General features: G+C 72.4%; 40 protein-coding genes. 10 read left to right on the top strand and 30 right to left on the bottom strand.

Translation table 11 applies throughout. From position 1 onward, the window contains the following. Positions 1–88 precede the first annotated feature (88 nt). From ABVB68_RS27080 to ABVB68_RS27000, 17 genes are all read right to left on the bottom strand, one after another. Positions 89–1,474 carry an aspartate aminotransferase family protein gene (locus tag ABVB68_RS27080; RefSeq protein WP_353603760.1) on the bottom strand — a complete coding sequence of 462 codons (1,386 nt, stop codon included), beginning with the start codon at positions 1,472–1,474 and terminating at the stop codon, positions 89–91. Beyond that, positions 1,471–3,369, bottom strand: coding sequence for a 1-deoxy-D-xylulose-5-phosphate synthase (gene dxs, locus ABVB68_RS27075; RefSeq protein ID WP_353603759.1), 1,899 nt, complete (start codon positions 3,367–3,369; stop codon positions 1,471–1,473). The genes ABVB68_RS27080 and dxs overlap by 4 nt, the downstream gene beginning before the upstream one ends. 185 nt (positions 3,370–3,554) lie before the next feature. Continuing rightward, positions 3,555–4,577 (bottom strand): adenosyl-hopene transferase HpnH, encoded by a 1,023-nt coding sequence (hpnH, locus tag ABVB68_RS27070; protein WP_353603758.1) that lies wholly within the window; start codon positions 4,575–4,577, stop codon positions 3,555–3,557. A 5-nt stretch (positions 4,578–4,582) separates the two neighbouring features. Then, the gene (locus ABVB68_RS27065) at positions 4,583–5,224 is read right to left on the bottom strand and encodes a phosphorylase family protein (RefSeq protein WP_353603757.1); all 642 of its coding nucleotides are present in this window, start codon (positions 5,222–5,224) and stop codon (positions 4,583–4,585) included. A 1-nt stretch (position 5,225) separates the two neighbouring features. Continuing rightward, positions 5,226–7,256 carry a squalene--hopene cyclase gene (shc, locus tag ABVB68_RS27060; RefSeq protein WP_353603756.1) on the bottom strand — a complete coding sequence of 677 codons (2,031 nt, stop codon included), beginning with the start codon at positions 7,254–7,256 and terminating at the stop codon, positions 5,226–5,228. A 156-nt stretch (positions 7,257–7,412) separates the two neighbouring features. Next, positions 7,413–8,546 (bottom strand): polyprenyl synthetase family protein, encoded by a 1,134-nt coding sequence (locus ABVB68_RS27055; protein ID WP_353603755.1) that lies wholly within the window; start codon positions 8,544–8,546, stop codon positions 7,413–7,415. Continuing rightward, complete coding sequence (gene hpnE, locus ABVB68_RS27050; RefSeq protein WP_353603754.1) at positions 8,546–10,021, bottom strand: hydroxysqualene dehydroxylase HpnE; 1,476 nt, start codon at positions 10,019–10,021, stop codon at positions 8,546–8,548. The genes ABVB68_RS27055 and hpnE overlap by 1 nt, the downstream gene beginning before the upstream one ends. Then, the gene (locus ABVB68_RS27045) at positions 10,018–10,146 is read right to left on the bottom strand and encodes a DUF6380 family protein (protein WP_353603753.1); all 129 of its coding nucleotides are present in this window, start codon (positions 10,144–10,146) and stop codon (positions 10,018–10,020) included. Before ABVB68_RS27045 ends, hpnE begins: the two co-directional genes overlap by 4 nt. Beyond that, entirely contained in the window at positions 10,146–11,096 is a 951-nt protein-coding gene (gene hpnD, locus ABVB68_RS27040; RefSeq protein WP_353603752.1) for a presqualene diphosphate synthase HpnD, read from the bottom strand. The genes ABVB68_RS27045 and hpnD overlap by 1 nt, the downstream gene beginning before the upstream one ends. Continuing rightward, positions 11,093–11,989, bottom strand: coding sequence for a squalene synthase HpnC (gene hpnC, locus ABVB68_RS27035; protein WP_353603751.1), 897 nt, complete (start codon positions 11,987–11,989; stop codon positions 11,093–11,095). The genes hpnD and hpnC overlap by 4 nt, the downstream gene beginning before the upstream one ends. A gap of 358 nt (positions 11,990–12,347) precedes the next feature. After that, positions 12,348–13,127, bottom strand: coding sequence for an ABC transporter ATP-binding protein (locus ABVB68_RS27030; RefSeq protein WP_353603750.1), 780 nt, complete (start codon positions 13,125–13,127; stop codon positions 12,348–12,350). Next, entirely contained in the window at positions 13,120–14,049 is a 930-nt protein-coding gene (locus tag ABVB68_RS27025; protein WP_353603749.1) for an ABC transporter permease, read from the bottom strand. Before ABVB68_RS27025 ends, ABVB68_RS27030 begins: the two co-directional genes overlap by 8 nt. A 107-nt stretch (positions 14,050–14,156) precedes the next feature. Beyond that, on the bottom strand, positions 14,157–15,041 hold the full coding sequence (locus ABVB68_RS27020; protein WP_353603748.1) for a glycosyltransferase family 2 protein: 885 nt from the start codon (positions 15,039–15,041) through the stop codon (positions 14,157–14,159). Beyond that, complete coding sequence (locus ABVB68_RS27015) at positions 15,038–15,781, bottom strand: CDP-alcohol phosphatidyltransferase family protein (protein ID WP_353603747.1); 744 nt, start codon at positions 15,779–15,781, stop codon at positions 15,038–15,040. Before ABVB68_RS27015 ends, ABVB68_RS27020 begins: the two co-directional genes overlap by 4 nt. Positions 15,782–15,794: 13 nt before the next feature. Then, a complete protein-coding gene (locus ABVB68_RS27010; RefSeq protein WP_353603746.1) occupies positions 15,795–16,856 on the bottom strand; it encodes an iron-containing alcohol dehydrogenase family protein in 1,062 nt (353 codons plus the stop codon). Next, positions 16,844–17,596 (bottom strand): phosphocholine cytidylyltransferase family protein, encoded by a 753-nt coding sequence (locus ABVB68_RS27005; RefSeq protein ID WP_353603745.1) that lies wholly within the window; start codon positions 17,594–17,596, stop codon positions 16,844–16,846. The genes ABVB68_RS27010 and ABVB68_RS27005 overlap by 13 nt, the downstream gene beginning before the upstream one ends. Next, the gene (locus ABVB68_RS27000) at positions 17,593–19,392 is read right to left on the bottom strand and encodes a DUF5941 domain-containing protein (protein WP_353603744.1); all 1,800 of its coding nucleotides are present in this window, start codon (positions 19,390–19,392) and stop codon (positions 17,593–17,595) included. Before ABVB68_RS27000 ends, ABVB68_RS27005 begins: the two co-directional genes overlap by 4 nt. Positions 19,393–19,949: 557 nt before the next feature. Between ABVB68_RS27000 and ABVB68_RS26995 the strand changes: the two genes are divergently transcribed. Next, positions 19,950–20,885, top strand: coding sequence for a cation diffusion facilitator family transporter (locus ABVB68_RS26995; protein WP_353603743.1), 936 nt, complete (start codon positions 19,950–19,952; stop codon positions 20,883–20,885). 174 nt (positions 20,886–21,059) lie between these two features. After that, on the top strand, positions 21,060–21,653 hold the full coding sequence (gene idi / locus ABVB68_RS26990; RefSeq protein WP_353603742.1) for an isopentenyl-diphosphate Delta-isomerase: 594 nt from the start codon (positions 21,060–21,062) through the stop codon (positions 21,651–21,653). 14 nt (positions 21,654–21,667) lie between these two features. On the opposite strand, the gene ABVB68_RS26985 is transcribed toward idi, so the two are convergent. Further along, positions 21,668–22,162 carry an ATP-binding protein gene (locus ABVB68_RS26985; RefSeq protein WP_353603761.1) on the bottom strand — a complete coding sequence of 165 codons (495 nt, stop codon included), beginning with the start codon at positions 22,160–22,162 and terminating at the stop codon, positions 21,668–21,670. Between the two features lie 322 nt (positions 22,163–22,484). Here ABVB68_RS26985 and ABVB68_RS26980 point away from each other — a divergent pair, with 322 nt between their 5' ends. Beyond that, entirely contained in the window at positions 22,485–23,240 is a 756-nt protein-coding gene (locus ABVB68_RS26980; RefSeq protein WP_353603741.1) for an enoyl-CoA hydratase/isomerase family protein, read from the top strand. On the opposite strand, the gene ABVB68_RS26975 is transcribed toward ABVB68_RS26980, so the two are convergent. Next, positions 23,227–23,862 carry a DJ-1/PfpI family protein gene (locus ABVB68_RS26975; RefSeq protein WP_353603740.1) on the bottom strand — a complete coding sequence of 212 codons (636 nt, stop codon included), beginning with the start codon at positions 23,860–23,862 and terminating at the stop codon, positions 23,227–23,229. The two genes, ABVB68_RS26980 and ABVB68_RS26975, sit on opposite strands and share 14 nt — an antisense overlap. Before the next feature lie 470 nt (positions 23,863–24,332). Between ABVB68_RS26975 and ABVB68_RS26970 the strand changes: the two genes are divergently transcribed. Both ABVB68_RS26970 and ABVB68_RS26965 read left to right on the top strand, forming a co-directional pair. Continuing rightward, positions 24,333–24,500: an LPFR motif small protein gene (locus ABVB68_RS26970; protein WP_353603739.1), complete on the top strand. Its 168-nt coding sequence runs from the start codon at positions 24,333–24,335 to the stop codon at positions 24,498–24,500. A 67-nt stretch (positions 24,501–24,567) separates the two neighbouring features. Next, complete coding sequence (locus tag ABVB68_RS26965; RefSeq protein WP_353603738.1) at positions 24,568–27,012, top strand: Tex family protein; 2,445 nt, start codon at positions 24,568–24,570, stop codon at positions 27,010–27,012. A gap of 346 nt (positions 27,013–27,358) precedes the next feature. Here the strand turns inward: ABVB68_RS26965 and ABVB68_RS26960 are convergent, their stop codons facing one another. Next, positions 27,359–27,820 (bottom strand): nuclear transport factor 2 family protein, encoded by a 462-nt coding sequence (locus ABVB68_RS26960; protein ID WP_353603737.1) that lies wholly within the window; start codon positions 27,818–27,820, stop codon positions 27,359–27,361. Positions 27,821–28,095: 275 nt separating this feature from the next. Then, positions 28,096–29,736, bottom strand: coding sequence for an ABC-F family ATP-binding cassette domain-containing protein (locus ABVB68_RS26955; protein ID WP_353603736.1), 1,641 nt, complete (start codon positions 29,734–29,736; stop codon positions 28,096–28,098). Positions 29,737–30,021: 285 nt separating this feature from the next. Between ABVB68_RS26955 and ABVB68_RS26950 the strand changes: the two genes are divergently transcribed. Beyond that, positions 30,022–30,936 (top strand): FAD-dependent oxidoreductase, encoded by a 915-nt coding sequence (locus ABVB68_RS26950; RefSeq protein WP_503006277.1) that lies wholly within the window; start codon positions 30,022–30,024, stop codon positions 30,934–30,936. A gap of 371 nt (positions 30,937–31,307) precedes the next feature. Here ABVB68_RS26950 and ABVB68_RS26945 read toward each other — a convergent pair whose 3' ends face one another. Then, on the bottom strand, positions 31,308–33,260 hold the full coding sequence (locus tag ABVB68_RS26945) for a Xaa-Pro dipeptidyl-peptidase (RefSeq protein WP_353603734.1): 1,953 nt from the start codon (positions 33,258–33,260) through the stop codon (positions 31,308–31,310). Positions 33,261–33,434: 174 nt separating this feature from the next. On the opposite strand from ABVB68_RS26945, the gene ABVB68_RS26940 reads away from it, so the two are divergent. Then, the gene (locus ABVB68_RS26940; protein ID WP_353603733.1) at positions 33,435–34,922 is read left to right on the top strand and encodes a M1 family metallopeptidase; all 1,488 of its coding nucleotides are present in this window, start codon (positions 33,435–33,437) and stop codon (positions 34,920–34,922) included. A gap of 301 nt (positions 34,923–35,223) precedes the next feature. Here the strand turns inward: ABVB68_RS26940 and ABVB68_RS26935 are convergent, their stop codons facing one another. Further along, complete coding sequence (locus ABVB68_RS26935; RefSeq protein WP_353603732.1) at positions 35,224–36,153, bottom strand: PfkB family carbohydrate kinase; 930 nt, start codon at positions 36,151–36,153, stop codon at positions 35,224–35,226. A 126-nt stretch (positions 36,154–36,279) separates the two neighbouring features. Next, positions 36,280–37,749, bottom strand: coding sequence for an amino acid permease (locus ABVB68_RS26930; RefSeq protein ID WP_353603731.1), 1,470 nt, complete (start codon positions 37,747–37,749; stop codon positions 36,280–36,282). Positions 37,750–37,980: 231 nt separating this feature from the next. Between ABVB68_RS26930 and ABVB68_RS26925 the strand changes: the two genes are divergently transcribed. After that, positions 37,981–38,688 (top strand): MerR family transcriptional regulator, encoded by a 708-nt coding sequence (locus ABVB68_RS26925; protein WP_353603730.1) that lies wholly within the window; start codon positions 37,981–37,983, stop codon positions 38,686–38,688. Here ABVB68_RS26925 and ABVB68_RS26920 read toward each other — a convergent pair. Genes ABVB68_RS26920 through ABVB68_RS26910 form a run of 3 tightly spaced genes read right to left on the bottom strand, consistent with a single transcriptional unit; the run spans position 38,674 to position 43,316 of the window. After that, positions 38,674–40,857: a 3-hydroxyacyl-CoA dehydrogenase NAD-binding domain-containing protein gene (locus ABVB68_RS26920; protein WP_353603729.1), complete on the bottom strand. Its 2,184-nt coding sequence runs from the start codon at positions 40,855–40,857 to the stop codon at positions 38,674–38,676. The genes ABVB68_RS26925 and ABVB68_RS26920 overlap by 15 nt on opposite strands. A gap of 41 nt (positions 40,858–40,898) precedes the next feature. After that, complete coding sequence (locus ABVB68_RS26915; protein WP_353603728.1) at positions 40,899–42,113, bottom strand: acetyl-CoA C-acetyltransferase; 1,215 nt, start codon at positions 42,111–42,113, stop codon at positions 40,899–40,901. 42 nt (positions 42,114–42,155) lie between these two features. Next, positions 42,156–43,316 carry a CaiB/BaiF CoA transferase family protein gene (locus ABVB68_RS26910; RefSeq protein WP_353603727.1) on the bottom strand — a complete coding sequence of 387 codons (1,161 nt, stop codon included), beginning with the start codon at positions 43,314–43,316 and terminating at the stop codon, positions 42,156–42,158. Between the two features lie 362 nt (positions 43,317–43,678). Between ABVB68_RS26910 and ABVB68_RS26905 the strand changes: the two genes are divergently transcribed. Further along, complete coding sequence (locus ABVB68_RS26905; protein ID WP_353603726.1) at positions 43,679–44,857, top strand: saccharopine dehydrogenase family protein; 1,179 nt, start codon at positions 43,679–43,681, stop codon at positions 44,855–44,857. A 142-nt stretch (positions 44,858–44,999) separates the two neighbouring features. Here ABVB68_RS26905 and ABVB68_RS26900 read toward each other — a convergent pair whose 3' ends face one another. From ABVB68_RS26900 to ABVB68_RS26890, 3 genes are all read right to left on the bottom strand, one after another. Next, positions 45,000–45,758 (bottom strand): endonuclease V, encoded by a 759-nt coding sequence (locus tag ABVB68_RS26900; protein ID WP_353603725.1) that lies wholly within the window; start codon positions 45,756–45,758, stop codon positions 45,000–45,002. Between the two features lie 118 nt (positions 45,759–45,876). Continuing rightward, a complete protein-coding gene (locus ABVB68_RS26895) occupies positions 45,877–46,215 on the bottom strand; it encodes a plasmid stabilization protein (RefSeq protein WP_353603724.1) in 339 nt (112 codons plus the stop codon). Positions 46,216–46,312: 97 nt separating this feature from the next. Next, positions 46,313–47,431, bottom strand: a complete 1,119-nt coding sequence (locus ABVB68_RS26890) for a WD40/YVTN/BNR-like repeat-containing protein (RefSeq protein ID WP_353603723.1) — start codon at positions 47,429–47,431, stop codon at positions 46,313–46,315. A gap of 531 nt (positions 47,432–47,962) precedes the next feature. Here ABVB68_RS26890 and ssgD point away from each other — a divergent pair. Continuing rightward, on the top strand, positions 47,963–48,379 hold the full coding sequence (gene ssgD / locus ABVB68_RS26885; RefSeq protein WP_353603722.1) for a spore wall synthesis regulator SsgD: 417 nt from the start codon (positions 47,963–47,965) through the stop codon (positions 48,377–48,379). The last annotated feature ends 397 nt before the right edge of the window (positions 48,380–48,776 follow it).

Genomic DNA, 48,776 nt, shown 5'->3' with positions numbered 1-48,776 from the left:
AGGCCCGTCCCTTCAGATGGACCAAGACCGCGGACCAGATCATCGACCGCATCTGCCGCTACTGCGACAGGATCTCCGGACCAGCTCACTAGCGGCCCGCCACCGCCTGTTTGATCAGCGTCTTGCCGAAGTCCCACATCAGGCCGCCGCCGCTGTGCGCGTCGTCCATCACGGCGGTGAAGGCCTCCACGAACCGGTCCACGTCCGCCTCGTCGATGATCAGCGGCGGGATGAGCTTGATCACCTCCAGGTGGTCGCCGGAGACCTGGGTGAGGATCCGGTGCCGCTGGAGCAGCGGTACGACCACCATCTGCGCGAACAGGCCCTTGCGGGCGGTCTGGAGCATGGTCCAGCGACTGCGCAGCCCCAGCGACGACGGCCTGCCGAACTCGATGCCGATCATCAGGCCCCGGCCGCGGACGTCGGCGAGCAGTTCGTAGGTGTCGATCAGCGCCGTCAGCCGTGACTTCAGCAGGTCGCCGGTCCTGCGCACCCCGGCGACGATCTGTTCGTTCTCCATGACCGACAGCACGGCCAGGCCGCACGCCATCGCCTGGGCGTTGGAACCGAAGCTGGCCGAGTGGACCAGTACACGGTCCATGGACGAGTAGACCTTCTTGAAGATCCAGTCCTTGCCGAGGGTGGCGCCGACCGGTACGTAACCGCCGGACAGGGCCTTGGCCACGCACACGAGGTCCGGTTCCACACCGTCCTCGTGCTGGTAGGCGTAGAAATCGCCGGTACGGCCGAGTCCGGTCTGCACCTCGTCGGCGATGAGCAGCGCCTTGTGCCGGTGCAGCAGCTCCTGGGCGGCGCGCAGATAGCCGGGCGGTGCCTCGTGCACGCCCTTGCCCTGGATCGGCTCGACGATGAGAGCGGCGACGTCGCCCTTCCTCAACTCCCTTGCGAGGGCGTCGAGATCACCGAGGGGGACGGCGGTGTCGGGCAGCAGCGGGGCGAACCCGTCGCGGAAGCCGCCCTCGCCGTTGACCGAGAGCGAGCCGGTGGTCAGGCCGTGGAAGGCGTGGTCGCAGTAGAGGACCCGCGGCTTGCCGGTGGCGTACCGGGCGAACTTCAGGGCCGTCTCGACGGCCTCGGTGCCGCTGTTGCCGAAGAACACCCGGTCCAGGTGCGGGCTGTGGGCGAGCAGCCGTTCCGCGAGCAGGCCCGGCAGCGGCTGGCAGTCGAACCGGGTGAGGTCGGCGAGGTCGAGGTCGAGGACGTCGTGCAGCGCCTTGCGGACGACCGGGTGATGGCGGCCGAGGCCCATCACGCCGAACCCGGCGAGCATGTCGAGGTGGTCGTTGCCCTCCGCGTCGAAGAAGTGGGCGCCCTCCGCGCGCTCGTAGACCCGGTCGAAGCCGATGGTGTGCAGCATGCGCGGGAGCTGCGCGTTGAGGTACTTCGTGTGCAGCTCGTAGCGCTCGGCTCCGCGCTCGGCGAGCAGGGCGCCGAGGTCGAACTCGGTGGTCATGCGTTCTCCTTGGCTGTGCCGTCCGCGTCCTTGACGGCCAGGCTCGCGCTGATCCGCCCGGCGATCTCGACGGGCGTGAGGCCGATGTCGGCCAGTACCTCGCCGCGCTTGGCGTGCGCGAGGAACTGCTCCGGGATCCCGAACCGCCGTACCGGCACGTCCACGTCGGCGTCGCCGAGGGCCAGCGCGACGGCCGAACCGACGCCCGCGGCGCGGCTGTTGTCCTCCACCACGGCCACCAGCCGGTGTGCGGCGGCCAGGCCGGGCAGGGCGGGGTCGACGGGCTTGACCCAGCGCGGGTCGACCACCGTGCAGCCGATCCCGCGGGCCTGCAGCAGCTCGGCGGCCTGCAGGCACACCGGTGCCATCACGCCGACGGCCACCAGCAGCACCTCGGGGCGCACGGCGCGGTGCAGGACGTCCATCCCGCCCACGTGGTCGACGGCCGGGATCCGCGGGCCGACGGACTCCTTCGGGAAGCGGACCATGGTGGGCGCGTCGTCCACGGCGACGGCCTCGCGCAGCTGGGCGCGCAGCTGGGCGTCGTCGCGCGGGGCGGCGATCCGCAGGCCGGGCACGACCTGGAGGAGCGACATGTCCCACATGCCGTTGTGGGACGCGCCGTCCACGCCGGTGACACCCGCCCGGTCCAGCACGAAGGTCACCCCGCAGCGGTGCAGGGCCACGTCCATCAGCAGCTGGTCGAAGGCGCGGTTGAGGAAGGTGGCGTACACGGCGACGACCGGGTGCAGGCCGCCGGTCGCGAGGCCGGCCGCGGAGACGGCCGCGTGCTGCTCGGCGATGCCCACGTCCCACACCCGGTCGGGGAAGCGCTCGGCGAATCGGCCCAGACCCACCGGGTGCAGCATGGCCGCAGTGATGGCCACGACGTCCTGCCGCTCCTGACCGATGCGCACCATCTCGTCGCCGAACATGGAGGTCCAGGAGGGCCCGCTGGAGGCCGCGAGGGGGGCGCAGGTGAGCGGGTCCATCACGCCGACGGTGTGGAAGTGGTCCTCCTCGTGGGCGAGGGCGGGCTCGTAGCCGCGGCCCTTCTCCGTGAGGCAGTGCACCAGGACCGGGCCGTGGAAGCGTTTCGCCCGGCGCAGCGCGGACTCGACGGCGCCGATGTCATGGCCGTCGATCGGACCGACGTACTTGAGCCCCAGGTCCTCGAACATGCCCTGCGGGGCGAAGGCGTCCTTGAAGCCCTTCTTGGCGCCGTGCAGGGACTCGTAGACCGTGCTGCCGACGACCGGGGTCCGCAGCAGCACGTCCTTGCCCCAGGCCAGGAACCTCTCGTAGCCGTCCGTCGTGCGCAGGGTGGCCAGGTGGTTCGCCAGGCCGCCGATGGTCGGGGAGTACGACCGCTCGTTGTCGTTGACGACGATGATCAGCGGCCGGTCCCTGGCCGCCGCGATGTTGTTGAGCGCCTCCCAGGCCATGCCGCCGGTCAGCGCGCCGTCCCCGATGACCGCGACGACGTGCCCCTCCTCCCCCCGCACCTGGTTGGCCTTGGCGAGACCGTCGGCCCAGCCGAGCGCGGTGGAGGCGTGGCTGTTCTCGATGACGTCGTGCTCGGACTCCTCGCGCGAGGGGTAGCCGGACAGGCCGCCCTTGCCGCGCAGCTTGGAGAAGTCCTGACGGCCGGTCAGCAGTTTGTGTACGTAGCTCTGGTGGCCGGTGTCCCACAGGATGCGGTCGACCGGTGACTCGAAGACCCGGTGGAGCGCGACGGACAGTTCCACCACCCCCAGATTGGGTCCGAGGTGACCGCCGGTTCTCGCCACCGCGTGCACCAGGAACTCACGTATCTCGGCGGACAGTTCCACGAGTTCCGCCTCGGACAGCGCCTTCAGGTCGTGTGGTCCGCGGATCGTCTCCAGAATGGTCACGCTCGGGCCCCCTCTCGGTCCGTGCCTTGCCTCAACCCACTTGTCCTGCCGGGCCCCTCCGCTCGGCGCGCTTTTCGGCCTCCCCGGCCGCCACCGGCCCGTCGTGGATCGACCGCGGCCGACGCCGCGGCGCCACGGGACGGGCCGGCGCCCCGGGAACGCCCGGGGCGACGGCGGTCGTCGGGTCAGTCCCGGTTGCCCGAAACGGTCTCGCGCAGGGCCCGCAGCGACTCCTTCAGGGAGCCCATGGTGGCGAGGACGGCGGTGGGCTCGTAGCCGCAGTGCGCCATGCAGTTGTCGCAGCGCGGGTCCTTGCCGCGGCCGTACTTGTCCCAGTCGGTCTCCTCGACGAGCTCGCGGTACGTCGGCACGTAGCCGTCGCTCATCAGGTAGCAGGGGCGCTGCCAGCCGAAGAGCGAGTAGTTCGGGATCGCCCAGGCCGTGCACGGGAAGTCGACCTTGCCCTCGAGGAAGTCCAGGAAGAGCGGGGAATGGTTGAGCCGCCACTTCCTGCGGTTGCCGCCCGCGAAGGCCTTCTTGAACAGCTCGCGGGTCTGCTCCACGCCCAGGAAGTGATCCTGGTCGGGCGCCTTCTCGTAGGCGTAGGCGGGCGAGATCATCATCTCGTCGACCTTGAGGTCGTCGTTGAGGAAGTTGAGCACCTCGATGATGGTCTGCGGGGTGTCGGTGTTGAAGAAGGTGGAGTTGGTGGTCACCCGGAAGCCGCGCCGCTGAGCCTCCTTGATCGCCTCCACCGCCTCGTCGAACACGCCCTCCTTGGCGACGGACTCGTCGTGCCGCTCGCGCAGCCCGTCGATGTGCACGGCGAAGGCGAAGTAGGGCGAGGGCTTGAACATGTCGATCTTCTTGCGCAGCAGCATCGCGTTGGTGCACAGGAAGACGAACTTCCGTTTCGCCACCAGCTGGCGCACGATCTCGTCGATCTGAGGGTGCATCAAGGGTTCGCCGCCGGCGATGGAGACCATCGGCGCACCGGACTCCAGCACCGCTCCCACGGCCTGGGCGACCGGCATGCGCTGCTTGAGCACACCGGCCGGGTGCTGGATCTTGCCGCACCCCTCGCACTTGAGGTTGCAGGCGAACAGCGGCTCCAGTTCGACGATGAGCGGGAACTTGTCCCGCTTGCGGAGCTTCTGTTCGGCCAAATAAGTAGCGACCTTGATGGACTGACGCAACGGCATGGCCATCTGGCTCACCTCCGGGGGAGCAACAAAGAACGGTGCCATTCGAGGAATGCAGGAAGTACGGAACGAAGAACACGGAAGGCTGATATTCCACCGCGGACCGTGCCGATCCGGACCAGCTCGTGTTCAGGAGCGTCCACCACCACCCGTACGGCCGCAGCCGTGCGGACGCCCGCGCGGACGGCGGCCAGGAGCGTGGCCGCCGACTCCATGTCGACCGCGATCGCGCCGGTCGCACGCAGGCCGGCCCGCTCCGCGCCCCGGACCACGTGGTCGGAGCCGGTGAGCGGGCCGGTGTGGACGGTGCGTCCGGGCAGGACGCGGGTGAGTTCCCTGACCAGCAGACCGGAACCCGTGCACGGGACGGTCCCCCGCGGGTCCCGGGTCTCCTCGGCGACGACCAGGTCGCCGGGGTGCATGCCGGGGGCGAGGCCGGCGCAGAAGCCGGTGGCCAGTACGGCGGCTCCGGCGAGGGCCGGGACCGCCAGCCGGCCGGTGATGGATCGTTCCGCCGCCCGGGGGCCCATACCCGTGCGGACGACGGTGTAGGGCCCGCCGGCTCCGCCGCGGTCGCCGGTGCGCAGGGCGAGGTGCTCGATGCCGAGCGCACAGGCGACCAGCAGCGGGGCCGGGACGGGCTGCTTGCTCAAGTCAGCTCCTCTCCGCCTTCGCCGGCGTCTTCTCGGCCTTGGCGAGCAGGTTGCGCTCGAACGGGTCGCCGTGCAGGTACCGGCCGAGCGCGGTGAGCGGGAACACCTGCCGGTACAGGTGGTAGTTGATGGAGAAGTCCCAGGGGAAGCCGGTGCCGGTGAAGTACGGCTCGTCCCAGGAGCCGTCCGCACGCTGGGTCTCGGCCAGCCACCGGATCCCGCGCTCGACGGCCTTGGAGCCCTTCTCCCCCGCCGCGAGCAGGGCCATCAGCGCCCACCCGGTCTGCGAGGCGGTGGAGGCACCGCGGCCGCTCCACTCCTTGACGTGCCGGTAGGAGCGCAGGTCCTCGCCCCAGCCGCCGTCGTCGTTCTGCACGCTCTCCAGCCAGGTCACCGCTCGCCGGATCGCCGGGTGGGAGCCGGGCAGGCCGGCAGCGGTGAGTGCGGGCACCACCGAGCCCGTGCCGTAGATGTAGTTGACCCCCCAGCGGCCGAACCACGAGCCGTCCGGCTCCTGTTCGGCGAGCAGCCAGTCGATGCCGCGCCGGGTGCGCGGGTCGGGGGCGAGGCCCTCGGCGGCGAGCATCTCGACCACGTGCGCGGTGACGTCCGCGGACGGCGGGTCGATCACCTCGCCGAAGTCGCAGAACGGCAGCCGGTTGGGGAACGGGCTGGTGTTGTCGACGTCGAAGGCGCCCCATGCGCCGTTCTTCGACTGCATCCCCAGGTTCCAGCGCACCGCCCGGCCGATGGACCGGTCGACGCGCTCGGGGTCGTGGTGCCTGACCCGGCGCAGCGCGAGGGCGACCTCGGCGGTGTCGTCGATGTCCGGGTAGTTGTCGTTGTGGAACTCGAACGCCCAGCCGCCGGGCGGGAGTCCGGGCCGCTTCACGGACCAGTCACCGGGGCGGACGATCTCCTCGCCGAGCATCCAGTCGGCCGCCTTGACCAGTTGCGGATGGTCGGTGGGCAGACCGGCGTCGACGAGTGCGATGGTGGCGAGGCAGGTGTCCCAGACCGGGGACTGGCAGGCCTCGATCATCCGGGCCCCGTCCTCGCGCCAGACGGCGAAACGGTCCAGCGAGGCGAGGCCCTCGCGCAGCACCGGGTGCTCGAGGTCGTAGCCGAGCAGGTACAGGGCGATGACCGAGTACACGGCCGGGGGCTGGATGCCGCCCCAGCAGCCGTCGTTCTCCTGCCGTTCGATGATCCAGCGGGCCGCTGAGTTCATCGCGGCCTTGCGCAGTCTGCGCGGCGCGACCTTGCGCAGCCGGTGCAGCGCCTTGTCCAGACGCTGGAAGGCGCCGTCCCAACTGGCCATCGGGGCCAGCGGCTTGACCGGGTTGGGCCGGGCCGGATCGGTGTGCAGCTCGTCCAGCGGGAAGGGCGCCGGGCGGACCGGGCGCTTGGCCGAGACGATGGTGAGCGGCACGATGGTCTGCCGGGCCCAGCACCCGAAGTCGTAGATGTTGAGCGGCATCCAGGTGGGGAACCAGATCAGCTCCGGCGGGAGTTCGGGCAGGTCCTCCCACTTCCACCAGCCGAACAGGGCGAGCCAGATCCGGGTGAAGACGCGGGCGGCCGCGATGCCTCCGCGCTCGCGGACCCAGGCGGAGGCCCGCGCCATGTGCGGGGCGTCGGGCGCGTCGCCGGCCAGGCGCAGGGCGACGTACGCCTCGACGGTGGCGGACAGGTCGCCGGGGCCGCCGTAGAAGGTCGCCCAGGTGCCGTCCGCGCGCTGCTCGCCGCGGATGAACGTGGCGGCGGCCTCGGTCGTCGACCGGTCGAGGATGCCCAGGAACTGTCGGAGCAGCAGGTCTTCGGCGTCCATGGTGACGTTCGTCTCCAGGTCGCCCTTCCACCAGCCCTGGGCGTCCTGCCGGGCGAGCAGGTGGTCGGTGGCGCGCCTCGCGGCGCGAGCGGCGGCTTCTTGTACCCCGGTCGCCTCGGGGGTGCTGAGAGTGGTGTCGCTGGCCGCGGCTGCGCGAGGCGGCAGAGTCGCCCCGGTGCTTCCGTCGGTCGTCGCTGTCATGGCTTCCCCTTCGTGCAGTCGTGCGAGTCGTGCTGCTGTGGGTCCGCCGTCGGCCGGTGTCCTGCGTCCCTGGGCCCTCGACTGCTCGGACGGAGACCGAGAGCGCGGGACAGACACCGGCCGGCGACTACGCGAGGTTCTTCGAGCCGATAGTGATCATCTCTTTCGTACGACGACGAAGTCGGCGAGCGCGGTGAAGGAGGCGCGCACCCGGTCGGGCATGTCGACGGCGTCGAGGGCTTCGAGGGCGACGGCGTACTGGCGGCGGGCCTCCTCGGCGGTCCACTCGCGGCCGCCGGCCTCCTCGATGAGGGCGGCGCGGGCGGCGAACTCCTCCTCGGAGAAGCTCGCGAAGTCGCTGCTCTTGGCATCGGCGGCGAGCATCTCGCCGAGCCGCTCGGAGGCGGGGCCGCCCGCGGCGAGCGCGGCCACCACCGGCAGGGACTTCTTGCGCTGGCGCAGGTCGCTCCAGGTCTGCTTGCCGGTGGCCTCGGGGTCGCCCCAGATGCCGAGGAGGTCGTCCACGGCCTGGAAGGAGAGCCCGAGGTGGTAGCCGTACTTCTCCAGCGCGTCGGCGGTGCGGTCGTCCGCGCCGCCGAGGACCGCGCCGATGGAGCTGGAGGCGGCGAGCAGCGCGCCGGTCTTGTTGCCCTCCATCTCCAGGCACTCCTCGACGCTGACGCGGTCGCGGTGCTCGTAGGAGATGTCCTGGGCCTGGCCGTCGATCAGCGCGCGGGTGGCGGCGGTCAGCCGGCGGGTGGCGCGGCCGGCCTCGACGGTGCCGATCTCCAGCAGGATCTCGTTGGCGAGGGCGAACAGGGCGTCGCCGACCAGGATGGCCTGGGCGGGTCCGTGCACCTTCCAGACCGTGTCGCGGTGCCGGCGCTGCTCGTCGCCGTCCATCAGGTCGTCGTGCAGCAGCGAGAAGTTGTGGACGAGTTCGACGGCGACGGCACCGGGGATGCCCACCTCGGGGCGGGCGCCGGTGACCTCGGCGGAGAGAACGGCGAGCGCGGGGCGGACGGCCTTGCCGCCGTCGCCGTCGGCCGGGTTGCCGGCGGCGTCGATCCAGCCGAAGTGGTAGGCGGCGACGGTGTCCATGGGAGGCGCCAGGCGGTCGACGGCCGCACGCAGGACCGGTGTGGCCAGGGTCCGCCCGCGCTCCAGCAGCGCGGTCACGTCCACCGCGGCCCGTGGAGCGGGCGTCGAGGCCGGGGGCACAGTGGGCACAGTCTCTCCTCTTGTTGCGGTACCGGTGGTGCGGGGGCACGCCGCGCGCTGATCGAGCATCAGGCCGCCTCCTCGAACGCGAAGAGACGGCTGGGGCGGGGCCGGCCCAGGGCGCTCAGCGCGGCATCGGCCGCGCTCACTCCACTGCGGACCGCACTCTCCATGGTCGCGGGCCACCCGGTGGCGGTCCACGCTCCGGCCAGGTACAGGCCGGGGGCCTTGGTGCGGGCGCCGGGCCGCAGCCGCCCGACGCCGGGGGTGGGAGCGAACGTGGCCGTGCGCTCCCTGGTCACGAAGAAGTCCTCGACCACGGCCGCGCGGGTACCGGGAATCAGTCGTTCCAGCTCGGGCAGGTAGCGCTCGCGCAGGTCGGCGACCGGCATGTCGATCTCGTCCTGCGCGGCCGACTGGGACAGTGCGAGGTACTGTCCCGCCCGTCGCCCGCCACCACCGGGGTACGGGGTCCCCTCGGGGCCGCCGCTCGACAGCCCGGAGGCGTCGGTGCGGTCGAAGACCCACTGGACGGGGGTGCCGAGGGCCGCGAGGAACGGTGTCGCGAGCACCTTGCGGTCGTAGACGACATGGACGTTGAGGATCGGCGCGGTGCCGATCTGGAGCAGCCTGCCGGGGGCGTCGAGGGCGCCGGGCGGCAGCAGGTCGTGGGTCTCGCGCTGGGGTACGGCGAGCACGACGGCGTCGGCCTGAAGCCGCTCGCCGGGAACCTGAACGCTCCAGCCGCCGTTCTCGTTGGTAGAGACGGAGGTGACGCGTGTACGGACCTCGGTACGGACGCCCGCGGAGTCGAGCGCCTTGCGGGCCAGCCGGTCGTGCAGTTCGCCCAGCGGGACGTGGGCCCAGCCGATGTCGGCCGCGCCCGGGTCGGACAGCAGACCGGTCTTGAACACCATCGCGGCGAGCGCCAGTGAGGCGTCGCCCGCGACCGCGTTGAGGGTGGCGACCCCGACCAGGTCCCACAGGGCCTCGACGGCGCGCGCCGACTGGCCGTGTGCGGCCAGCCAGCCGCCGAAGTCCTGTGCGTCCAGGGCCGGATCGGTGAGGTCGAGTGCCCTGAGCGCGAGCGCGGCCCGCCCGACGGCGGCACGCTCGGCGAGCGAGAGGTGCGGATAGGCGGCCAGGCTGCGTCCCAGGTGCAGGGGGACGGGCAGCGGGTCGCGCCGCAGCCTGCCGAGCCGCCTGCCCGCGGGCTTGGCGACGTCGACGACGGGCACGTCGAGGCGGTCCTGCAGCGGTGCCAGCGCCGTGCCCTCGATCCGGTCGAGGAACCAGCGGTAGGCGGTGCAGCAGCGCAGGTACACGTGCTGGCCGTTGTCGACGGTCAGGTCGCCGCGCTGGAAGGAGAAGGCGAGGCCGCCCAGCCTGGGCCTGCCTTCGAGCAGGGTGACCCGGACTCCCGCGTCGGCGAGTGCGAGCGCCGCGGTGATGCCGGCGAGGCCACCGCCGACCACCACGGCACTGCGCCCTGGCGCCGGCGGGGTGCCGTGCTGTGCCTGCGCGGGGCGTGCGCCGTCGCTCATCGTGCGTCCTTCCGTGCGTGCCGAACGTGCTGGTTGAACGGTGCACGCCCGGTCGTCGCAGTCAGGGACGCCACGCCGCAGCAACGGGTTGCCCGGCGCGTGCCGGCCGGTTCGGACGGGCCCATCAAACGCGCCTCCTGACGGCCTGCCGGAAGACATGCCGGGTGTCCAGGCCGGACAGGCCGCGCACGGCGACGTACGCCTTCTCACGGCCGGGGAGCGAGACCCGGCCGCGCAGCACCGCCTCGGGGTCGCGCTCGATGCGGTCCAGCAGCCGGCGGTAGATGCCGGCCATGGCGGCCACGCACGCGCCGCTGCGCCGGTCGAGCATGGGGAGCAGCCGGTAGCCCTCGGCGAAGAGGGCGCGGGCCCGGCGTACCTCGAAGTGCACCAGGCCCGCGAAGTCGGAGCCCTCCGGCGGGACCGGCCCGTCGAACCCGGCCGAGCAGCCGAACTTGGCGAGGTCGTCGGCGGGCAGGTAGGTGCGGCCGCCCTCGGCGTCCTCGCGGACGTCCCGCAGGATGTTGGTCAGCTGCAGCGCGAGACCGAGCGTGTCGGCGTACTCGGGTGCCCGCTCGGCGCCGCGCGCGCCGGGTTCGGTGCCGAACACGCCGAGCGAGAGACGGCCGATGGCACCGGCGACACACCGGCAGTAGACCTTCAGGTCGTCCCAGGTCTCGTAGGCCTCTCCCCGTGCGTCCATCTGGACGCCGTCGATCAGCTCGTCCAGGCCGCCGAGCGGGATCGGGAAGGCGCGGCTCGCGTGGGTGAGGGCGACGGCCACCGGGTCGGTGTCGTCCTCCTCGACCTCGTCCTGCCGGATCCGCGCGAGCAGCGCCCGGGTGTCCGCCAGCCGCGCCAGCTTGACGTCGTCGGCCAGGTCGCCGTCGCCGATGTCGTCGACGCGCCGGGAGAACGCGTACAGCGCCGACATGGCGCGGCGCTTGGCCGACGGCAGCAGCCGGATGCCGTACGCGAAGTTACGGGCCTGCTGCCCGGTCACGGCCTCGCAGTAGCTGTAGGCGGCGAGTACCGGTGGGGACACGTGCGGCGGAGAATCCACGGCCCGGATCACCTCTCTCCTCGCAGGATCACGCCCGCCTCACGCAGCAACTGGACCTTGCCGGGTCTGGGCGGGCCGGGAAGTACGTCGTAATCGGCGGCGGCGATCGCCCGGATCGCCGCCCTTCCCCCCGCCACGAACCCCGCGAGCAACAGCTTCAACCTGCCGTGGACGCTACCCACCAGGGGGGCGCCTTCATTCAGCAGATCGCGGGCGCGTTGCGCCTCGTATGCAACCAGGGCGCGCACCGATGCGCCCGTCATTTTCGCGGCGAGGTCCGTTTCCTGGACATGGAAGCGCTTCATGTCCTCGGCGGGCAGGTAGATGCGGTCGCGCTGGAGGTCCTCGGCGACGTCCTGGAGGTGTTCGACGATCTGCAGGGCGGTGCAGATCGCGTCGGACAGCCGGATCCACTCCGGGGTCGAGGTGCCGGTGACGGCGAGGACGAGGCGGCCGACCGGGTTGGCGGACAGTGCGCAGTAGGCGACGAGGTCGTCGAAGGTCTCGTACCGGGTGACGAGCTGGTCCTGGCGGTTGGCCGCGATCAGGCCGTGGAACGGCTCGGGGGTGAGGCCGCGGCGGCGGACGGTGGGCTGCAGGCGGCGCAGCAGGGGGTGGTGCGGGGTGCCGTCGAAGACGCGGCGCAGGTCCGTCTCGAAGGCGTCGAGGAGGACCAGGCGGTCCTCGGCGTCGGTGGCCGACACGCCGAGCAGGCGGGCGTCGGCACCGCCGGGGGCGAGGTCGCCGTCGCCGATGTCGTCCACGAGGCGGGCGAATCCGTAGACGGCCATGAGGTCGTCACGCCAGGCCCGGGGCAGGAAGAAAGGGGCGACGGGGAAGTTCTCGCTCGTGGCCTTGTCGAGTGTGGCGCGTTCCGGGTCCGGCGCCGTGTCGGCGGCCGTCATCGGGCACTGCCCTCGGCTGGGACGGCACATGCTGCGTTGAGCTGGGGAGTTTCCGTCGCCATTGCCGTCACATCTCCCGTTCTACACTGCCGACCCAATACACACTATTTCGGACACGCCGCCCGGCATTGCGCGAGGCCGCCCCGATGGAGGGTGTCGCGCATTATCGCCCCACTTGCCACTTTCCGGCACCGGTACAGCTTACGTTGTACAACGCAGCACGGTCCGTCGGGGTGTCCTGCACATCACAACAACACACCGATTGGCTTCAAGATTCCTGACGGCGGCGGGAGTTGACGTTTCCTTTGCGCAGCAGGGCCCCGCCGGACGTTTCCGGCGGGGCCCTGGCCGAAATGGGCTACTTGCCCGTGAACTTCTCGTATTCCTTCAGGACCTCGTCCGTCGGTCCGTCCATGCGCAGTTCGCCGCGCTCCAGCCAGAGGACGCGGTTGCAGGTGTCACGGATCGACTTGTTGTTGTGGCTGACCAGAAAAACCGTCCCGGCCTCCTTGCGCAGTTCGCGGATCCGCTCCTCCGAGCGCTTCTGGAACTTGCGGTCACCGGTGGCCAGCGCCTCGTCGATCATGAGGACGTCGTGGTCCTTGGCGGCGGCGATGGAGAACCGCAGGCGCGCCGCCATACCCGAGGAGTAGGTCCGCATCGGAAGCGTGATGAAATCGCCCTTTTCATTGATGCCCGAAAAGTCGACGATGTCCTCGTAACGCTCCTTGATCTGCTCCCGGGACATACCCATGGCGAGACCGCCCAGGATGACGTTGCGCTCGCCGGTGAGGTCGTTCATCAGGGCCGCGTTCACACCCAGCAGGGACGGCTGGCCGTCGGTGTAGACCTTGCCCTTCTCCGCGGGCAGCAGCCCGGCGATGGCCCGCAGCAGGGTGGACTTGCCGGAGCCGTTGGAGCCGATCAGCCCGATGGCCTCGCCGCGGTAGGCAACGAAGGAGACCCCGCGCACGGCGTGCACCTTGCGCACCCCGCGCTGTTCGCCGCGCTTCAGGATCCGGCTCAGGGCGGCCGTCGCGCTGCCCTTGCCGGTCTTGGCGCCGTTGACCCGGTAGACGATGTGCAGCTCGTCCGCGATGACCGTCGGGCGCAGGTCCTGGTTGTTCTGCTCAGCCACGGCCGTACCGCTCCTCAGCCTTCCAGAAGTACACGAAACCGCCGGCGAAGACGGCGACCGCCCAGAACAGGGCGACGGCCCACACGTGCGGCGGCAGGTTCGAGGCACCGTATCCGTCGATCAGCGCGAACCGCATCAGGTCCATGTAGACCGCGGCCGGGTTGACCTGGAGCACCCGGACGATCCACTCGGGGCGCCCCTCCAGCATCTTGCTGATCGAGAACATGACGCCGGAGGCGTACATCCACGTCCGCAGGAGGAAGGGCATCAGCTGCGCCAGGTCCGGCGTCTTGGCGCCCATCCGCGCCAGGATCAGCGCGAGCCCGGTGTTGAACAGGAACTGCAGCACCAGCACGGGCAGGATCAGCAGCCAGGACATGCCCGGGTAGCTGCCGAACCCGATCACCACGAGGAACAGCACGATCATGGAGAACATCAGCTGCTGGAGCTGCTGCAGCGAGAAGGAGACGGGCAGCGAGGCGCGCGGGAAGTGCAGGGCGCGCACCAGTCCGAGGTTGCCGGAGATCGCGCGGACACCCGACATGATCGAGCTCTGCGTGAAGGTGAACACGAAGACGCCGGTGACCAGGAACGGGATGTACACGTCCTGTGACATGCCGCGGCTGGCGTGCAGGATCAGGCCGAAGATGAGGTAGTACACGGCCGCGTTCAGCAGCGGGGTGGCCACCTGCCAGAGCTGGCCGAGCTTGGCCTGGCTGTACTGCGCCGTCAGCTTCGCCTGGGAGAAGGCGAGGATGAAGTGGCGCCGTCCCCACAGCTGACGGACGTACGCCCCGAGCGAGGGCCGGGCACCGCTCACGGCGAGCCCGTACTTGGCGGCGAGCTCGGCCGCCGTCAGTCCCTCGTCGGGCGACGGGGCGGCGGTCACCGCGACCGTACCGTCGTGCGTGGTCTCACTCACAGGTGGATACTTTCGTCTTCGGGTTCGTCTGCCTCGGGCGCCGCCGCAAGCGGCGGGCGCGCGTTCACGAGTCGTTCGGCCGGCTGCGGCCTCCTGGGTCGAGCTTGTCAGATCACCGGAGGCCGGCCCAGCCGGGTGAGCCGCCACACCGTGCGCCAGCGCATCGGGCGGCGGGGGCCGCACGCGGTGGTCCAGCCCTCCCTGAAGCCGCCGAACCAGGCCCTCAGGGCCGGCCGGGAGGGGCGGCGGAGCAGGGTGAGCAGCATCCACACGCCGAGGTAGACCGGGATGAGGAGGGCGGGGAGGTTGCGGCGGGCCAGCCACACGCGGTTGCGGGCGACCATGCGGTGGTAGACCGCGTGCCGCGAAGGGGCGGTGGTGGGGTGGTACAGCACCATGTCGGACCGGTAGTCGATCATCCAGCCCGCGTCGAGGGCCCGCCATGCCAGGTCGGTTTCCTCGTGGGCGTAGAAAAATGCCTCCGGCAGTGCGCCGACTTCGGCGAAGACGCGGGTGCGGACGGCGTTGGCGCCGCCGAGGAAGGTGGTGACCCGGGAGGAGCGCATCGGGTCGGAGGCGCGCAGCCGGGGCACGTGCCGGCGCTGGGTCTCGCCGGTCTCGGGGTCGGCGATGCGGAAGCTGACGATGCCGAGCTTCGGGTCGGCCGCGAAGGCCTCGCGGCACAGCTCGGCGGTGTCGTGGCGGGCGAGCAGGCCGTCGTCGTCGAGGAAGAGCAATATGTCGACATCGCGGCCACCGGGGCCGAAGGCCTCTATGCCGACGTTGCGGCCGCCGGGGATGCCCAGGTTCTCGGGCAGCTCCACGGTCCGCACGCCCTCGGGGACGTCCGGGACGGGCGAGCCGTTGCCGACGACGACGACCTGGACCCGGTCGCCGTCCTGCTGGGCGACGGAGTCGAGCAGGGCCCGCAGCTCGTCGGGCCGGTTGCCCATGGTGATCACGACGGCGCCGACGCGCAGGGCCGCGCTCATCGCAGCCTGCTGGAGGCGAGGATGGACACCAGGTGCAGCAGGGTCTGCAGCAGGGCGATGCCGGCCAGCACGGCGGTGCCGAGCCGGGTGAAGAACAGGTCGCCGCGGACCTGGTCCGCGACGGCGAGGAGCAGGATCAGCAGCGAGGCCTCGATGCCGAGGATGAGCCGGTGGAACTTCAGCGCGGCGGCGGCCCGGCGGGCCAGCGCCATGCCCGAGGAGCGCGGCTCGGCGGCCGCCTCCTGCACCGGCGGCTTGCCGGTCTGGTGGCGGGCGACGCCGACGAGGTCGGTCTCGGCCTTGATCAGGATGGCGCCGAGCGCGGCGAGGGTGCCGAGGAAGGCCCACAGCCAGTCGATACGGCCGCTGCCCCACAGGTCGGCCGCGCGCAGGCCGAGGCCGACCAGCACGGCCGCGTCGGTCAGGTAGGCGCCCACGCGGTCCAGGTAGACACCGGCGAGCGAGTACTGCTTCCGCCAGCGGGCGATCTCGCCGTCGACGCAGTCCAGCAGCAGGTACAGCTGGGTGGCGACCACACCGAGTACGGCGCCCCAGATCCCCGGCACCAGGAGGGCCGGGGCCGCGAGCACGCCGCAGACGGTCATCAGGTACGTGAGCTGGTTGGGCGTGACCCTGGTGTGGACCAGGTGGCGGTCGACACGCAGGGACACCTCGCGCATGTAGAGGCGTCCCGCCCAGTGCTCACCGCTGCGCCGGTCCTTCACCCCGGCGGGGTGCACGACCGGACGGAGTTCAGCTACCGATGGCCTTGACATAGTCGGCGTAGGTGTCCTTGATCTGGGTCGGCTTGAGGTCGAGGTGCTCGAGGATCGTGTAGCGGCCGGGCCTGGTCTCCGGAGCGAACTCCACCGCGCGGACGAACTCGTCCACGGTGAAGCCGATCTCCTCCGGCAGCACCGGCAGTCCGTGCCGGCGCAGCACCTCGGCCATGAACGCCGCGTCCTCGTGGGCTCCGCGCAGGTACATCGCGAAGGCCGCGCCGAGTCCGCACTGCTCGCCGTGGCTCGCCGCACGCTTGGGGAAGAGCAGGTCGAAGGCGTGGTTGATCTCGTGGCAGGAGCCCGAGGCGGGCCGGGAGTCACCGGAGATCGACATAGCGACACCGGTGAGGACCAGCGCCTCCGCCAGCACCTGGAGGAAGTCGTTGTCCCCGATGCCGCCGGGGTGCCTGAGCACCGCCTCGCCGGCCTGCCGGGCCATGGCGGCGGCCAGGCCGTCGATCTGCTCGCCGTTGACCCGGTTCGCCAGCTCCCAGTCCGCGATCGCGTTGATGTTGGAGACCGCGTCGCCGATGCCGGCACGCACGAAGCGGGCCGGGGCCTCGCGGATGACGTCCAGGTCGATCACGGCCGCGATCGGGTTCGGCACGCCGTAGGAGCCGCGGCCCGCGTCGTTGTCGAGGGTGGCGACCGGGGAGCACAGGCCGTCGTGCGCCAGGTTCGTGGGCACGGCGACCAGGGGCAGCCCGACCCGCGCCGCGGCGAACTTGGCGCAGTCGATGATCTTGCCGCCGCCGAGGCCCACGACCGCGTCGTAGCGGCCGGACTTCATCTCGCCGGCCAGCCGGACGGCGTCGTCGAGGGTGCCGCCGCCCACCTCGTACCAGGTCGCACCGGGCAGGGTGGGCGCCAGGCGCTCGCGCAGCCTGGCACCGGAGCCGCCGCTGACGGCGACGGCCAGCCGGCCCGAGTGCGAGATCCGCTGGTCGGCGAGCACGCCCGCCAGGTCGTCGAGGGCACCCGGGCGGATGTCCACGACGACCGGCGAGGGGATCAGCCGGGTCAGTACTGGCACGCGATCTCCCGGCCGCGCGCGAGGTCGTCGTGGTTGTCGATCTCGACCCACGTGACGTCGCCGATCGGCGCGACGTCGACCTTGAAGCCGCGGTTCACCAGCTCCTGGTAACCGTCCTCGTAGTACAGCTGGGGGTCCCGCTCGAAGGTCGCCCGCAGCGCGTCGGCCAGCTCCTCGGCCGCGTCGCCCTCGATCAGCGTGACACCGATGTACTCGCCCGTCGCCTCGGCCGGGTCCATCAGCTTGGTGATCTTCTGGACACCCTTCTCCGGGTCGACGACGACCTTCATCTCCTCGTCGGCCAGGGACTTCACGGTGTCCAGCGCGAGGATGATCCGCTTGCCCTCGCCCCGCGCGGCCAGCAGCGTCTGCTCCACCGACACCGGGTGCACGGTGTCGCCGTTGGCGAGGATGACGCCGTCCTTCAGCGCGTCACGGCCGCACCACAGGGAGTAGGCGTTGTTCCACTCCTCGGCCTTGTCGTTGTCGATCAGCGTGATCTTCAGGCCGTACTTCTGCTCCAGGGCCGCCCGGCGCTCGTACACGGCCTCCTTGCGGTAACCGACGATGACCGCGACCTCGGTCAGACCCACCTCGGCGAAGTTGCCCAGCGTCAGGTCGAGAACCGTGAGCGAGTCCTGCGCGCCCTCGGGTCCGACCGGCACCAGAGCCTTGGGCAGGGTGTCGGTGTAGGGGCGCAGACGCCGCCCGGCGCCGGCCGCCAGCACGAGGCCGATCATGCGGTTTCTCCTTCATCGTGTACGGCGGGCGCCCCAGCGGACACCCAGAAGCGGATGCTCTCGACGAGCACCAGCGCGGCGACGGCCACGGCGAGGACCGTGAGCGCGACCTTGAACTGAGAAGCGGTGAGCACCGCGGCGAGGACTGCGATCAGCAGCGTCCGCCCCTCGTGCCCTCCGGTGGCGCGCACCAGCCAGGCCGGCGGCGCGCCGGCGTCGCCGCGGATGCGGTACACCGTGTCGTAGTGATGGTAGGCGACGGCGGCCACCAGGCCGAAAGCCGCAGGGAGAGCACCGTTCACCCCGGCTTTGCCGGCCAGGGCGAGGACGGTGCCGTACTCCGCGGCCCGGAAGACGGGGGGCACCAGCCAGTCGAGGGGGCCCTTGAGCGGGCGGGCGACGGCCAGGGCCGAGGTGAGGACGTACACGAGGGCGCCGAGGACCGGCAGGACACCGCCGAAGCCGGTCAGGGCCGAGCAGGCGACGACGGCGGCGCCGCCCAGCAGCGCCACGGCGGGCACGGCGAGGCCGGGCAGGCCCCTGCGGGCCACGCGTGCGACGGCCTCGGCGAGCGGGCCCGAGTCGGCGAGATCGGCCAGGGCCCGGGCCGCGCGGTCGGTGCGCCGGGCCTTGCGGGTCAGCGACCGCAGCACCCGGCCCGCGGTGGTGTAGGTGGCGGCGAAGGCGCAGCCGACGAGCAGCACGTAGAACGTGATGCGCGGGGTCGTCACCGCGGTGAGGACGGCGATCATGGCCCAGCGCTCGCCGATCGGCAGCACGATCATGCGGCGCACCCAGACCGTCCAGCCGACGCTGTCGAGCTTGTCGGAGAGGGCGGCGGTGGGGCTGGTGTTGGCGGTGGCGTCGTGGTTGGCCTCGGTGAAGGAGAAGTCCACCACGTGCCGGCAGCTCTGCAGGATCATCGCGGCGAGCGCCAGGGCCCATACGTCGTCGCCGCCGCGGGCCGCGCCGAGGGCGAGGCCGGCGTAGTAGGCGTACTCCTTGGCCCGGTCGAAGGTGGCGTCGAGCCAGGCGCCGAGCGTGGAGTACTTCAGGGCGTAGCGGGCGAGCTGGCCGTCGGTGCAGTCGAGCACGAAGGAGGCGATGAGCAGCACGCCGGCCGCGACGAAGCCGCCCCGGGTGCCGGTGGCCGCGCAGGCCGCCGCTATCAGGGCGGTGAGCAGGGAGGCCGTGGTGACCTGGTTCGGGGTCAGGCCCCGGCGGGCGCACCAGCGGGCGAGGTAGCGCGAGTAGGGGCTGATGAAGAACGTGGTGAAGAACCCGTCGCGGGACTTCACGGCCGACTTCAGCCGGACCGCCTCCTCGTCGACGGCGGCGACGGACTGCCGGGCCTCGTTGCGGGCCTGCGGGTCGGCGGGGACGGCGGCGACCAGGCTGCCCAGCTCGGGCCGGTGCACCGTGCCGCCGTCGGTGTCGAGCGCGGTGGCGATGCGGTCGGCGAGGCTGTCCACGGCCAGCGCCGTGCCGCCGCTCGCCGACGTCTCGCGGGCCAGGGCCCGGGTGAGCGCCTGCCGGGCGGCCGGCTGCGCGGTGACGGCGCCGGGGACCGCGGCGAGCGGGAAGCGGGGGTCGGCCAGGCCGAGGCGCAGGGTGTGCAGGTGGCCGACGAAGCGGGCGTCGACCAGGGCGACGCGGTCCGCGGCGGGGGTGGCGGCCAGCAGGGTCTCGGCCTCGGCGGCCCCCGCTGCCACCCGCACGTCGAAGCCGAGTGACCGCAGATCGTTCTCGAGCGACGATCCGGGGACCGGCAGACCGGTGACGATGGCGGTCGGCAACCGAACTCACTCCCTGGGTGCCGGCGCGCTGGCGCCGGTCTTCGTGCGTGGTGGGGCGCCCCTGCCTGCGGCACCCGGGCGGCATGTCGGCAGAGGCTATCGGATGGCGCGGAGCCCGTGTTCACCGCCCGTTCACGGCCCGGTCCACGGGGGCTGCCCCGGCCTTTGCCGCGATCATCATCGGTGATCCGGGGCCCGGCCCACAAACCCATGGGGCAGACCCGGGCATCCGGGACACCCCACGGACCCGGTCCGGGGGGACGGCCGTGCCGCGGCCGATCACCGCCGCAACCGGACGCCCCGGACGCACGGGGCGCCGCCGTGTTCCGGTCGCCCGACGGCGACCGGCGGCAGCGGGCGCGGGGCACGGCGGGCGCGAAGCCGGCCGGCGCGGGCGCTCGCGCAGCTCCGCAGCCGGCGGGACCCGCTCACCGTCCTGACCTGCGGAACGTTTCCGCAGGTCAGGGTACATGACAACGGTGTTCAGTGCCGCGTTGCCCGATACTCCCCGCCCGTAGTTGACTGGCTGCCTGACGGCACACGGAAGGGCGGTAGCCATGGGGGCAGGGCACGACCACGGGCACGCGCACGCCCCGCCCACGGGTACGGCCGCGGCCGCGTACCGGGGCCGGCTGCGCGTCGCGCTGGGCATCACGCTCACGGTCATGGTGGTCGAGATCGTCGGCGGCCTGGTCGCGGACTCGCTCGCGCTGATCGCGGACGCGGCCCACATGGCGACCGACGCGGTGGGCCTCGGCATGGCCCTGCTGGCGATCCACTTCGCCAACCGCCCGGCGAGCACCAACCGCACCTTCGGCTACGCCCGCGCCGAGATCCTCGCCGCGCTGGCCAATTGTCTGCTGCTGCTCGGCGTCGGCGGGTACGTCCTGCTCGAGGCGATCGGGCGGTTCGTCACGCCCGCTGACACCCGGGGCGGCCAGATGATCGTGTTCGGGCTGGTCGGCCTGGTCGCCAACACGATCTCGCTCACCCTGCTGATGCGCGGGCAGAAGGAGAGCCTGAACGTGCGCGGCGCCTTCCTGGAGGTGGCCGCCGACGCGCTGGGCTCGGTGGCGGTGCTGATCTCGGCGGCCGTGATCCTCACCACCGGCTGGCAGGCGGCCGACCCCGTCGCCTCGCTGGTGATCGGCCTCATGATCGTGCCGAGGACCGTGAAGCTGCTGCGCGAGACGCTGGAGGTGCTGCTGGAGGCGGCCCCCAGGGACGTCGACATGGCGGAGGTCCGGGCGCACATCCTGGCGCTGGACGGCGTGGAGGACGTGCACGACCTGCACGCCTGGACGATCACCTCGGGCCTGCCCGTGGTCTCCGCGCACGTCGTGGTCACCTCCGAGGTGCTGAACGCCATCGGCCACGAGAAGATGCTGCACGAGCTGCAGGGCTGCCTCGGCCACCACTTCGACGTCGAGCACTGCACCTTCCAGCTGGAGCCGGGCGGGCACGCCGAGCACGAGGCACGGCTGTGCCACTGACGCTGCGCACCGCCGTTCGGGGTTCCGGGGGGGTTCCCGGCCGCGCGCCGCGGGCACGATGATCCACGGGGTCCGGTTCCGGTGCCGCGCCGCGCGCGGACGTGCCGGGAAGTGCCGGGAGTGCCGGATTCGTACGGCAGACTTGGGGTGCGAAGACCGAGGCGAAGGATGGGTATGCCGATCACACCTGCCACCGCGACGCACAGCTCGTCGAAGGGCACCGAAGAGGCGATTCTGCTGGAACTGGTCGACGAGAAGGGTGTGACGACCGGAACGGCGGAGAAGCTCGCCGCCCACCAGCCGCCGGGACAGCTGCATCGCGCGTTCTCGGTGTTCCTCTTCGACGAGCAGGGCCGGCTGCTGCTCCAGCAGCGGGCGCTCGGCAAGTACCACTCCCCCGGTGTGTGGTCCAACACCTGCTGCGGCCACCCCTACCCGGGTGAGGCGCCGTTCGCGGCGGCGGCCCGGCGCACCCACGAGGAGCTGGGCGTGTCCCCGTCGCTGCTGGCGGAGGCGGGCACGGTGCGCTACAACCACCCGGACCCGGCCTCCGGTCTGGTGGAGCAGGAGTACAACCACCTGTTCGTCGGCCTGGTGCAGGCGCCGCTCGCGCCCGACGCGGAGGAGGTCGGCTCGACCGCCTTCGTCACGGCGGCCGAGCTGGCGGAGCGGCACGCCCGGGACCCGTTCTCGGCCTGGTTCATGACCGTGCTGGACGCGGCCCGACCGGCTGTCAGGGAGCTGACGGGGCCGTCGGCCGGCTGGTAGGCCGCCGGGCGTCCCTACGTGAGGAGGGCGGGCTTGAGCGGCAGGGCGGCCCAGATCACCTTGCCGCCGCTCGCCGTGTGCTCCACGTCGATCGCCCCGCCCGCCTCCCGGGCCACCTCGCGGACCAGCAGCAGCCCCCGGCCGCCCGTCTGGCCGTGGTCGGCCTCCAGGGCGGTCGGGCGGTAGGGGTGGTTGTCCTCGACGGACACCCGGACCCATTCGGCTCCGACGGCCACCTCCACGGCCAGCATCGGCGACAGCAGCGCCGCGTGCCGGACCGCGTTGGTGACCAGTTCGGAGACGATCAGCAGCAGGCCCTGGACCAGGTCTTCCCCGACCGGTACGCCCTGACGCAGCAGCAGGTCGCGCACCGCGTGTCTCGCCTGCGGAACCGAGGCGTCCACGGCGGGCGCGGTGAACCTCCAGACCCCTTCGTACGGCAGTGGACCGGGCGGCCGCTCGGGGCCCCCCGCTGGGCCCGGGCCGTCCCCGCGCCCGTGGTCTTCCATCGTCCGGTCGCCGCCCTCGCGCTCGATTGTCACCACACATCGAGTGTTGGTAACGATCCGCTGCGTTCCGTCGGACTGAACAGAAGTCAGCTGGTATCGAACGGTTTCTGATCGACTGCGTATGACATCGTCATGTGTGGGACTGTTCCTGTCTCCCGTACGCCGGTTCGCGAACTCTTCGGCTTGTACGTGTACGGCTGGTACGTGTTCGGCTGGTGCGTGTTCGGCCCGCCGCGGTACGCCGCGTGCCGTGGAGCCGGCTGCGAACCCCCGGACGGGGGCCGGTCCGGGGCGGGCCGGGGCTGCCGCTACGATCCGGCCCATGGAGCCCCAGCTGTCGCACCAGGTCGCCGACTCCGTCGCCACCGTGGTCATCCGCCACCCGGCGAAGCGCAACGCCATGACGGCCGCGATGTGGCGGGCGCTGCCGCCGCTGCTGGACCGGTTCGCGCGCGACCCCGGCGTCCGGGCACTGGTGCTGACCGGGGAGGGCGGAACGTTCTGCGCGGGCGCGGACATCAGCACGCTCCAGGGGTCCCCGCAGGAGGCACAGGGGCTCGCGGTGGCGGCCGAGGAGGCGCTGGCCGGGTTCCCGAAGCCGACCCTCGCCGCGGTGCGCGGGCACTGCGTGGGCGGCGGGGCGCAGCTCGCGGCGGCCTGCGACCTGCGGCTGGCCGAGGAGGGCGCGCTGTTCGGGGTGACCCCGGCCCGGCTCGGCATCGTCTACCCCGCGTCCTCGACCCGGCGGCTGGTGTCGCTGGTGGGACCGTCCGCCGCCAAGTACCTGCTGTTCACCGCCGAGTTGATCGACGCCGGGCGGGCACTGCGCACCGGGCTCGTGGACGAGGTGCTGCCCGAGGGCGGACTGGACAAGCGGGTCGCCGAGCTGACCCGGGTCCTGGCGTCCCGCTCGCAGCTCACCCAGGCCGCGGCGAAGGAGTTCGCGAACGGCCTCAGCGACCGGGACGGGCACTGGGCGGAACAGGCCCGCACGGGCGGCGACACCGCGGAGGGGGTCGCCGCCTTCCTGGAGCGCAGGCAGCCGCGCTTCACCTGGAGCGTGGCTACGACGGAGTGAAGCGGCTGCGCCCGCGCAGTTCCGCGACCAGGTGCGCGGGAGCCTTCGCCGGCGAGCCGGCGTCGTAGGGCGGCTGCGGATCGTACTCGGTGGCGAGCTGGACGGCCCGGGCGCGGTCGTCGCCGGCGATCCTGCCCAGCAGGGCGAGGCCCATGTCGATGCCCGAGGAGACGCCGGCCGCGGTGACGTACTTGCCGTCGAACACGACCCGCTCGCCGGTCGGAAGCGCACCGTACCGCCGCAGGTGGTCCAGGGCGAGCCAGTGCGAGGTGGCGCGGCGGCCGGTGAGCAGCCCGGCGGCGGCCAGCAGCAGCGATCCGGTGCACACCGAGGTGGTCCAGGTGCTGGTGGCGTCGACGGTGCGCAGCCAGTCCAGCAGGGGGGCGTGTTCCATGAGGGCCTGCTGGCCGGGGCCGCCCGGCACGACGACGAGGTCCGGCGACGGCGCGTCGGCCAGGGTCCGGTCGGCGGTGAGGGCGAGGCTGCCGGTGTCCGCGCGGACCGGTCCGCTCCGCTCGGCCACGAAGACCGTCCGCGCGTCCGGCAGGCGGCCCAGGGTCTCGTAGGGCCCGACGGCGTCGAGGGCGGTGAAGCCGTCGTAGAGGACGATGGCGATCTGCATGCGGTGCTCCTCGCCCGGGCGGGTCGGTGGGTCGGCCGGCGGGTGCCGGGCGGAACCCGCGCCGGTGTGCGGCCGGCGGGACGCCCGGCGCGCACGAACGCATGGCGCACCGGGGCCGTGCGCCCGCGGCCACTCCCCCATGGCCGACGCGGCCGGTCCGCACACCCCGACCACGGCGATCCCCGGCGGCGCGGACACCCGGGGCCCCGGCCCGCGGCGGTGCGGCCGTGGCCGCGACGACGGGGTCGCCGCCTTTCCGCCACGACGGGTTCGCCGCCCTTTCCCCCACGACGGATTCCCCGCCTTTTCGGCCATGACGGGGTTCGCCGCCTTTTCCCCGCGACGGGTTCCCCGCCGATTCCCCCACGTCGGGTTCCCCGCCCTTTCCGCCACGGCGGGTTCCGGCGCGCCGCGCGGAGGTGCCCGGTTCGCGTCCGGTCACCGGGATCAGGCGGGAGGGAGGGGAACGGGTGTTCCGCGCCGTCGCCGACGTACTGCGGCAGATCGGCGGGGCCATCGCCACGCTGGTCACGGCGCCCTTCCGGGCGGTCGGCCGGCTGTTCGGCGGAGCCTCGTCCTCCGCCCGCGGAGGCCGGGCCCGAAGTTCCGGCCCGGCGGCCCGCCGCGTGCCGCCCTGATCCCCGATTGTCGGCGCCACCTGCCACAATTGCCGCGCAACCTCAGTGGAGAAGGCGGTACGGGATCGTGACGACACCCGGGTCCATCGAAGCAGGATCCATCGAAGGCAGGATCGCCGAGGAACTCGGCGTACGGGAGCGGCAGGTGAAGGCCGCGGTCGAGCTCCTCGACGGCGGTTCGACGGTGCCCTTCATCGCCCGCTACCGCAAGGAAGCGACCGAGATGCTCGACGATGCGCAGCTGCGCACGCTCGAGGAGCGGCTGCGCTATCTGCGGGAGCTGGAGGAGCGGCGCTCGGCGATCCTGGAGTCGGTCCGTGAGCAGGGCAAGCTCACCGGAGAACTCGAGGCGCGGATCCGGGGTGCCGAGACCAAGGCGCGGCTGGAGGACGTCTACCTCCCCTACAAGCCCAAGCGGCGCACCAAGGCGCAGATCGCGCGCGAAGCGGGCCTGGAGCCGCTCGCGGACGGCCTGCTGGGCGACCCTTCCGTCGAACCGCTGGCGGCCGCCGCCGCGTTCGTGGACGCGGACAAGGGCGTCGCCGACCCGCAGGCCGCGCTGGACGGCGCGCGGGCGATCCTGACCGAGCGGTTCTCGGAGGACGCCGACCTGATCGGCGAGTTGCGCGAGCGCATGTGGGTGCGCGGGCGGCTGGCCGCCAAGGTGCGCGAGGGCAAGGAGGAGGCGGGCGCCAAGTTCGCCGACTACTTCGACTTCGCCGAGCCCTTCACCGAACTGCCCTCGCACCGGATCCTGGCGATGCTGCGCGGTGAGAAGGAGGAGGTCCTGGACCTCGTCCTGGAGCCGGAGGAGCCGTCCGACTCCCCGTCGCCGGTGTCCTCGTACGAGGGAATCGTCGCCCGCCGTTTCGGGATCGCCGACCGGGGCCGCCCCGGGGACAAATGGCTGACGGACACGGTCCGCTGGGCCTGGCGCACCCGCATCCTCGTCCATCTGGGCATCGACCTCAGGCTGCGGCTGCGGACGGCCGCCGAGGACGAGGCGGTGAACGTCTTCGCGGCGAACCTGCGCGACCTCCTGCTGGCCGCGCCGGCCGGCACGCGCGCCACGCTGGGCCTGGACCCCGGCTTCCGCACGGGTGTGAAGGTCGCCGTCGTGGACGCCACCGGCAAGGTCGTCGCCACGGACGTGATCCACCCCCACGTCCCGGCCAACAAGTGGGACGAGTCGATCGCCAGGCTGGCGCGGCTCGCCGAGCAGCACGCCGTCGACCTGATCGCCATCGGCAACGGCACGGCGTCCCGCGAGACCGACAAGCTCGCCGGAGAACTCATCGACAGGCACCCGGAGCTGAAGCTCACCAAGGTGATGGTGTCCGAGGCCGGCGCGTCGGTGTACTCGGCCTCGCAGTACGCCTCGCAGGAGCTGCCCGGCATGGACGTCTCACTGCGCGGCGCGGTCTCCATCGCCCGGCGGCTGCAGGACCCGCTGGCCGAGCTGGTGAAGATCGACCCGAAGTCGATCGGTGTCGGCCAGTACCAGCACGACCTGTCCGAGGTGAAGCTGTCCCGTTCGCTCGACGCGGTCGTCGAGGACTGTGTGAACGGCGTCGGCGTGGACGTCAACACCGCGTCCGTGCCGCTGCTGTCGCGGGTGTCCGGCATCTCCGCGGGCCTCGCCGAGAACATCGTCGCGCACCGGGACGCGAACGGGCCGTTCACCTCCCGCTCGGAGCTGAAGAAGGTCGCCCGGCTCGGCCCGAAGGCGTACGAGCAGTGCGCGGGCTTCCTGCGCATCCGCGGCGGCGCGGACCCGCTGGACGCCTCCAGCGTGCACCCGGAGGCCTACCCGGTGGTCCGCCAGATGGTGAAGACCACGGGGCAGGAGGTGTCCTCCCTGGTCGGCAACACCGGGGTGCTGCGCTCGCTGCGCCCGGCCGACTTCGTCGACGACACCTTCGGGCTGCCGACCGTCACCGACATCCTCAAGGAGTTGGAGAAGCCGGGCCGCGACCCGCGTCCCGCCTTCCGGACGGCCACCTTCAAGGAGGGCGTGGAGAAGATCTCCGACCTGTCCGCCGGGATGATCCTGGAAGGTGTGGTCACGAACGTGGCGGCCTTCGGCGCGTTCGTGGACATCGGCGTCCACCAGGACGGTCTGGTGCACGTCTCGGCGATGTCGAAGACGTTCGTCAAGGACCCACGGGACGTCGCCAAGCCGGGCGACATCGTCAAGGTGAAGGTCGTCGACGTGGACATCCCGCGCAAGCGGATCGCGCTGACCCTGCGCCTGGACGACGAGGCCGCCCCGCAGGGGCAGGGCGGCGGCCGGCAGCAGCGCGGCGGCGCCCGGCCGCCCCAGCAGCGGCAGGGGAACCAGGGGCAGCGGCAGAACGGCCAGGGCGGCCAGGGGCAGCGGCAGGCCGCTCAGGGTCAGCGGCAGGGCCGCGGGGGCGGCGAGCGGGGCGGACGGCAGGCGCCGGCCCCGGCGAACAGCGCGATGGCCGACGCGCTGCGGCGCGCGGGCCTGCTGGACCCGAAGAAGCGCTGACGGCACGGGGCCGGAGCCGCCGGGCGCCCGGCCCCCTCGCCGTCTTCGTGTCTCGCCGCCTTCCGCCCGTCCGTGCCGGAAAGGCGGCGAGCAGGGCCGGTGAGCGCGAGACGCCTGCGGCGGGGGCGCGTCGGTGGCCCGCGCCGTGACACCGCATCCACCGTGGCGGCCGCTTCCCAGCCCCGGGTCCACCGGCGACGCCGCGCCGCCGGTCCGTTCTCGGAGCTGACCGGCGCGGCCGTGTTCCTCCGCGTCACCGCAGCGGGTCGGCGAGGCCGTGTTCGTTCGCGGCGGTCGCTTCGCAGCACCGGGTCCACCGGCGTCGGCGTCGCACCGCCGGTCTGGGTCAGCGCAGCGGGATGTCGAGGCCGTGTTCGTTCGCGGGGCGCGGGCCGTGGATGCGACGGTCGGCCTCGGTGATGGCGACGTCGTTGATGCTCGCCTCGCGGCGTGTCATGAGGCCGCGCTCGTCGAACTCCCACAGCTCGTTGCCGTAACTGCGCCACCAACGGCCTTCCGCGTCACGGCACTCGTACTGGAAGCGGACGGCGATCCGGTCGTCGTGGAACGACCACAGGCTCTTGCGCAGCGCGTAGTCCAGTTCGCGCTCCCACTTCCGCGTCAGGAAGGCGACGATCTCCTCGCGTCCGCGGACGAAGGTGTCGCGGTTGCGCCAGACCGAGTCCGGCGTGTAGGCCAGGGCCACCCGCCGGGGATCGCGGGTGTTCCACGCGTCCTCGGCGGCCTGGACCTTCCGCACTGCCGTCTCCCGCGTGAACGGCGGGAAGGGCGGGCGCTCTTCGGGCACGGCGGCCTCCTCACATCGAGAACGTACGTTCTCCACTGTTGTCGACTACGGTCCGGAACGGTCGTTCTCAAAGGTCGCCGACTGGGTCCACGCGGCCGGGACACCGGTGGCCGAACCGGTCTGCCTGCTCGCCGAGGGAGCCATCGTGACCGCGGCCGTCACCGGCGACCCGGCCCCGGCCCGCCATGCCCGTACAGCCGCCGAGACGCTGCTCGCGCACCATTGATCCGCGGGCGCGTGCGTTCCGGCGCGCCGGGTCCACCGCACCTGGCGCCCTAGCGCTCGGTGACCTTGCCGTCGGCCACCTCCAGGCGCCGGGTCACCCGGACCGCGTCCAGCATGCGCCGGTCATGGGTGACCAGGAGCAGCGTGCCCTCGTAGGCGTCGAGGGCGGACTCCAGCTGCTCGATGGCCGGCAGGTCGAGGTGGTTCGTCGGCTCGTCCAGGACGAGGAGGTTCACACCCCGGCCCTGGAGCAGTGCGAGGGCGGCGCGGGTGCGCTCTCCCGGGGAGAGGGTCGCGGCCGGGCGCAGTACGTGGTCCGATTTCAGGCCGAACTTGGCGAGCAGGGTGCGGATCTCGACGGGTTCGGTGTCGGGGACGGCCGCCCGGAACGCGTCGAAGAGGGCCTCGGGGCCGTGGAAGAACCCCCGGGCCTGGTCGACCTCGCCGATCAGGACGCCCGAGCCGAGCGCGGCGTGCCCGGAGTCGAGCGGAACGCGGCCGAGCAGCGCACCGAGCAGCGTCGACTTGCCGGCGCCGTTGGCCCCGGTGACCGCGACCCGGTCCGCCCAGTCGATCTGCAGCGACACCGGGCCGAAGGTGAACGCGCCGCGGTGGACCTCGGCCTCCCGCAGGGTCGCGACCACGGCGCCCGAACGCGGGGCCGCAGCGATCTCCATGCGCAGCTCCCACTCCTTGCGGGGTTCCTCGACCACGTCCAGGCGCTCGATCATGCGCTGGGTCTGCCGGGCCTTGGCCGCCTGCTTCTCGCTGGCCTCGCTGCGGAACTTGCGGCCGATCTTGTCGTTGTCGTTGCCGCCCTTGCGCCGGGCGTTCTTCACGCCCTTGTCCATCCAGGTGCGCTGCATCTGGGCGCGGTCCTGCAGGGCGGCCTTCCTGTCGGCGTACTCGTCGTAGTCGTCGCGGGCGTGCCGGCGGGCCACCTCGCGTTCCTCCAGGTAGGCCTCGTAGCCGCCGCCGTAGAGGTTGATCTGCTGCTGGGCGAGGTCGAGTTCGAGGACCTTGGTGACGGTGCGGGTGAGGAACTCGCGGTCGTGGCTGACGACGACGGTGCCCGCGCGCAGGCCGGTGACGAAGCGTTCCAGGCGTTCCAGGCCGTCCAGGTCCAGGTCGTTGGTGGGCTCGTCGAGCAGGAAGACGTCGTACCGGGAGAGCAGCAGGGAGGCGAGGCCGGCGCGGGCCGCCTGGCCGCCGGACAGCGAGGTCATCGGCTGGTCGAGGTCCACGGCGAGGCCGAGCGAGTCGGCGACCTCCTCCGCGCGCTCCTCCAGGTCGGCGCCGCCCAGTCCGAGCCAGCGTTCCAGGGCGACCGCGTAGGCGTCGTCGGCGCCGGGCGCCCCGTCGACCAGCGCCTGCGTGGCCTCGTCCAGCACGTGCTGCGCCTCGGCGACACCGGTGCGGCGGGCCAGGAACGCCCGGACGCTCTCCCCCGGCCGGCGCTCGGGCTCCTGCGGCAGGTGCCCGACGGTCGCGGTCGGCGGCGACAGCCGCAGCTCGCCCAGCTCGGGTGCGGTGAGTCCGGCGAGCAGGCGCAGCAGGGTGGATTTGCCCGCGCCGTTGGCACCGACCAGACCGATCACGTCACCGGGGGCGACGACGAGGTCGAGCCCCGAGAAGAGGGAGCGGTCGCCGTGCCCGGCGGCGAGGTTCTTGGCGACGAGGGTGGCAGTCATCAGAACGCGATCCTAGTCGGCCGCTGATCCGCGCGGCGGACGCGCCCGGTGACGTGATCGGCCGGGTCCCGGCCGGGTCCTCCGCGGGCGCGGCGCGGTCGGGTCCTCCCCGGCCGGGCGCGGTATGTCGTGACCGGCCGGAGCACGAGATGTCCTGATCAGCCGGAGCACGGGATGTCCTGATCAGCCGGAACAAGGGATGTCCTGATCGGCCGGAACACGGCATGTCCTGATCGGCCTGGAAGGGCCTATCGTCCTCGCGTGGACACGGAGCCGAGTGACGAAGTGATCGTGGTCGGCGGCGGGATCGCCGGGCTGACGACGGCCGTGATGCTGGCGGAGTCCGGGCGGCGGGTGGAGGTGTGGGCACGGGAGTCCGCCGGGCGTACGACCTCGGCGGTCGCCGGAGGCCTGTGGTGGCCGTACCGCATCGAACCGGAGCCGCTGGTCGGTGCCTGGGCGCTGGAGTCGCTCGCGGTGTACGAGGCACTCGCCGCACGCCCGCGGGAGACGGGCGTACGCCTGCTCGACGGTGTCCACCGGGGGGTCCGCCTGGACGAGCTGGGCGAGTGGGCGGGCCGGGTGCCGGGGTTGCGGGAGGTGGCCGGCGGGCTCGCCGCCCGGCTGCCCGTGATCGACATGCCGGTGCATCTGGGGTGGCTGCGGGAGCGGCTGGCGAAGGCGGGCGGGGCGGTACGGGAGCGGGAGGTGACCGACCTGGCCGCGGTGCCTGCCCCCGTGGTGGTCAACTGCACCGGGCTCGGGGCCCGTTCGCTGGTGCCGGACCCCGCTGTGCGTCCGGTGCGCGGGCAGCTGGTCGTCGTGGCGAACCCGGGCGTCGGCACCTGGTACACCTCCGCCGACCACTCCTCCGCGACCTCCACCTACTTCATCCCGCAGCCGGGCGGGCTCCTCCTCGGCGGCACGGCGGAGGAGGACGACTGGTCCCTGGAGCCGGACCCGGACACCGCCGCGGCGATCGTCGCCCGCTGCGCGGCGGTCCGGCCGGAGATCGCCGGTGCGCGGGTGCTCGGCCACCGGGTGGGGCTGCGCCCGGCCCGCGACGCGGTGCGGCTGGAGCGCGAAACCCTGCCGGACGGGCGGGTGATCGTGCACAACTACGGCCACGGCGGTGCCGGGGTCACGGTGGCCTGGGGCTGCGCCCGGGAGGCGGCCGCTCTGACGACCCCGGCCGCCTGATCCGACAGCCGCCCACACCGGCCCCCGCCCGAGCCCACACGACTCCCGGCAGGCCCCGCGTCAGCCCCTCCCGGAACCACAGGCGATCCCTCGCGGGGCCGGGATCACCCTCGCCTGAGGCTGCGCCCGCGAGGCGGCCGCTCTGACATCCCCGGCCGCCTGATCCGACAGCCGCCCACACCGGCCCCCGCCCGAGCCCACACGACTCCCGGCAGGCCCCGCGTCAGCCCCTCCCACAGCCACAGGCGCCCTCGCGGGCCCACGCCGGCACACATCAGCCTTACGCGGGCCCGGGCCGACTCTGCCCCGCCCTTCGCGGGCCCGCCGGCTCCGCGCCCGCCGCGTCGGCCGCGCCCGCCGCGTCGGCCGTGTCAGGCCGCCGGAAGGCGGCCGGGGATGTGGAGGGCGCGGAGGCCGTCGAGGACTGAGGGTGCGGGCAGCGTGGAGGTGCTGCCGGAGGTGGCTCGGGCGAAGGCCGCCGCGCCGCCGACCAGGGGCAGCCGTGCGCCCGTACCGGCCAGGGACAGCCTGAGCGTCGGGCGGGTGGACGGCGGGTCGATGAGGTCCTTGTCCGTGCCGGCGACGATCAGGGCCAGGCGGTGTCCCCTGGGTACGACGTGGTCGGTGGCCGCGAGGTCGAGCGTCATCGTGTACGCCTTGCCGGGCGTGAGCGGGACGCCCTCGTGCAGGGAGGCGTAGTGGCCGAGGTCGCCCCAGCCGCGGCTGAACACCGTGTGGTCGACGGCGGCCGTCCTGGCACCGGTCTCCTTGAAGCAGGCGCTGTCCCCGGCCGTGCTCTCGCCCCAGCAGGTGCGGCCGGTGAGCGTGGTGATGCCCTCGCCGCCGTCGGCGTAGTCGCGGATGGTGTCGGGGCCGACGTCCACCAGGACGGCGGTCAGGTGGGCCGAGGCCGTGCTCGGGGTGGCGGTGACCGTCACCCTGGAGGAGCCGGACAGGCGCAGGTCGCGGGTGAGCGGTGCCGTGAGGAAGCCGGCCTTCTCGGGTGTGGACGTGGTCAGACGGGCGGCCCAGTCGGTCTCGCCGAGCTTGGGGTCGTCGGTGAGGGTCTCGGTGCCGCCTGCCGGTCGCAGGCCGAGCGTGCCGACGCCGGCCCTGGTGCCGGAGGCGGGGTGCAGGACGGTGGCGCGGGTGCCGTGCGGCGGCCAGGCGGCGGAGGTCACCCAGTGGTCGGGGTGTCGTTCGATGTCGGCCGTCGGCTCGCGGTCGATGCCGTTGTCGTAGCCGAGCAGTTCGTGGTCGAACCAGCGGTGCAGGGTGTCGACCCAGGCGCCGCGCCGGTAGTCGAAGGGGTCGACGTGCCCGGTCTGGGACAGCCAGATCTTCCGTGCGACCCCGTGTCGGGCGAGGGCGTCCCACCACTGGCCGAAGTTCTTGGTACGGACGTTGAGGTCCTGCATGCCGTGCACGACGAACACGCTGGCGCGCACCTTGGCCGCGTCCTTGACGTAGTCCCGTTCGGTCCACAGCGGGGTCCAGTCACCGCTGCGCGGGCTGCCGTCGGCGAGCCTCTTGCGTACGGCCGCGCAGTGGGCCCGCGCACCGTCGCTCTCGACGTAGCCGGCGAGCTCGTCGGGGCCGCCGTCGTAGAGCGGGGCACCCTGCGCGAAGTAGTAGTCGTACCAGGAGGAGATGGCGCTGATCGGGACGATGGTCCTCAGGCCCCTGACCCCGGTGGCGGCGACGCCGTTGGCGATCGTGCCGTCCCAGCTCTTGCCGATCATGCCGGTGCGGCCGTTGGTCCAGCCGGCCGTGACCGGTGTGCCGCCGGTGCGGGCGGTGTACGCCCTGGCCCGGCCGTTCAGCCAGTCGACGACGGCCTTCGCGGACCGGATCTCCGAGCGGCCGCCGACGTCGACGCAGCCGTCGGAGCGGTTGGTGCCCGTGAGGTCGACACCGACGAAGGCGTAGCCGCGCGGCACGAAGTAGTTGTCGTAGAACAGCGGCATCTGCACGACATGGCCGCTCGCGTCGTATGTCTTCCGCTGGCTCTCGTTGCCGCGCCCGCAGCAGGAGTAGTACGGGCTGGCGTCCATGATGACCGGCACCTTGCGGCCCTGCCGGGCCGGTTCGGCGGGCCGGACGATGTCGGCGGCGACCCGGTCGGACCTCCCGTCGCCGTCACCGTCGAGGCCCGTGTCCACCCACACGGACTCGCGGACGGCGTCGGCGTAGGAGTAGACGGGCCGGCTCTCGCGCGGGGGCGCGGCGTGTGCGGCGGCCGGGGTGAGGAAGAGCGCCGTCAGAATGGCGACGACCGCTGTCGCGAGCGTTCTCCAGATCGTGAAGCGCGTGCGTGTCGGCATGCGCGGACGGTACTCCGGTCAACTCCCGTGCAAAAGAGGGCAGCTGGGTGACGCGAGGGCGCTCGTGACGGCTGAATGGCGATCGTGTGACAGGAGGGGTCATGGACAGGTCAGGGATCACGGGGACTGAATAGGCTCCGAACAGACGTCCTGTCCCGACGACTTGGAGCTGACGTGCACCGCAGAATCATCGCGCCGGGCGCACTGGCCGCGGCCTCCCTCCTGCTGGCGATCCCGGCATCGGCCGCGAACTGGTCCCCCGGCGCACCGGGGATCGGCGACCCCTACTACCCGTACTACGGCAACGGCGGCTACGACGTGTCGCACTACGACCTGAGGCTGCAGTACCAGCCGAAGACGGACGAGTTGCAGGGCACGGCGACCATCCTGGCGAGGACCACGCAGGACCTGTCCAGTTTCGACCTGGACTTCCTGCTGGACGTGGGCGAGGTGCGGGTCAACGGCGCCAAGGCGGCGTTCGCCTCCTCGGGCCAGCACGAACTGGTCGTCACCCCGAAGCAGCCGATCGCCAAGGACACGCCGATCACGGTGGTGGTCCGCTACAGCGGGGTGCCGTCGACGAAGAGCGCCTACGGCTTCACCACGTGGCACCGGACACCGGACGGCGCCGTCGCGGCCGACGAGCCCGAGGCCGCCTGGTGGTGGTACCCGAGCAACGACCATCCGAGTGACAAGGCCACCTACGACGTGTCGGTGGCCGTCCCGGACGGCACCCAGGCCATCTCCAACGGCACCCTGCAGTCCACGAGCTCCAAGCTCGGCTGGACCCGTTACAACTGGCGGCAGGACAAGCCGCAGGCGACCTATCTGACCACGCTCGCCCTCGGCCGGTTCGACATCACCACCGGCACCTCCGACGGTGGTGTGCCCGTCGTCAACGCCTACAGCAAGGACCTGGGCGGCAACGACGGTGCCGCGCGGGCCAGCGTGGAGCGGACCGGGGAGCTGGTGGACTGGCTGAGCGGCTACTTCGGGCCGTATCCGTTCGGCTCGGCCGGCGGGTACGTGCCGAACACCACGACCGGGTACGCGCTGGAGACCCAGACCAGGGTCTACTACAGCCCGAAGCAGTTCGCGAGCGGCTCCAACACCTCGGTGGTCGTGCACGAGCTGGCCCACCAGTGGTACGGCGACGACGTGTCGCTGAAGGGCTGGAAGGACATCTGGATCAACGAGGGCTTCGCGCGCTACGCGCAGTGGCTGTGGTCCGAGCACGAGGGCGAGGGCACCGCCCAGGAACTGGCCGACTACGTGTACGCCTCGCATCCGGCCGACGACGCGTTCTGGAAGGTCGCGCCCGGTGACCCGGGCCCCGACCACCAGTTCGACGCCGCGGTCTACGACCGGGGCGCCGCCGCCCTCCAGGCGCTGCGCAACGAGATCGGTGACCGCGCCTTCTTCGCGATCCTGAAGGGCTGGCCGAAGGAGCACGCGTACGGCAACGCCTCGGTGGCCGACTTCCAGAGGTACGCCGAACGGGTGTCCGGCAAGCGGCTGTCCGGGCTGTTCGACACCTGGCTCTTCCAGCCGTCGAAGCCTGCCGCGGCCGCTGCCCGGTCGCTGGTGAAGTCGGCAGAGGTGCCGGCGCGGCCGAAGTCGTGGAAGAAGATCGAGGCCACGAACGACGTCCACGGGCACTAGAAGTGTCCTGAAGATCTTGAAAATGCGCCCGGCTTGCCCTACTTGGTGACGATTAACGTTTACCCGCAATCCGGGGCGAGTCGGGCGACCAGAGCAAGATCTTCATCGGCGTTCTAGGCCCTGTCTGACAATGCGCGTCTGCCGCGCGACGCCATGCACGCACTCTCGCCGCACCGGCCCCAGACCCGAGTACGTCCAGTACGAGCGCCTGGGGCCGGCACACCGAGACCACGCACCTGACGCCGCGCGGCCGCCCTGCGGGCGACGACGCGCATTGTCAGACAGGACCTGGCCCGGCGCCTCACGGTCGCCCGGCGGAGTCCTGCCGGCTCGGCTCGGCCGCCCGTTCGAGCAGCTCGTCCCGGTCTATCGCCTCCGTGCGGGAGGCCGGGACGGTGCACGCGTGGGCGCCCGCGATCGCGCCGTAGCGGGCGCACACCTCGGGCGGCTCGCCGCTGAGCCGGCCGAAGAGGAACGCGGCGGCGAAGGCGTCGCCCGCGCCGTTGGAGTCGACCACCGGCGCGGGCGGGGCCGTCGCCGGAATCCGGGTCAGTTCGCCGCCGGCCAGCAGACAGGCACCCCGCGCACCGGCGGTGGCGACGACGGTCCCGGCCCGGCCGCGCTCGGCGACGCGCCGCATGGTCCGCTCGGGGTGGGCCAGGGCGGCGGCTGACAGGAAGACGACGTCGGCCGCGTACGCGAAGGGCTCGTGGTACGGGTTCTCGCCGTCCCAGTCGTGCAGGTCGGTGGAGAGCGGCACGCCCGCCTCGCGCAGCAGCGGCAGGGTCTCGGCGCACGGCTGGGTGATGGTCACGTGCACATGCCGGGCTGCGGCGGCCAGGGCGCGCACGGTGGCCTCGGGGAAGCGGTCGCCGGCACGGGTGCGGCTGGTGTCGTACAGCGACAGGCGGCGCCCGTCCGGGCCGACCAGGTTCACCGCCCGCTTGGTGCCGAGGGGCTGCGCCGGCGCGGTGAGGGCGATGCCGTGCTCGCGGTGCAGGGCGCGGACGAGGTCTCCCTCGGGGTCGTCGCCGAGCAGGTCGAGGTGGTGGACGTCCAGGCCGAGAGCGGCCAGGCCGAGGGCGACGAAGTCGCCGGTCTGCCCGGCCCTGGTGCGGATCCCGGAGTCGATCATGTAGCTGTCGGCGTACGGCAGGGGCAGTTCGGGGACCTGGATGATCGTGTCCACGCCTGCTCCGCCCAGTACCAGGACATCGGGCCGCCCGGTCACCGGCCGCCCGCCCCGCTGACCGCGTCCCGACACGGAACGGTGGCGTCACCCCGGACACACGTGATCTCCGACATGACGCCACCGTAGGCGGTGCCACCGGCGGTGGCACAGGGGTTTTCCCGGGTGCTACTTCGCGGACCCGGTCAGCTGCTGCGCGGAGTTCCGCGACACCCGGCGGCGGACGCCGAACCAGCCGGCGACCAGCATGACGGCGATCACCGGGATGAGGAGCAGGGTCTTGCGGCCGACCTCGGGGTCGTTCCACATCATGCCGAGGCAGACCATGAGGAAGGCGATCGTGGCGATCTCGGTGGCCGGGCTGAACCGCAGCCGGAAGTGCGGCCGGGTCACCAGGCCCGCGCGGGCACGGCGGACGAAGACCAGGTGGCAGACCATGATGATCACCCAGGTGCTGATGATGCCGAGGGAGGCGACGTTCAGCACGATCTCGAAGGCCTGGCTCGGCACCAGGTAGTTGAGGCCGACACCGAGCACGCAGACCGCGCAGGTCAGCAGGATGCCGCCGTAGGGGACCTGGCTGCGGTTCATGCGGGCGGTGAACTTCGGGGCGGAGCCGGCCGTCGCCATGGAGCGCAGGATGCGGCCGGTGGAGTACAGGCCGGAGTTGAGCGAGGACATGGCGGCGGTCAGTACGACCAGGTTCATCACGTCGCCGGCGGCCGGGATGCCGATCTTCGACAGGACCGTGACGAACGGGCTCTGGTCGGCGGAGTACACCGCGCCGGGCAGCAGCAGGGCGAGCAGCACGACGGAGCCGACGTAGAACACGCCGACGCGCCACATGATCGAGTTCACCGCGCGCGGGACGACCTTCTCCGGCGCGGCGGTCTCGCCGGCGGCGACGCCGACCAGCTCCAGGGCGGCGTACGCGAAGATCACGCCCTGCATGACGAGGACGACCGGCATCAGGCCGTGCGGGAAGACACCGCCGTGGTCGGTGATGACGCTCAGGCCGGGCTTGGTGCCGTCGACGTCGTGCCGGGTGGCCAGCAGGAAGATGCCGACGAGCATGAAGCCCACCAGGGTGGCGACCTTGATGATCGCGAACCAGAACTCCATCTCGCCGAAGATCTTCACCGAGATCAGGTTCACGGCGAGCACCACCGCGAGGGCGATCAGCGCCATCACCCACTGCGGGACGGAGGTGAACATGCTCCAGTAGTGCGTGTACAGGGCGATGGCGGTGATGTCGGCGATGCCGGTGGTCGACCAGTTCAGGAAATACATCCAGCCGGCGACATAGGCGCCCTTCTCGCCGAGGAACTCGCGCGCGTAGCTCACGAAGGAGCCGGAGGACGGCCGGTACAGGACCAGCTCGCCGAGGGCGCGGACGACGAAGAAGGCGAAGACGCCGCAGACCAGGTAGGCCAGGGCGAGCGCCGGTCCCGCGTTGTGCAGGCGGCCGCCGGCGCCGAGGAACAGGCCGGTGCCGATGGCGCCGCCGATGGCGATCATGTTGACGTGCCGGGCCTTGAGGTCCTTGCTGTAACCGGCGTCACCCGCGTCCGCGGGCGTCCGGTCCACCTCGGGATGGGCTGCGGTCTGTGCCGTTTCCACGGCTTCCTTGCTGCTCACGGGTGGTACCACTTCCTGGTGCGCCCGGGCCTCGTGGGCCCGGGGTTCGTGCAGGTCCTGGCCCGCACCACCCTGGTGTCGCGGTACAGACCAAGGCAGTAGCTTCCCAGAGAGAGCGCCGGTACGCGGTGGTCCACATCACACAGCGTTACTTCTCACATGTTCCGCCCGCAGTACACATGAGCTTCGCCGAGGTTTCACAGTATTGGTGTAACAGCGATACTGCTGCACATGACGACCGATGCCGAGGAGCCCACCCTCACCATCGACGAGCTGGCCGCCCGGGCCGGCGTCACGGTGCGCACCGTCCGTTTCTACGGCAGCAGGGGCCTGCTCCCGCCACCGGTGATCGGTCCGCGCCGGGTGGGTCACTACGGTCCCGGGCACGAGGCGCGGCTGGCTCTCATCGAGGAGCTGCAGCAGCAGGGCATGACCCTGGCGGCGATCGAGCGGTATCTGCGGCAGCTGCCGCCGGACCTGAGCCCGCACGACCTGGCCATCCACCGCGCGGTGATCGCCTCCTGGGCGCCGGACGCGGCGGAGACGGTCTCGCGCCGCGATCTCGAGCGGCGGGCGGGCCGGCCGCTGAGCGAGCAGGACGTGGAGCGGCTGACGGCGATGAACGCCGTCGCACCCGGCGACGGCGACACCTTCCGCGTGGACGCCGGGCTCCTCAGGCTCGGCGTCCGGCTCCTCGACGTACCGCTGTCGCAGGAGGCGATCCTCGCGGCGCGCAAGGTGCTCGTCGAGCACTCGCGCGCCGCGGCTCACGAACTCTCCCGGCTCTTCCGCGGCGAGGTGGCGGAGCGTGACGCCCGGGATGTGAAGTCCCTGTCGGCGCACATGCATCCCCTGGTGGTGCAGGCGCTGCTGACCACGTTCCAGCGGTCGCTGCGGGAGGAGCTGAGCGAGTGGCTCGACGGCTCAGGACCGGACTGAGTCGCCGAACGTCTCCCCCTTCTCCGCCTTGTCCACGAGGAGCGCCGGCGGGGTGAAGCGCTCTCCGTAGGTCTCGGCGAGTTCCCGCGCGCGTGCCACGAATCCGGGCAGGCCGCCTTCGTAGCCGTTGATGTACTGGAGCACGCCGCCGGTCCAGCCGGGGAAGCCGATGCCGAGGATCGAGCCGATGTTGGCGTCGGCGACGGAGGTGAGCACACCCTCCTCCAGCAGGCGCACGGTGTCGAGTGCCTCGGCGAAGAGCATGCGCTCCTGCATGTCCCGGAACGGGATCCGGTGGCCGGGCCGGGTGAAGTGCTCGCGCAGTCCCGGCCAGAGCCCGGCGCGCCTGCCGTCCTCCGCGTAGTCGTAGAAGCCGGCGCCGCCGCTGCGGCCGGTGCGGCCGAACTCGTCGACCATGCGGTCGATGACCGCCTCCGCCGGGTGCGCGGCCCAGGTGCCGCCCGCCTCCTCGACGGACCGCCTGGTCTCGTTGCGGATCTTGCGCGGGAGGGTCAGGGTCAGTTCGTCCATCAGGGACAGCACCTTGGCGGGGTATCCGGCCTGGGCCGCGGCCTGCTCGACGGAGGCGGGCTCGATGCCCTCGCCGACCATGGCGACGCCCTCGTTGATGAAGTGGCCGATCACCCGGGAGGTGAAGAAGCCGCGCGAGTCGTTCACGACGATCGGCGTCTTGTTGATCTGCCGGACCAGGTCGAAGGCCCGGGCGAGGGCCTCGTCGCCGGTGCGCTCGCCCTTGATGATCTCCACCAGCGGCATCTTGTCGACCGGCGAGAAGAAGTGCAGCCCGATGAAGTCCGCCTGGCGCTCCACACCCTCGGCGAGCGTCGTGATGGGCAGGGTGGAGGTGTTGGAGCACAGCAGGGCGTCCGGGGCGACGACCGACTCGATCTCCTGGAACACCTTGTGCTTGAGGCTGGTGTCCTCGAAGACGGCCTCGATGACCGCGTCGCAGCCCGCGAGGTCGGCGGCCTCGCCGGTGGGGGTGATGCGGGCGAGCAGCGCGTCGGCCTTGTCCTGGGTGGTACGGCCCTTGGCCACGGCCTTGGCGCACAGCTTCTCGGAGTACGCCTTGCCCTTGAGGGCCGCCTCCAGGGAGACGTCCTTCAGGACGACCTCGATCCCCGCGCGGGCGCACGAGTAGGCGATGCCGGCGCCCATCATCCCGGCACCGAGGACGGCCACCCTGCGGACCTGGCGGGGCTCGATGCCCCGGGGGCGGTTGGCGCCGGAGTTGACCGCCTGCAGGTCGAAGAAGAACGCCTGGATCATGTTCTTCGAGGTCTGCCCGGCGGCCAGCTCCACGAAGTAGCGGGCCTCGATGACCTGGGCGGTCTCGAAGTCGACCTGGGAGCCCTCGACGGCGGCCGCGAGGATGTTGCGGGGGGCCGGGTAGGGCGCGCCGCCGGTCTGCTTGCGCAGGTTGGCCGGGAAGGCGGGCAGGTTGGCGGCGAACTTCGGGTTGGCCGGGGTGCCGCCGGGGATCCGGTAGCCCGGCTTGTCCCAGGGCTGCTGGGACTCGGGGTTGGCGTCGATGAAGGCGCGGGCCTTGGCCAGCAGCTCCTCCCGCGTGGCGGCGACCTCGTGCACGAGGCCGTTCTCCAGGGCGCGCGGCGCGTTGTACTGCTGCCCCTGGAGCAGCACCTTCAGCAGCGCGTCCGCGATGCCGAGCAGCCGCACCGTCCGGACGACTCCGCCGCCGCCGGGGAGCAGGCCGAGGGTGACCTCGGGGCAGCCGATCTTGGTGCCGGAGGTGTCGAGGGCCACCCGGTGGTGGCAGGCCAGGGCCAGTTCGAAGCCGCCGCCGAGGGCCGCGCCGTTGATCGCGGCGACGACCGGCTTGCCCAGGGTCTCGATCCGGCGCAGGTTGCGCTTGATGGCGAGGCCGCCGTCGAACAGCTCCTGGGCGGTCCCGGGGGTGACCCTGATCAGGTCGCGCAGGTCGCCGCCCGCGAAGAAGGTCTTCTTCGCGGAGGTGAAGATGATGCCGCGGACGGACTCCCGCTCGGCCTCCAGCCGGTCGGTGATCGCGGCGAGGGAGTCGCGGAACGCCTGGTTCATGGTGTTCGCGGACTGGTTGGGGTCGTCCAGGACGAGGGTGACGACACCGGTGTCGTCCTGCTCCCAGCGGATGGTGGTGCTCTCGGTCATGACAGTCGTCTCCGTTGAAGTCGCTTGGTGGCGCTGGGAGTTCAGATGCGCTCGATGATCGTGGCGATGCCCATGCCGCCGCCCACGCACAGCGTGGCGAGGCCGTACCGCTTGTCCTGGCGCTCCAGTTCGTCGACGAGGGTGCCCAGGATCATGGCGCCGGTCGCGCCGAGGGGGTGACCCAGGGCGATGGCCCCGCCGTTGACGTTGACCTTGTCCAGGGACAGGCCCATGTCCTTCACGAAGCGCAGCACGACCGCCGCGAACGCCTCGTTGATCTCGACCAGGTCGATGTCGTCGATGGTGAGGCCGGCCTTGGCGAGGGCCTTGCGGGTGGCGGGGGCGGGACCGGTGAGCATGATGGTCGGCTCGGAACCGGAGACGGCCGCGGAGACGATGCGCGCGCGGGGGGTGAGGCCGTGACGGTCGCCGACGTCCTTGGAGCCGATCGCGACGAGCGAGGCGCCGTCCACGATTCCGGAGGAGTTGCCCGCGTGGTGCACGTGGTCGATCTTCTCCACCCAGTGGTACTTCTGCAGTGCCACGGCGTCGAAGCCGCCCAGGTCGCCGATGTCCGCGAACGACGGCTTGAGCCCCGCGAGGGAGTCGGCGGTGGTGCCGGGGCGCGGGTGCTCGTCGTGGTCGAGGACGACCAGGCCGGCGCGGTCCTTGACGGGGACGACCGAGCGTTCGAAACGGCCGTCCTTGATGGCGTTGGCGGCGCGCTCCTGCGACAGGGCCGCGTACTCGTCGACGTCCCGGCGGGAGAAGCCCTCGATGGTGGCGATGAGGTCGGCGCCGATGCCCTGCGGCACGAAGTTGACGTCGAGGTTGGTCATCGGGTCGTTGAACCAGGCGCCGCCGTCGGAGGCCATCGGGACGCGGGACATCGACTCCACGCCGCCCGCCAGGACCAGGTCCTCCCAGCCCGCACGGACCTTGGCCGCGGCCATGTTGACGGCCTCGAGACCGGAGGCGCAGAAGCGGTTCTCCTGTACGCCCGCGACCGTGTCCGGGAGTCCGGCGGCGATCGCGGCGATCCGGGCGATGTCGGAGCCCTGGTCGCCGACCGGCCCGACGACGCCGAGCACGATGTCGTCGATGGCGGCCGGGTCCAGGCCGGGGAAGCGGTCGCGGATCTCATGGATGAGACCGACGACCAGGTCGATGGGCTTGGTGCCGTGCAGGGCGCCGTTCGCCTTGCCGCGGCCGCGCGGGGTGCGGATCGCGTCGTACACGTACGCTTCGGTGCTCACTGGTGTGCCTTTCGGGAGGGTGGGCCGAGCGGGTGGGCCGGGTCAGTCGCGGTCGGCGACCGGGTCGTCGTTCACACGTTGCGGTATTCCCCAGTCGCGCGCCACCGCCTCGGTGTCCGCGCCGGGCCGGGCGGGTGCGGTGCGGACGGTGGTGGGGGTCGCGGAGAAGCGGGGAGCGGGCGCGGGCTGGGTGATGCCGGCGTGGTCGGTGAAGGTGCCGCGGGCGGCCAGGTGCGGGTGGTGCGGGGCCTCGCTCAGGGAGAGGACGGGGGCCACGCACGCGTCGGAGCCCTCGAAGACGGCCGTCCACTCGTCGCGGGTACGAGAGGCGAAGCGGGCCGCGATCCGCTCGCGCAGTTCGCCCCAACGGGTCCAGTCCTTGTGGGCGCCGGCCAGGTCGTCCAGGCCGAGCAGGCGCAGGAACTCCTCGTAGAACCGTTCTTCCAGGGCACCCACCGCCATGTGCCGGCCGTCGGCGGTCTCGTAGGTGCCGTAGTAGGGGCAGCCGCCGTCGAGGAGGTTGGCGGCGCGCCGGTCCTGCCAGCCGCCGGCGGCCAGCATGCCGTGGATCATCGCCGAGAGGTGGGCCGTGCCGTCGACGATGGCGGCGTCGACGACCTGGCCGGTGCCGGTCGCGCGCGCGTGGTGGAGGGCCGCGAGGACGCCGACGACCAGGTAGAGGGAGCCGCCCGCGTAGTCACCGAGCAGGTTGGCGGGGACGGCCGGGGGCTCGTCCGGGCGGCCGATCATGCCGAGGGTGCCGGTGAGCGCGATGTAGGCCACGTCGTGGCCGGCGCGGGGGGCGAGCGGGCCGTCCTGGCCCCAGCCGGTCATCCGGCCGTAGACCAGGCGGGGGTTGCGGGCGTGGCACTCCTCGGGGCCGATGCCGAGCCGCTCGGCGACGCCCGGGCGGTAGCCCTCGACGAGGATGTCGGCCCGCTCGGCGAGGTCGAGGACGCGGGCGGGGCCGTCGGGCGCCTTCAGGTCGATCAGAACCGAGCGCTTGTTGCGGTTGGTCACGTCGTACGCGGGGTCGATCGCGAGTCCCGGGCCGCCCGGGCGGTCCACCCGGACCACGTCCGCGCCCAGGTCGGCCAGGAGCATCGCGGCGAACGGGCCCGGCCCGATGCCGGCCAGCTCCAGCACGCGCACACCGGTGAGCGGGCCGTTGCACGGCCTGGTCGGCTTGCCTGCCGTCGTCATGGGTCCAGCCCCCGGAGAGTGTGTGACACAACTGATGTAACACCGGTGATGCTAAGAACACGTTCCACCAGACACAAGACCTCAACGAGCAAGCGCTTAGCCAAGTGCCCGACGGAGGGCCGATCACCCGGGAGAGTGAGAAAGCGCCCCGCTCGGCGACCGAGTCCTCCGCGTCCCCCCTTCGGCGCCGGAGGGGCGGTGACTCCCCGCCCCTCCGTGCCGCGCCCCGACGCCCGGCCCCGCGGTGACGCCCGACGGGACGCCGCTGCCACCGCCGTCTCCGGGCTGCTCGTCGCATTGCGCACACTTCACGCTAGCCTCGGCGACCGACAGTGGCGCGGGCTGAACGACCAAGGGGTGTCATGAACAGGCCAAACAGGACAGACCGTCCCTATGACCTCGTGCTCTTCGGAGCGACCGGTTTCGTCGGCACGCTCACCGCGGAGTATCTCGCCGCGCACGCGCCGACGGACCTGCGCTGGGCGCTCGCCGGCCGCGACGAACACCGGCTGGAGCGACTGCGCGAGCGGCTGCCCGGCGGCACGGACATCGGCGTCCTGCGGGCCGACGTCGACGAACCGGCCACCCTGCGCGCCCTCGCCGAACACGCGCGCGTGGTCGCCACCACCGTCGGACCATACGTGCGCTACGGCGAGGAACTGGTCGCCGCCTGCGCGGACACCGGCGCGGACTATCTGGACCTCACCGGGGAGCCGGAGTTCGTGGATCTCATGTACGTCCGGCACGACGCACGCGCGCGTGAGACGGGCGCCCGGCTGGTGCACGCCTGCGGCTTCGACTCGGTACCGCACGATCTCGGCGTGTACTTCACGGTGGGGCAGCTGCCGGAGGGCGTGCCGCTGACCGTGGACGGATACGTGAGCGCCGACGCGGCCTTCTCCGGCGGCACCCTCGCCTCGGCGCTGAACCAGGCGGCCCGCGGCCGGCGGATGCTCGCCGCGGCGCGCGACCGGGGGCGGCACGAGCCGCGGCTCATGGGACGCAGGGTGGCCGCGCCGACGGGCGTCCCGAGGTTCGCGGGAGAGGTCGGCGCGTGGGCGCTGCCGCTGCCGACCATCGACCCGCAGATCGTGCGCCGTTCGGCGAAGGCGCTGGAGCGGTACGGTCCCGACTTCCGCTATCGCCACTACGCCGCGGTCAAGCGTCTCCCGGTCGCCCTCGGCTCGGTCGCGGCCGTCGGCACGGCGGTGGCCGCCGCACAGCTGCCGGCCGCGCGGCGGTGGCTGTCGGACCGGCTCAAGCCGGGCGACGGGCCCACCGCGGAGAAGCGGGCGAACAGCTGGTTCAGGGTGCGCTTCGTCGGCGAAGGCGGCGGACGGCGCGTGTTCACCGAGGTCGCGGGCGGCGACCCGGGGTACGACGAGACGGCGAAGATGTTCGCCGAGGCCGCCCTCAGCCTGGCCTTCGACGACCTGCCTCCCACGGCCGGCCAGGTCACCACGGCACAGGCGATGGGCGACGCGCTGACGGCCCGGCTGCGCACCGCCGGAATCACGTTCCGGGTCGCGGCGACCCACTAGCCCGGGGGCGCCACCGGCCCCCGGCGCCGGTCACCCGAGGCCACCGGGCCGCTCACCGCCGCAGCCCGCGCTCCGCCACCCGCCCCGCCTCTCGCCGCCGTCCACCCCGCCGCGTACCGCCGCTCGCTCCACTGTTGCGGTACTACGACTCGGCGTACCGGGAGGCCGGCGGGCGGCGCGTCGTGGAGTCCCGAGCCTTCCCGCCGGCCAGGTCCTGTGCCGCCTCGCGCAGTGCCCGGCGGCACAGGGCGTCCGCCTTGCGCGTGGTCTCGGGCAGGCGGTAGCGCGGGGTCAGCGCCAGGATGTGCGCCAGCGCGTTGTCCAGGCTCACCCGGTGGCCGACCGAGACGAAGACCGGTCTGACGCCGTCCCGGGTGCGCAGCGCGCGCCCGACCTCCTCGGTCCCCGCGAGCAGCGGCGTACTGGCGCCCCGGGCGGCGGCCGGATCCGCGTAGGTGAAGGCGAACGGGTTCTTCGCGACGCCGATGGTCGGCAGGTCCGTGGTCACGCCCAGGTGGCTGGCGAGCCCGAAGCGGCGCGGGTGGGCGCGGCCGTATCCGTCGCACACCACCAGTCCCGGCGGGCACGGCAGGGCGTCCAGGGCGGCCCGGACGGTGGGGATCTCGCGGAAGGCGAGGAGACCGGGGACGTACGGGAACGAGACCCGGCCGACGGCCGTGGCCTCGGCCACCACCTCCAGCGTGGCGGCGTCGAGGACGACGGCCGCCGCGGCGACGAGGTCGAGACCGTCGTCGTAGGCGACATCGACCCCGGTGACACGGCCGCTTCCGGCCGGCGGTCCCGGCTCGTCAAGCACGACGTGCCCGCGCAGTTCGTCCTGTACGGCGCGGGCCTCTTCCTCGGTCGCGGGCCAGCCCGCCGGAACGCCTACGGTCGTCATGATGATCCCGACTGTACGGGCGCCCGGGCCGGATCCACGCACAGGGGGCACGCTGCCGGGCCCGAGCCGGACGGCCCCCGGCGGACGCCGGTCCGGGTCGCCCGGCTCCCCTGACCGCTCAGCTCTTCTTCGAGTTCAGCGCACGCTGCAACTGGTCCTTGTTCATGTTCGAACGGCCCTCGATGCCACGCTGCCTGGCCTCGTTGTACAACTGGTCGCGGGTCGGGCCGTGCGAACCGACGCGGTTGCCCGACCGCTGGCCACCACGCTTGCTCGACGACATGTCCTGCTTCGAACTGCGGCTCGCCGTCCTGGACTCGCCGGAGCGGGCGCGTTCCTTGTTGACCGTGCGCGCGGCGATCTCCTTGGCGCGTCCGGCGCTCTCGCCCCGGTCCTGCGCGCTCTCCTTGATGTGCTCGTACTGACGCTCGCGCTTGGGGCTGGAACCGGCTGGCATGATCGCTCCCTTCCTTTGCGAGGGGGAACGGGTACCCGGATTCTCCGGACACCTGCATCGGCGGTCGTGCACCGGTGAACTCGCGCCCGCCGGGGGCTCAGCGTTCCAGCCGGGCCACCCTGCCCCGCTCGCCGGCCGCCCAGCAGCTCAGGTCGGCCGTGCAGGTGACGGTGTCGTAGGAGCCGGTGTCGATCGTGCGCCAGGTGCGGCCGCCGTCGGTGGTCAGGTCGGTGCCGGTCGGGCCGACGGCCAGCGCGGCGGTGCGGCTGTGCGGGAGCCAGGCCGCGCCAGAGCGGTAGGCGGGCGGCGGCGTGCCGGCGGGCCGCCAGGTGCGGCCGCCGTCGGCGGTGACCGCTGCGGCCTGCGGGGAGGGCTGGTCGGGCCGATAGTCGCCGCCCACGGCGACCCCGTGGGCGCGGTCGCGGAAGGCGAGGGCGAAGACGCCCCGGGCCGGATCGCCCGCCGGGACGGGTGCACCGGCGGCCGTCCAGGTGAGGCCGCGGTCGGCCGAGTGCAGCACGCGCGCGTGGGCGCCGCCACCGGTGGCCAGCCAGACGTCCCGCGAACCGGCCGTCACCAGGCACTGGCCGCTCGCGGCGAACCCCGCCTCCCCCTCCAGGGCCGGCGGCATGCCGTCGGAGGGCAGCACCCGCCAGGAGCGGCCGCCGTCACCCGTGGACAGGATGCGGAACTTCCCGTCCACGGGGTCGCTCACGGCGAGGCCGTGCCGGCGGTCGAAGAAGGCAAGACAGTCGTAGAAGGCCTTCGGGTCGGCGTTGCGGAACGACTCCGTCCAGGTCACGCCGGCGTCCTCGGTGCGGTACACCCGGGAGTCCTGGCCCTCGCCGATGGCCAGCACCACCGCGCGCCGCGCGTCGAAGGCCTGCACATCCCGGAACTCCAGCTCGCCGGCCCCCGGCGGAGAGACGTTTCGCCAGGTGGAGCCGCCGTCCGTGGTGCGCAGCACGGTGCCGCCCGTACCGGCCAGCCAGGCCGTGTGCCGGTCGACGGCCGCCAGTCCCCGGAAGCGGACCTGCGGGGTGCCGGTGTCCTTGGCCGCCCAGTGGACGCCGCCCGGGTGCGCGCCCTCCCGCCCGAACGGTCCGGCCTCGGCCGCCGGGACCGCCAGCGCGGCCAGCGCCGCCCCGCACGCCACCCCCGCCGCCACCAGCCTGCTCGTCCGTCCGCTGCGTCGCGTGCTCCCCAAGCGCCTCATGGCGGGCGAAGCTAGCCCATGCCTCCGGCGCCGTCCAGAGGCCCGACCGCCGGCCCGGGCCGTACGGGGCGGCCGGTACGGGGCTGCGCGGACGGTCCGCTTCGCCCTGTGCGCGGACGTCCGGCTTCGCCCCGGGCGCGGACCTCCGGCTCACCCCCGCACCCCCGCACCCCCGCACCCCCGCACCCCCGCACCCCCGCACCCGGACCCGGTTCCGCGGACCACATCGGGGCGCTGCCCGGACCTCCGGCTTACCCCCGCACCCCCGCACCCGGCACGCACAGCACCCGGTCCCGCGCACCGGGCCCCGGGGCGCGCGGCACCCGGCTTCCGCCACGCGCGACCAGCGGCGCCCTCCATGCCCGACCAGCGGCGGCCGCCATGCACGGACCTGCGTTTTCCGCCATGTATGGAGGCGGTGACCGAGGTCACTAGTACATCGTGTGCACGCGTCGGCCGATTCCGTCGTCTCCTCCTGTGCCGGGTGTCGCACATTCGGACGCAGTCCAGCCGTCACGAGGGAGCAAGGCGTTGTCCACCGTCATCGAGCAGCCCGTAGAGGCCCGTCTCGTCGCCGCCGCACCGCGCATGCCGAGCATCCCCGCCACGCTGCGCTACGACCGGTGCGACCCGTTCGCCGTCCGTATGACCTTTCCGGCGCCTGCCACCCTGGAGGGCGTCGAGGTGTGCTGGACCTTCTCCCGGGAGCTGCTGACGGCCGGGCTGCAGGGCCCCGAGGGCTGCGGCGACGTCCGCGTGCGGCCGTACGGGTACGACCGCACGGTGCTGGAGTTCCACGCCCCGGAGGGCACCGCCGTCATCCATGTGCGCTCGGGCGAGATACGGCGGTTCCTGGCGGCGGCCGACGAACTGGTGCCCGTCGGCCGCGAACACCTCCAGCTCGACCTCGACGACGGCCTGGCCGAGCTGATGCGGGACGCCTGCTGAGCCCTGCGCGCGGACGCCTGCTCATCCCTACGCGGGGACGTCTGCCGATCCCCGCGCACGCGGACGGCGCCCGCTGAGCCCTGAGCACCCGTGAGGGTGTGGGCCCACGCGCCGGATCCGGTGCGGAGCCGGAGCACGGGCGAGACGCGGCCGTAATCGCGTTGACAGCCCCCCGGCCCCCTCCTACGGTTTTCTCGGTCCTGTTGCCGTCGATTGGAGAAGGACGTTGCTCGTCTGAGGTCCTGAGACACCGCGTCCACACCCGCGAGGTGTGCGTGGCGTACGACCTCGGCGTCCGAGCCGTCCTCCCGGCACAGGCCCTTTTCCGTGGCCTTACCAGTGCCCAGGCCCATCGGTTTCTCGCCTCGCGGTGTCTCGACACGCGTCCACACGACCG

Source organism: Streptomyces sp. NPDC096012 (assembly GCF_040426375.1).
Taxonomy (GTDB): domain Bacteria; phylum Actinomycetota; class Actinomycetes; order Streptomycetales; family Streptomycetaceae; genus Streptomyces.
This window is presented reverse-complemented; position numbering and strand designations above follow the sequence as displayed.

Excerpts from the sequence above, each read along its gene's own strand:
- ABVB68_RS26985 (WP_353603761.1), bottom strand. The coding sequence starts at position 22,162 with ATGGAAGACCACGGGCGCGGGGACGGCCCGGGCCCAGCGGGGGGCCCC.
- hpnE (WP_353603754.1), bottom strand. The coding sequence starts at position 10,021 with ATGAGCGACGGCGCACGCCCCGCGCAGGCACAGCACGGCACCCCGCCG.
- ABVB68_RS27045 (WP_353603753.1), bottom strand. The coding sequence starts at position 10,146 with ATGGGCCCGTCCGAACCGGCCGGCACGCGCCGGGCAACCCGTTGCTGC.
- ABVB68_RS26945 (WP_353603734.1), bottom strand. The coding sequence starts at position 33,260 with ATGCCGACACGCACGCGCTTCACGATCTGGAGAACGCTCGCGACAGCG.
- ABVB68_RS26910 (WP_353603727.1), bottom strand. The coding sequence starts at position 43,316 with ATGACGACGGCAGGCAAGCCGACCAGGCCGTGCAACGGCCCGCTCACC.
- ABVB68_RS27020 (WP_353603748.1), bottom strand. The coding sequence starts at position 15,041 with ATGAGCGCGGCCCTGCGCGTCGGCGCCGTCGTGATCACCATGGGCAAC.
- ABVB68_RS26995 (WP_353603743.1), top strand. The coding sequence starts at position 19,950 with ATGGGGGCAGGGCACGACCACGGGCACGCGCACGCCCCGCCCACGGGT.
- ABVB68_RS26895 (WP_353603724.1), bottom strand. The coding sequence starts at position 46,215 with ATGCCAGCCGGTTCCAGCCCCAAGCGCGAGCGTCAGTACGAGCACATC.
- shc (WP_353603756.1), bottom strand. The coding sequence starts at position 7,256 with ATGACAGCGACGACCGACGGAAGCACCGGGGCGACTCTGCCGCCTCGC.
- ABVB68_RS26980 (WP_353603741.1), top strand. The coding sequence starts at position 22,485 with ATGGAGCCCCAGCTGTCGCACCAGGTCGCCGACTCCGTCGCCACCGTG.
- ABVB68_RS26975 (WP_353603740.1), bottom strand. The coding sequence starts at position 23,862 with ATGCAGATCGCCATCGTCCTCTACGACGGCTTCACCGCCCTCGACGCC.
- ABVB68_RS26925 (WP_353603730.1), top strand. The coding sequence starts at position 37,981 with ATGACGACCGATGCCGAGGAGCCCACCCTCACCATCGACGAGCTGGCC.
- ABVB68_RS26955 (WP_353603736.1), bottom strand. The coding sequence starts at position 29,736 with ATGACTGCCACCCTCGTCGCCAAGAACCTCGCCGCCGGGCACGGCGAC.
- ABVB68_RS26900 (WP_353603725.1), bottom strand. The coding sequence starts at position 45,758 with ATGACGACCGTAGGCGTTCCGGCGGGCTGGCCCGCGACCGAGGAAGAG.
- idi (WP_353603742.1), top strand. The coding sequence starts at position 21,060 with ATGCCGATCACACCTGCCACCGCGACGCACAGCTCGTCGAAGGGCACC.
- ABVB68_RS26890 (WP_353603723.1), bottom strand. The coding sequence starts at position 47,431 with ATGAGGCGCTTGGGGAGCACGCGACGCAGCGGACGGACGAGCAGGCTG.
- hpnH (WP_353603758.1), bottom strand. The coding sequence starts at position 4,577 with ATGGCCATGCCGTTGCGTCAGTCCATCAAGGTCGCTACTTATTTGGCC.
- ABVB68_RS26920 (WP_353603729.1), bottom strand. The coding sequence starts at position 40,857 with ATGACCGAGAGCACCACCATCCGCTGGGAGCAGGACGACACCGGTGTC.
- ABVB68_RS27080 (WP_353603760.1), bottom strand. The coding sequence starts at position 1,474 with ATGACCACCGAGTTCGACCTCGGCGCCCTGCTCGCCGAGCGCGGAGCC.
- ABVB68_RS26905 (WP_353603726.1), top strand. The coding sequence starts at position 43,679 with ATGAACAGGCCAAACAGGACAGACCGTCCCTATGACCTCGTGCTCTTC.
- ABVB68_RS27005 (WP_353603745.1), bottom strand. The coding sequence starts at position 17,596 with ATGATCGGCCTCGTGCTGGCGGCCGGCGCCGGGCGGCGTCTGCGCCCC.
- hpnC (WP_353603751.1), bottom strand. The coding sequence starts at position 11,989 with ATGACGGCCGCCGACACGGCGCCGGACCCGGAACGCGCCACACTCGAC.
- ABVB68_RS27055 (WP_353603755.1), bottom strand. The coding sequence starts at position 8,546 with ATGCTCGATCAGCGCGCGGCGTGCCCCCGCACCACCGGTACCGCAACA.